This is a genomic window from Stenotrophomonas sp. VV52 (assembly GCF_002893095.1).
Classification (GTDB): domain Bacteria; phylum Pseudomonadota; class Gammaproteobacteria; order Xanthomonadales; family Xanthomonadaceae; genus Stenotrophomonas; species Stenotrophomonas aracearum.
The window spans coordinates 454,317-511,416 of sequence record NZ_PKQQ01000001.1; the positions used below are offsets into that span (position 1 = coordinate 454,317).

The 57,100-nt window shown below is 68.0% G+C and carries 50 protein-coding genes (2 of these 50 only partly in view); 25 read left to right on the plus strand and 25 right to left on the minus strand.

What is annotated here, in order from left to right; genetic code table 11:
• The 7 genes from kynU to asnS form a co-directional block, all read right to left on the minus strand.
• Positions 1-114 carry the beginning of a kynureninase gene (gene kynU, locus C2U58_RS04490; protein WP_102944722.1) on the minus strand. It extends 1,164 nt beyond the left edge of the window, so 114 of the gene's 1,278 nt are visible here — the first part of the coding sequence; its start codon is at positions 112-114; its stop codon lies beyond the left edge, outside the window.
• A 76-nt stretch (positions 115-190) separates the two neighbouring features.
• Positions 191-703 carry a 3-hydroxyanthranilate 3,4-dioxygenase gene (locus C2U58_RS04495; RefSeq protein WP_102944723.1) on the minus strand — a complete coding sequence of 171 codons (513 nt, stop codon included), beginning with the start codon at positions 701-703 and terminating at the stop codon, positions 191-193.
• A 20-nt stretch (positions 704-723) separates the two neighbouring features.
• Positions 724-1,386 (minus strand): carbonate dehydratase, encoded by a 663-nt coding sequence (gene can, locus C2U58_RS04500; RefSeq protein WP_102944724.1) that lies wholly within the window; start codon positions 1,384-1,386, stop codon positions 724-726.
• A 30-nt stretch (positions 1,387-1,416) separates the two neighbouring features.
• Positions 1,417-2,055, minus strand: a complete 639-nt coding sequence (locus tag C2U58_RS04505; RefSeq protein ID WP_102944725.1) for an FMN-binding negative transcriptional regulator — start codon at positions 2,053-2,055, stop codon at positions 1,417-1,419.
• A gap of 7 nt (positions 2,056-2,062) precedes the next feature.
• On the minus strand, positions 2,063-2,377 hold the full coding sequence (locus tag C2U58_RS04510) for a hypothetical protein (protein WP_102944726.1): 315 nt from the start codon (positions 2,375-2,377) through the stop codon (positions 2,063-2,065).
• On the minus strand, positions 2,374-2,679 hold the full coding sequence (locus C2U58_RS04515; RefSeq protein ID WP_102944727.1) for a hypothetical protein: 306 nt from the start codon (positions 2,677-2,679) through the stop codon (positions 2,374-2,376). Before C2U58_RS04515 ends, C2U58_RS04510 begins: the two co-directional genes overlap by 4 nt.
• Before the next feature lie 22 nt (positions 2,680-2,701).
• Positions 2,702-4,096, minus strand: coding sequence for an asparagine--tRNA ligase (gene asnS, locus C2U58_RS04520; RefSeq protein ID WP_102944728.1), 1,395 nt, complete (start codon positions 4,094-4,096; stop codon positions 2,702-2,704).
• A 129-nt stretch (positions 4,097-4,225) separates the two neighbouring features.
• Here asnS and C2U58_RS04525 point away from each other — a divergent pair, with 129 nt between their 5' ends.
• From C2U58_RS04525 to zipA, 6 genes are all read left to right on the plus strand, one after another.
• Complete coding sequence (locus C2U58_RS04525; RefSeq protein WP_102944729.1) at positions 4,226-4,564, plus strand: iron-sulfur cluster assembly accessory protein; 339 nt, start codon at positions 4,226-4,228, stop codon at positions 4,562-4,564.
• A gap of 166 nt (positions 4,565-4,730) precedes the next feature.
• Positions 4,731-5,168, plus strand: coding sequence for a 30S ribosomal protein S6 (gene rpsF / locus C2U58_RS04530; protein ID WP_070209226.1), 438 nt, complete (start codon positions 4,731-4,733; stop codon positions 5,166-5,168).
• Positions 5,169-5,179: 11 nt separating this feature from the next.
• Positions 5,180-5,410, plus strand: coding sequence for a 30S ribosomal protein S18 (gene rpsR, locus C2U58_RS04535; RefSeq protein WP_002804494.1), 231 nt, complete (start codon positions 5,180-5,182; stop codon positions 5,408-5,410).
• 103 nt (positions 5,411-5,513) lie between these two features.
• Positions 5,514-5,963: a 50S ribosomal protein L9 gene (gene rplI / locus C2U58_RS04540; RefSeq protein WP_102944730.1), complete on the plus strand. Its 450-nt coding sequence runs from the start codon at positions 5,514-5,516 to the stop codon at positions 5,961-5,963.
• Between the two features lie 377 nt (positions 5,964-6,340).
• Complete coding sequence (gene smc, locus C2U58_RS04545; RefSeq protein WP_102944731.1) at positions 6,341-9,844, plus strand: chromosome segregation protein SMC; 3,504 nt, start codon at positions 6,341-6,343, stop codon at positions 9,842-9,844.
• Between the two features lie 43 nt (positions 9,845-9,887).
• Entirely contained in the window at positions 9,888-10,610 is a 723-nt protein-coding gene (gene zipA / locus C2U58_RS04550) for a cell division protein ZipA (protein WP_102944732.1), read from the plus strand.
• Positions 10,611-10,648: 38 nt separating this feature from the next.
• Here zipA and C2U58_RS04555 read toward each other — a convergent pair whose 3' ends face one another.
• Entirely contained in the window at positions 10,649-11,767 is a 1,119-nt protein-coding gene (locus C2U58_RS04555; protein ID WP_102944733.1) for a pyridoxal phosphate-dependent aminotransferase, read from the minus strand.
• 130 nt (positions 11,768-11,897) lie between these two features.
• On the opposite strand from C2U58_RS04555, the gene ligA reads away from it, so the two are divergent.
• The 7 genes from ligA (at position 11,898) to C2U58_RS04590 (ending at position 23,462) form a co-directional block, all read left to right on the plus strand.
• Positions 11,898-14,357: an NAD-dependent DNA ligase LigA gene (gene ligA / locus C2U58_RS04560; protein ID WP_102944734.1), complete on the plus strand. Its 2,460-nt coding sequence runs from the start codon at positions 11,898-11,900 to the stop codon at positions 14,355-14,357.
• Positions 14,358-14,418: 61 nt separating this feature from the next.
• Positions 14,419-14,904: a GNAT family N-acetyltransferase gene (locus C2U58_RS04565; RefSeq protein ID WP_102944735.1), complete on the plus strand. Its 486-nt coding sequence runs from the start codon at positions 14,419-14,421 to the stop codon at positions 14,902-14,904.
• Complete coding sequence (gene epmA, locus C2U58_RS04570; RefSeq protein ID WP_102944736.1) at positions 14,901-15,845, plus strand: EF-P lysine aminoacylase EpmA; 945 nt, start codon at positions 14,901-14,903, stop codon at positions 15,843-15,845. Before C2U58_RS04565 ends, epmA begins: the two co-directional genes overlap by 4 nt.
• A gap of 228 nt (positions 15,846-16,073) precedes the next feature.
• Positions 16,074-16,733, plus strand: coding sequence for a DUF3011 domain-containing protein (locus C2U58_RS04575; protein ID WP_102945013.1), 660 nt, complete (start codon positions 16,074-16,076; stop codon positions 16,731-16,733).
• Positions 16,734-16,751: 18 nt separating this feature from the next.
• Complete coding sequence (gene mtnA, locus C2U58_RS04580; RefSeq protein ID WP_070206387.1) at positions 16,752-17,813, plus strand: S-methyl-5-thioribose-1-phosphate isomerase; 1,062 nt, start codon at positions 16,752-16,754, stop codon at positions 17,811-17,813.
• 169 nt (positions 17,814-17,982) lie between these two features.
• Positions 17,983-20,697, plus strand: coding sequence for a DNA gyrase subunit A (gene gyrA, locus C2U58_RS04585; protein WP_102944737.1), 2,715 nt, complete (start codon positions 17,983-17,985; stop codon positions 20,695-20,697).
• Positions 20,698-20,930: 233 nt separating this feature from the next.
• The gene (locus C2U58_RS04590) at positions 20,931-23,462 is read left to right on the plus strand and encodes a membrane-bound PQQ-dependent dehydrogenase, glucose/quinate/shikimate family (protein WP_102944738.1); all 2,532 of its coding nucleotides are present in this window, start codon (positions 20,931-20,933) and stop codon (positions 23,460-23,462) included.
• Position 23,463: 1 nt separating this feature from the next.
• On the opposite strand, the gene C2U58_RS04595 is transcribed toward C2U58_RS04590, so the two are convergent.
• Both C2U58_RS04595 and C2U58_RS04600 read right to left on the minus strand, forming a co-directional pair.
• On the minus strand, positions 23,464-23,853 hold the full coding sequence (locus tag C2U58_RS04595) for a DUF3037 domain-containing protein (protein WP_102944739.1): 390 nt from the start codon (positions 23,851-23,853) through the stop codon (positions 23,464-23,466).
• Positions 23,831-24,607 carry a HipA family kinase gene (locus C2U58_RS04600; RefSeq protein ID WP_102944740.1) on the minus strand — a complete coding sequence of 259 codons (777 nt, stop codon included), beginning with the start codon at positions 24,605-24,607 and terminating at the stop codon, positions 23,831-23,833. Before C2U58_RS04600 ends, C2U58_RS04595 begins: the two co-directional genes overlap by 23 nt.
• Before the next feature lie 116 nt (positions 24,608-24,723).
• Here C2U58_RS04600 and C2U58_RS04605 point away from each other — a divergent pair, with 116 nt between their 5' ends.
• The 3 genes from C2U58_RS04605 to C2U58_RS04615 all read left to right on the plus strand — a co-directional run bounded on the left by C2U58_RS04605 (position 24,724) and on the right by C2U58_RS04615 (position 29,934).
• Complete coding sequence (locus C2U58_RS04605) at positions 24,724-27,006, plus strand: patatin-like phospholipase family protein (protein WP_102944741.1); 2,283 nt, start codon at positions 24,724-24,726, stop codon at positions 27,004-27,006.
• Positions 27,007-27,202: 196 nt separating this feature from the next.
• Positions 27,203-29,575 carry a GH92 family glycosyl hydrolase gene (locus C2U58_RS04610; RefSeq protein ID WP_216362382.1) on the plus strand — a complete coding sequence of 791 codons (2,373 nt, stop codon included), beginning with the start codon at positions 27,203-27,205 and terminating at the stop codon, positions 29,573-29,575.
• Positions 29,572-29,934 (plus strand): hypothetical protein, encoded by a 363-nt coding sequence (locus C2U58_RS04615; protein WP_102944743.1) that lies wholly within the window; start codon positions 29,572-29,574, stop codon positions 29,932-29,934. The genes C2U58_RS04610 and C2U58_RS04615 overlap by 4 nt, the downstream gene beginning before the upstream one ends.
• Here the strand turns inward: C2U58_RS04615 and C2U58_RS04620 are convergent.
• The 6 genes from C2U58_RS04620 to C2U58_RS04645 form a co-directional block, all read right to left on the minus strand.
• Positions 29,912-30,748, minus strand: coding sequence for an alpha/beta fold hydrolase (locus tag C2U58_RS04620; protein ID WP_102944744.1), 837 nt, complete (start codon positions 30,746-30,748; stop codon positions 29,912-29,914). The two genes, C2U58_RS04615 and C2U58_RS04620, sit on opposite strands and share 23 nt — an antisense overlap.
• Positions 30,749-30,806: 58 nt before the next feature.
• Positions 30,807-31,937 (minus strand): FAD-dependent monooxygenase, encoded by a 1,131-nt coding sequence (locus C2U58_RS04625; RefSeq protein ID WP_102944745.1) that lies wholly within the window; start codon positions 31,935-31,937, stop codon positions 30,807-30,809.
• A gap of 80 nt (positions 31,938-32,017) precedes the next feature.
• Positions 32,018-32,701 carry a MarC family protein gene (locus C2U58_RS04630; protein WP_102945014.1) on the minus strand — a complete coding sequence of 228 codons (684 nt, stop codon included), beginning with the start codon at positions 32,699-32,701 and terminating at the stop codon, positions 32,018-32,020.
• 99 nt (positions 32,702-32,800) lie between these two features.
• A complete protein-coding gene (locus C2U58_RS04635; protein WP_146033404.1) occupies positions 32,801-33,403 on the minus strand; it encodes a hypothetical protein in 603 nt (200 codons plus the stop codon).
• Between the two features lie 151 nt (positions 33,404-33,554).
• Positions 33,555-35,273 carry a Na+:solute symporter gene (locus C2U58_RS04640; RefSeq protein ID WP_102944747.1) on the minus strand — a complete coding sequence of 573 codons (1,719 nt, stop codon included), beginning with the start codon at positions 35,271-35,273 and terminating at the stop codon, positions 33,555-33,557.
• Between the two features lie 2 nt (positions 35,274-35,275).
• Entirely contained in the window at positions 35,276-37,594 is a 2,319-nt protein-coding gene (locus C2U58_RS04645) for a TonB-dependent receptor (protein ID WP_172448069.1), read from the minus strand.
• Positions 37,595-37,806: 212 nt separating this feature from the next.
• Here C2U58_RS04645 and C2U58_RS04650 point away from each other — a divergent pair, with 212 nt between their 5' ends.
• From C2U58_RS04650 to C2U58_RS04675, 6 genes are all read left to right on the plus strand, one after another.
• Positions 37,807-39,546 carry an SMP-30/gluconolactonase/LRE family protein gene (locus tag C2U58_RS04650; RefSeq protein WP_102944749.1) on the plus strand — a complete coding sequence of 580 codons (1,740 nt, stop codon included), beginning with the start codon at positions 37,807-37,809 and terminating at the stop codon, positions 39,544-39,546.
• A 1-nt stretch (position 39,547) separates the two neighbouring features.
• Positions 39,548-40,306 (plus strand): SDR family NAD(P)-dependent oxidoreductase, encoded by a 759-nt coding sequence (locus C2U58_RS04655; protein WP_216362383.1) that lies wholly within the window; start codon positions 39,548-39,550, stop codon positions 40,304-40,306.
• 150 nt (positions 40,307-40,456) lie between these two features.
• Positions 40,457-40,780: a hypothetical protein gene (locus C2U58_RS04660; RefSeq protein WP_172448070.1), complete on the plus strand. Its 324-nt coding sequence runs from the start codon at positions 40,457-40,459 to the stop codon at positions 40,778-40,780.
• A 41-nt stretch (positions 40,781-40,821) separates the two neighbouring features.
• The gene (locus C2U58_RS04665; protein ID WP_102944751.1) at positions 40,822-42,411 is read left to right on the plus strand and encodes a multicopper oxidase domain-containing protein; all 1,590 of its coding nucleotides are present in this window, start codon (positions 40,822-40,824) and stop codon (positions 42,409-42,411) included.
• Positions 42,411-43,550 carry a hypothetical protein gene (locus tag C2U58_RS04670; RefSeq protein WP_102944752.1) on the plus strand — a complete coding sequence of 380 codons (1,140 nt, stop codon included), beginning with the start codon at positions 42,411-42,413 and terminating at the stop codon, positions 43,548-43,550. The genes C2U58_RS04665 and C2U58_RS04670 overlap by 1 nt, the downstream gene beginning before the upstream one ends.
• Before the next feature lies 1 nt (position 43,551).
• The gene (locus C2U58_RS04675; protein WP_253256641.1) at positions 43,552-44,169 is read left to right on the plus strand and encodes an SCO family protein; all 618 of its coding nucleotides are present in this window, start codon (positions 43,552-43,554) and stop codon (positions 44,167-44,169) included.
• A gap of 188 nt (positions 44,170-44,357) precedes the next feature.
• Here the strand turns inward: C2U58_RS04675 and C2U58_RS04680 are convergent, their stop codons facing one another.
• Positions 44,358-44,639, minus strand: coding sequence for a hypothetical protein (locus C2U58_RS04680; protein ID WP_070206370.1), 282 nt, complete (start codon positions 44,637-44,639; stop codon positions 44,358-44,360).
• Positions 44,640-45,048: 409 nt separating this feature from the next.
• Between C2U58_RS04680 and C2U58_RS04685 the strand changes: the two genes are divergently transcribed.
• Complete coding sequence (locus C2U58_RS04685) at positions 45,049-45,798, plus strand: cyclic nucleotide-binding domain-containing protein (protein ID WP_102944753.1); 750 nt, start codon at positions 45,049-45,051, stop codon at positions 45,796-45,798.
• On the opposite strand, the gene C2U58_RS04690 is transcribed toward C2U58_RS04685, so the two are convergent.
• From C2U58_RS04690 to hutI, 7 genes are all read right to left on the minus strand, one after another.
• Positions 45,774-46,310, minus strand: a complete 537-nt coding sequence (locus C2U58_RS04690) for a hypothetical protein (RefSeq protein WP_102944754.1) — start codon at positions 46,308-46,310, stop codon at positions 45,774-45,776. The two genes, C2U58_RS04685 and C2U58_RS04690, sit on opposite strands and share 25 nt — an antisense overlap.
• Before the next feature lie 98 nt (positions 46,311-46,408).
• Positions 46,409-46,825, minus strand: a complete 417-nt coding sequence (locus tag C2U58_RS04695; protein ID WP_172448071.1) for a hypothetical protein — start codon at positions 46,823-46,825, stop codon at positions 46,409-46,411.
• Positions 46,826-46,965: 140 nt separating this feature from the next.
• Positions 46,966-49,083 (minus strand): TonB-dependent receptor, encoded by a 2,118-nt coding sequence (locus C2U58_RS04700; protein ID WP_102944756.1) that lies wholly within the window; start codon positions 49,081-49,083, stop codon positions 46,966-46,968.
• A 116-nt stretch (positions 49,084-49,199) separates the two neighbouring features.
• Positions 49,200-50,864 carry a urocanate hydratase gene (gene hutU, locus C2U58_RS04705; RefSeq protein WP_102944757.1) on the minus strand — a complete coding sequence of 555 codons (1,665 nt, stop codon included), beginning with the start codon at positions 50,862-50,864 and terminating at the stop codon, positions 49,200-49,202.
• Entirely contained in the window at positions 50,861-51,709 is an 849-nt protein-coding gene (hutG, locus tag C2U58_RS04710; protein WP_102944758.1) for an N-formylglutamate deformylase, read from the minus strand. Before hutG ends, hutU begins: the two co-directional genes overlap by 4 nt.
• Positions 51,706-53,247 (minus strand): histidine ammonia-lyase, encoded by a 1,542-nt coding sequence (gene hutH, locus C2U58_RS04715; RefSeq protein ID WP_102944759.1) that lies wholly within the window; start codon positions 53,245-53,247, stop codon positions 51,706-51,708. The genes hutG and hutH overlap by 4 nt, the downstream gene beginning before the upstream one ends.
• A 23-nt stretch (positions 53,248-53,270) precedes the next feature.
• Positions 53,271-54,470 carry an imidazolonepropionase gene (hutI, locus tag C2U58_RS04720; protein ID WP_102944760.1) on the minus strand — a complete coding sequence of 400 codons (1,200 nt, stop codon included), beginning with the start codon at positions 54,468-54,470 and terminating at the stop codon, positions 53,271-53,273.
• A gap of 63 nt (positions 54,471-54,533) precedes the next feature.
• Here hutI and C2U58_RS04725 point away from each other — a divergent pair, with 63 nt between their 5' ends.
• On the plus strand, positions 54,534-55,916 hold the full coding sequence (locus tag C2U58_RS04725; RefSeq protein ID WP_102944761.1) for a formimidoylglutamate deiminase: 1,383 nt from the start codon (positions 54,534-54,536) through the stop codon (positions 55,914-55,916).
• 21 nt (positions 55,917-55,937) lie between these two features.
• Complete coding sequence (hutC, locus tag C2U58_RS04730; protein WP_102944762.1) at positions 55,938-56,666, plus strand: histidine utilization repressor; 729 nt, start codon at positions 55,938-55,940, stop codon at positions 56,664-56,666.
• 3 nt (positions 56,667-56,669) lie between these two features.
• Here the strand turns inward: hutC and C2U58_RS04735 are convergent, their stop codons facing one another.
• Positions 56,670-57,100: the 3' portion of a restriction endonuclease gene (locus tag C2U58_RS04735; RefSeq protein WP_102944763.1), read on the minus strand. Its footprint extends 628 nt past the window's final position; only the last 431 of its 1,059 coding nucleotides appear in the window; its start codon lies off the right edge, out of view; its stop codon occupies positions 56,670-56,672.

Here is a 57,100-nt window from a genome sequence, read left to right on the forward strand (position 1 = left end):
ATAGGTCTGGTCGCGGTGGTTGTGCTGGGGGAACACGAACTCGGCGCGCAGGGCACGCAGCGGGTCGGCGGCGTCCAGGGCGGTGGCATGGGTGCGGCTGAGGAGCTCGGACATGGGTCGATCAGGGTTGGCAGTGAAACCGCAGTCTATCCATGCGAGCTGTATATGGCACGAATCCTATAACGCGGGGTCAGCCACCCGGCAGCGGGTCGACATGCCCGCAGTTGTCGCAGGTGCGCATGCGGATGTCGGCCTGGTAGCGGGCGAACAGCTTGGGCAGGTCGGTTTCGATGTTCTGCAGGGTGAAATACTCTTCGTACAGCTTGTGGTTGCAGCGCTCGCAGAACCACATTACGCCGTCCTTTTCGTGCGGCAGGCGCCTGCGTTCGACCACCAGGCCAACCCCGCCGGGCGGGCGGCGCGGCGAGTGCGGCACCTTGCCCGGCAGCAGGAAGATCTCGCCGGCGCGGATCGGAATGTCGCGCACCGCGCCGTCTTCCTGCACCTTCAGCAGCATCTCGCCTTCAAGCTGGTAGAACCACTCCGGGCCTTCGTCGTAGTGGAAGTCGGTGCGGCTGTTCGGGCCGCCGACCACCATGATGATGAAGTCGCCGTTCTCGATCATCTTGTTGCCCACCGGCGGCTTGAGCAGGTGGCGGTTTTCTTCGATCCAGCCAAGCAGGTTGATCGGCGAGGGCAGCATGGTGGTTTCCGTGGTGAAGGTCAGTCGCGCTTGCCGCGGCGCGGCACGTGCGCAAGCGCTTTTTCGTAGGCCGGGGCCAGGTCTTCGGGCGCACCGACGTCGATACCCATCTCGCGCACCCGGCCGTCCTTCAGGCTGTAGACCCAGCCATGCACCATCAGCTTCTGCCCGCGCGCCCAGGCGTCCTGCACGATGGTCGAGCGGCAGGCGTTGACCACCTGTTCGATCACGTTGAGCTCGCACAGGCGGGCGTGCTTCAGGTCGGGATCCTCGATCGCATCCAGGATCGCCGAATGCTTCTGTGCCACGTCGCTGACATGGCGCAGCCAGTTGTCGGCCAGGCCTACGCGGGTGTTGTTCAGGCTGGCATGCACGCCGCCGCAGCCGTAGTGGCCGACGATCAGGATGTGCTTGATCTTCAGCTGGTCCACCGCGTACTGGATCACGCTCAGGCAGTTCAGGTCGGTGTGCACGACCACGTTGGCGATATTGCGGTGCACGAACACTTCGCCCGGGGCCATGCCGATGATCTGGTTGGCCGGCACGCGCGAATCGGAACAACCGATCCACAGGTACTCCGGGTGCTGCTGCTTGGCCAGCTGGTGGAAGAACTCAGGGTCTTCCTTCTCGATCCGGTCGGCCCAGTCGCGGTTGTTCTGCAGCAGCTTGTGGATGTCTTTCATCGATTACGGTATCCCGTGAGGTGGGGTGGGTCAGCTGCCGGCGGCGGGCTGCTCGCGTACCTGGCGCATCCACTGCGCCAGGTCCTGGGAAACGGGGGAGCCCGAGCCCTCCAGGGCATCGATCACCGACAGCTGGTTGGCCTCGGGATGGTTCTGGCTCAGCTTGAGCTTGATCTGCACCTGGCTGGGGCGGAAACGGAAGCCGACGATGCCCTTCAGCATGCGGGTCTGGCGCAGGTCGTCGCGGTCCAGGCGCCAGTCGTTGCCGACGCTGGCCTCATTGACCGCGCTGAGCGCGTCCAGCATGTCCATCAGCTCGGACGGGTCGGTGACCGGCTCGAGCGCGCCGCGCAGTTCGGCGGCGGCGTAGTTCCAGGTCGGCACGCGGCCGGCGCTGTCCTTGTCCGGGTACCAGCCCGGCGAAAGGTAGGCGTGCGGGCCGTGCACCAGCATCAGCGCCGGCCCGGCATGGCCGGCCTGCGGGTTGGGGCGGGCCCAGTGGCCTTCGATCAGGATGTCCTCGCCGTCGCGGCGGTACACCACCGGCAGCAGGGTGACCTGCGGCAGGCCATCGCTGCCGGTGGTCACCAGGGTGACGAACGCATCGCGCGCCAGCAGCCGGTCCAGCCAGGTCAGGTCGGTCGCAACGAAGTCGGACGGGATGAACATCGGGGGATCAGGCGCGCGCGCCCAGGTTCCGCACCATCTGCCCCTTCAGGCCGTCATCGTCGTCGGCGTGCGGCGGCTGCACTTCATGCAGGGTGAAGCCGCGCACCAGCGCGTCTTCTTCGTCCAGCCCGTCGAATTCGACGAACTCGGCGTCGAACAGCTGCGAACGCGCGGTGTCTTCGCTGTCGTAGCTCAGCGTGTTGCCATCGCTGTCGAGCACTTCGGCGGTGCCGGCGGCGCGCACGCGCAGGCGTGCCCAGATGAGGGTGTTGCCCAGGCTTGCCAGCCACCAGGAGTCGCGTACGGCGGAGATATCGTTCATGTCAGTACCATCGAAAGCAGCCAGAGCAGGGCGGCCATGCCCAGTCCGGCCAGCAGGGTGAGCAGCGACAGCCAGGCCGGCGTGGCCAGCCCCGACAGCGAACGGTCGGGGGTGCCGCGGTAGTCCCGGCCCAGCAGCCAGCGCAGCGCGTCCGGGCGCAGGAAGGCACCACTGCCGAAGCGGTTGGCCAGGGCAGGGTGGCGGTCGCGGATGTGGACCAGGGTCAGCGGCCAGAAAATCACGAAGGCACTGAACCCGGCGATCGCCACGCCGACGAAACACAGCGCGAGGAACAGGGTCATGGGCGTGCCTCCGTGGTGGGAATCAGAATTCGGCGCTGCCCGGTGCGCGCGGGTAGGGGATGGCGTCGCGGATGTTGCCCAGCCCGCACACGTACACCACCAGGCGCTCGAAGCCGAGGCCGAAACCGGCGTGCGGCACCGAACCGTAGCGGCGGAAATCGCGGTACCAGCCGTAGTGCGCCGGGTCCAGGCCGAACTGCGCCATGCGCGCGTCCAGCACGTCCAGGCGCTCTTCGCGCTGGCTGCCGCCGATGATCTCGCCGATGCCCGGGGCCAGCACGTCCATCGCCGCGACGGTCTTGCCGTCGTCGTTCAGGCGCATGTAGAACGCCTTGATGTGCTCGGGGTAGTTGGTCACCACCACCGGGCGGCCGATGTGTTCTTCGGTCAGCCAGCGCTCGTGCTCGGTCTGCAGGTCCAGGCCCCATTCGACCGGGAAGTCGAACTTCCTGCCGGAGTTCTGCAGCAGCTTCACCGCCTCGGTGTAGTCGATCTGTTCGAACGGGGCGTTGATGAAGCCTTCCAGCTTGGTGATCGCGTTCTTGTCCACGCGCTCGGCCAGGAAGGCCAGGTCGTCGCCACGTTCGTCGAGCACCGCGCGGAACAGGTACTTCAGGAACTGCTCGGCCAGGCGGGCGTCTTCGGCCAGGTCGGCGAAGGCGATCTCCGGCTCGATCATCCAGAACTCGGCCAGGTGGCGGGTGGTGTTGGAGTTTTCGGCACGGAAGGTCGGGCCGAAGGTGTACACCTTGCTCAGCGCCAGGCAGTAAGCCTCGACGTTGAGCTGTCCGGACACGGTCAGGAAGGTTTCCTTGCCGAAGAAGTCGCGGCTGAAGTCCACCTTGCCCTGCGCGTCGCGCGGCAGGTTGACCATGTCCAGGGTCGAGACGCGGAACATCTGCCCGGCGCCTTCGGCGTCGGAGGTGGTGATGATCGGGGTGCTGATCCAGTTGAAGCCGTTCTGGTGGAAGAACCGGTGCACGGCCTGGGCCAGGCAGTTGCGGATGCGGGTGACCGCACCGAACAGGTTGGTGCGCGGGCGCAGGTGGGCCACTTCGCGCAGGAACTCGGCGCTCATCGGCTTGGGCTGGATCGGGTAGGTCAGCGGGTCTTCGACCAGGCCGACGATCTCGATGTCGCTGGCCTGGATCTCGAACGACTGGCCCTTGCCCTGCGACTTGACCAGGGTGCCGCGCGCGATCACCGAGCAGCCGGGGGTCAGTGCCTTGATCTCGTCGAAGTTGCCCAGGGTGTCATTGGCCACCACCTGGATGGGGGCGAAGCAGGAGCCGTCGGTGACATTGACGAAGGCCAGCGCCGCAGACCCGCGCACCGTGCGCACCCAGCCCCGTACTGTTGCCTCGCCGCCTTCCGGGATCTTCCCGGCAAGCGCATGTTCAACGCTGACCACCGTCATGACTTGAATCCTCTGTTGATCGACTCGATCTCTGAACGAGGAGTTTAACGGTTGCAGCGTTCTGCTTGCGAGGCATTTCTGACTGGGCCGTAGACCTATAATGTGTCCGATCCGCTGGAGTCGTCTGTCATGGCTGTCACCCTTACCCCTGTTGCCTTCGCCCGTGTCCAGAAGTTCGTGGCCCAGACCCCGGACGCATTGGGCCTGCGTTTCGGCGTGACCCGCACCGGCTGTTCCGGCTGGGGCCACATCACCGACCTGGCCCGCGACCAGCGCGAGGGCGACACCGTGTTCGAGCAGGACGGGGTCCGCATCTACGTGGATGCCGACAGCCTGGCCCTGGTCGATGGAACCGAGATCGACTTCGGCAAGCAGGGCCTGAGCGAGACGTTCACGTTCAGGAACCCGAACGCCACCGCCGAATGCGGCTGCGGCGAGAGCTTCACCACCGAGGCCGACAAGGCCTGAGCGGGCCCCCGGGGCGGCCCGGCGGCCGCCCGGCTTGCCCGGAACCCTGTCTGCTGCGATAATGCGCGGCTTCCTGCCCGTTTTCCGGCAGGAACCCTTGCTCCACCGCGTTCACCTGCGGGGAGCTGTCCGGCCCGCAAGGGCCACATCCGAAAGGTATACACACATGAGTCGTCATTACGAAGTCGTGTTCATGGTCCATCCGGACCAGAGCGAGCAGGTCCCGGCCATGATCGAGCGCTACAAGTCGCTGGTCGAAACCGGTAACGGCACCATCCACCGCCTGGAAGACTGGGGCCGTCGCCAGCTGGCGTACCCGATCCAGAACCTGGTCAAGGCACATTACGTGCTGATGAACATCGAAGTGGACCAGGCCGTTCTGACCGAACTGACCGAAAGCTTCAAGTTCAACGACGCCGTGCTGCGCAACCTGGTGCTGGTCCGCGACGCGGCCGACACCGAGCAGTCGCTGATCATGAAGAGCAAGGACGAGAAGGGCGACAAGCCCGAGCGTGGCGAGCGTCGTCGTCGTGACGACGAAGAAGGCGAAGCCGCCAACACCGCTGACAACGAAGCCGGCGACGACGCCGCTTCCGCCGCCTAAGGAGCACGCACATGTCCAAGTTCTTCCGTCGCCGCAAGTTCTGCAAGTTCACGGCCGAAGGTGTCAAGGAGATCGACTACAAGGATCTCAACACCCTGCGCCAGTACCTCACCGAGAACGGCAAGATCGTGCCGAGCCGCGTGACCGGTACCAAGTCGAAGTACCAGCGCCAGCTGGCAACGGCCGTCAAGCGCGCCCGTTTCCTGGCCCTGATCCCGTACACCGACAACCACGACGTCTGATGAAGGCGGGCGACCCCGGGTCGCCCCTTTCACGGTTCGATATTCGGACAGCCATCCGCTGCGGGGTTTTCCCCGCTAACGAATACATTTTTGGAGCAACACCATGAAGCTGATTCTTCTCCAGAAGGTCACCAACCTCGGCGGCCTGGGCGACCAGGTCGACGTGAAGCCGGGCTACGGCCGCAACTTCCTCGTTCCGACCGGCAAGGCCGTTCCGGCCACCGCCTCGAACGTTGCCGAGTTCGAAGCCAAGCGCGCCGAGTACGAAGCCAAGGCCCAGTCGATCCACGCTGACGCCGAAGCCCGCAAGGCCAAGCTGGAAGGCAAGAGCGTCACCATCGCCGCCAACGCGTCGACCGAAGGCAAGCTGTACGGCTCGGTCGGCCCGCGCGACATCGCCGAAGCCTTCACCAAGGCCGGCGTGGCGCTGGAAAAGAGCGAAGTCATCCTGGGCGAAGGCGCCTTCCGCAACGTCGGCGAGTTCGAGGTGGTCATCCACCTGCACGCCGACGTCGAAACCACCGTCCAGGTGGTCGTGGTCGCCGAAGCCTGATCCCAGCCGAAAGGCCGTGATCGCCGAAACGGGTACCCGCAAGGGTGCCCGTTTTTGTTTTTGGGGAAGGGCCCCCTTTTGCCATGGCCACCGATCAACTCTCCAAGGGGTGGCGGGTGGGGGGTACGGGACCGTGAAGGCACATGGATGTGCCGCCCGAGCCTAACGGGAGATTTGAGGCGTGTCCCGTACCCCCCACCCGCCGCCCCAAAGCCAGGATTGCATCAGCCGTCGGCTGTTCGCCTGGATCCAACAGCAGCCGGGCAGAGCCCGGCTCTACCGATTTGGGAGCACGGGCGCGTCAGGCTCCGTACGCCCGTGGAACAGCCGCCCCGTTATACTCGGGCCATCGCGACTGTCCGGAAGCCCTCTACGCCATGCGTCTGTCCACGATCAAGCTCTCCGGCTTCAAGTCGTTTGTTGATCCCACCACCCTGCATCTGCCCACCAACATGACCGGCGTGGTCGGGCCCAATGGCTGTGGCAAGTCCAACATCATCGATGCCGTGCGCTGGGTCATGGGCGAAAGCTCCGCCAGCCGCCTGCGTGGCGACTCGCTGACCGACGTCATCTTTTCCGGCTCCTCCGCGCGCAAGCCCGTCTCGCAGGCGACCGTCGAACTGATCTTCGACAATACCGACCACACCATTTCCGGCGAGTACGCCTCGTTCAACGAAATCTCGGTCAAGCGTACCGTCAGCCGCGACGGCAGCAGCAACTACTACCTCAACGGTACCAAGTGCCGCCGCCGCGACATCACCGACCTGTTCCTCGGTACCGGCCTCGGCCCGCGCAGCTACTCCATCATCGAACAGGGCATGATCAGCCAGATCATCGAAGCCCGCCCCGAAGACCTGCGCGTCTACCTCGAAGAAGCCGCCGGCATCTCCAAGTACAAGGAACGCCGCAAGGAAACCGAAACCCGCATCCGCCACACCCGCGAGAACCTCGACCGCCTCAACGACCTGCGCGAGGAAATCGGCAAACAGCTCGAACACCTCAAGCGCCAGGCCCGCCAGGCCGAACAATACCAGGGCCTGCAGGAAGAGCGCCGGGTCAAGGACGCCGAGTGGAAGGCCCTTGAGTACCGCAACCTCGACACCCGCCTCGGCAGCCTCCGCGAAGCCCTCTCGCAGGAAGAAACCCGCCTGCAGCAGTTCATCGCCGAACAGCGCGACGCCGAAGCCCGTATCGAAACCAGCCGCGTGCGCCGCGAAGAAGCCGCCGACGCCCTCAGCACCGCCCAGGCCGAGGTCTATCAGGTCGGCAGCACCCTGGCCCGGCTCGAACAGCAGATCCAGCACCAGCGCGAGATGTCCCAGCGCCTGCACAAGGCCCGCGACGAAACCTCCCAGGCCCTGGCCGAACTTGGCCAGCACATCAGCGGCGACGAAGCCAAGCTGACCGTCCTGCGCGACGCCGTCGACCTCGCCGAGCCCCAGCTCGAACAGCTGCAGGAAGAAAACGAGATCAAGCAGGAAGCCCTGCGCGACGCCGAAGCCAAGCTGGCCGACTGGCAGGCGCGCTGGGAAGCCCATACCCGCACCACCTCCGAAGCTTCGCGCGCCGGCGAAGTCGAACGCACCCGCGTCGACTACCTCGACCGCCAGGTGCTCGAAGCCGACCGCCGCCGCGAAGCGCTCAGCGCCGAACGTGTCGGCCTCGACCTCGACGCACTGGCCGAAGCCTTCGAAGAACTGCAGCTGCAGCACGAAACCCAGAAGGCCTCGCTCGACGGCCTGACCGAACAGGTCGAAGCCCGCAAGGAAGCCGTCGCCGGCCTGCAGGACCGCCAGCGCACCGGCCAGACCGAACTGGCCGACATCCGCAAGCAGGCCCAGGCCGCGCGCGGCCGCCTGTCCTCGCTCGAAACCCTGCAGCAGGCCGCCCTCGGCCAGGAGCAGGGCGCCGCCGTCGCCTGGCTCAAGCAGCACGGGCTGGATTCCGGCGCCCGTGTCGGCGAACGCCTGAGCGTCGAGAATGGCTGGGAAAACGCTGTCGAAAGCGCGCTCGGCCAGCTCATCGAAGGCGTCCTGGTCGACGCCCCCGAACAGCTCGTCGGCGCCCTGGCCGAGCTCGGCGACGGGCGCATCGCCCTGGTCTCCGCCGACACCAGCCCGCTCCAGGTCGCCCCGACCTCGCTGGCCGCCAAGGTCCAGGGTCCCACCGCCATCCGTCGCCTGCTGGCCCGCCTGCATGCCGCCGAGGACCTCGAACAGGCGCGTGCCCTGCAGGCCACCCTGGCCGACGGCGACTCGGTGATCACCCGTGGCGGCGAACGCCTCGGCGAAGGCTGGGTCCGCGTCTCGCGCTCGGGCGCCGCCAAGCAGGGCGCATTGCTGCGCGAACGCGAGATCGTCAGCCTGCGCGAGCAGATCGATACCCTGCAGGAACGCGAAGCCGAACTCGAAAACCGCCTGGCCGGATTCCGTGACCAGCTGCTGGCCGGCGAACAGCAGCGCGAAGACGCGCAGCGCCAGCTGTACCTGGCCCACCGCAGCGTCTCCGAACTCGGTGGCCAGCTGCAGAGCCAGCAGGGCAAGGTGGACGCCGCGCGCACCCGCATCGACCGCATCGAAGGCGAGCTCTCCCAGCTGCTGGAGAACCTCGACGCCAGCCGCGAACAGGTCCGCGAAGCGCGTGGCCGCCTGGACGACGCGGTCAACAGCATGGGCGACCTTGAATCCACCCGCGAAGCGCTGGAAAGCGAACGCCGCCAGCTCGGCGATGCCCGCGACCGCGCCCGCGAAGCCGCGCGCAACGTGCGCGACAGCGCGCACTCGCTGGCCCTCACCCTGGAGTCGCAGCGCACCCAGGTCGCCTCGCTCAGCCAGGCGCTGGAGCGCATGAGCACCCAGCGCGGCCAGCTCGATTCACGCCTTGGCGAACTGCACTCCCAGCTCGACGAAGGCGACTCGCCGGTGCACGCGCTGGAAGCCGAACACCAGAACGCCCTCGGCGAACGCGTCCGTGCCGACCGCGTGCTCGGCGAAGCCCGCACCCTGCTCGAAAGCATCGACGCCGAACTGCGCAGCTTCGAACAGACCCGCCACCAGCGCGACGAACAGGCCCTGGCCCAGCGCGAGCGCATTTCCCAGCGCAAGCTCGACCAGCAGGCCCTGGTGCTCAGCGCCGACCAGCTCACCGCTTCGGTGGAGAAGGCCGGTTTCGTGCTGCAGGACGTGATCAACACCCTGCCCGAAGACGCCCGCATCAGCGACTGGGAACAGACCGTGCACCAGATCGACGGGCGCATGCGCCGGCTCGAGCCGGTCAACCTGGCGGCCATCCAGGAGTATGGCGAGGCCTCGCAGCGCTCGGACTACCTGGACGCGCAGAACACCGACCTGACCACCGCGCTGGAAACCCTCGAAGACGCCATCCGCAAGATCGACCGCGAGACCCGCGGCCGCTTCAAGGACACCTTCGACCGGGTCAACGCCGGCGTGCAGCAGCTGTACCCGCGCCTGTTCGGCGGTGGCCACGCCTACCTCGAACTGACCGGTGAAGACCTCCTCGACACGGGTGTGACCATCATGGCGCGCCCGCCTGGCAAGCGGGTGTCCAGCATCTCGCTGCTGTCCGGCGGCGAGAAGGCGATGACCGCGGTGGCGCTGGTGTTTGCGATCTTCCAGCTCAACCCGGCCCCGTTCTGCCTGCTGGACGAAGTGGACGCGCCATTGGATGAAGCCAATGTCGGCCGCCTCGCCAACATGGTCAAGGAAATGAGCGAGAAGGTGCAGTTCCTGTTCGTCAGCCACAACAAGGCCACGATGGAAGCCGCGCACCAGCTCTCGGGCGTGACCATGCGCGAACCGGGCGTCAGCCGCCTGGTCAGCGTGGACCTGGAAGAGGCGGCACGATTGGCGGGCGCGGCCTGACGTGCCATGCTTACCTGAACGTATTTAGCTGGAGACCTTTCGAATGTCCGACATGGCACTGCTCCGCATCGGCATCCTGGCCGCCGGCCTGCTGCTGATTGCTGCGATCTTCCTGTTTGGCCGGCCGCGGAAAAAGTCGCAGGGCCGCCGCGTGGAAAGCGGCGAAGGGACCGGCCAGCGCCGCGAGCCACTGCTGGGCGAAACCGAGCCCGGCGCCGAGGGCAGTGCCGCCGACGACGGCGTGACCCAGCCCGAGCTCGGCCTGCCGGAGGTGGACAGCCCGGCCAGCGACCTCGGCAAGCGCACCACCCAGGACTTCGACAAGATCGTCTCGCTGTTCGTGGCGGCCCGCGCCGGCGAGAAGCTGCGCGGCGAAGACATCGTGGTCGCGGCCGAGAAGACCGGCCTGGTGTTCGGCCACATGAACGTGTTCCACCGCCTGGTCGAAGGCCATCCCGAGCGCGGCCCGATCTTCTCGATGGCCAACATCATGAAGCCGGGCAGCTTCGACATGGCCAACATCCGCGAGATGGAAACCCCGGCGATCGCCTTCTTCCTGACCCTGCCGGCGCCGCTGACCGCGCTGGACGCCTGGGAAAAGATGCTGCCCACCGTCGAACGCATGGGCGAACTGCTCGGTGGCGAGGTCCTGGACGACAGCCGCAACACCCTGGGCCGCCAGCGCGTCGCACACATCCGCGACGAGCTGCGCGCGTATGACCGACAGCATCAAGCGCCGCCCCTTACGAAATCCCCACGCTGGTAGAGCCACCCCTGGGTGGCTGCACCGCCGGCATCCCCGCGTTACGCGATCACCGCCGCGAACGCGGTGCGGAACGCCTCCATCTCTGCTTCCGTTCCCACGCTGACCCGCACGATCTTCGGCCAGATCGGCCAGCTTCGGCCGATCACCACGCCGCGTTCGGCCATCGCCTTGGTGAACCCTGCGCCGTCGCGCTGCACGTCGACCATGAAGCAGTTCGCCTCGCTCGGCAGGCACCGGAATCCGCGCGTTTCCAGCCATTCCACCGTGGCCTGCCGCAGCCGCGTGTTCTGCCCGCGCCGCTGCGCCACCAGGCCCGGCTCGCGCAGGCTGGCCAGGCCGGCCGCCAACGCGGTGACCGGCAGCGGGTTGTCGCCCAGGCTGGCCAGCTCGCGCAGCCGGTCCGGGTGCGCCGCCGCCACGCCCAGGCGCAGGCCGGCCATGCCATACAGCTTGGAGAACGTGCGCAGCACGATCACATCGTCGCGCTGCATCACCTGCGCGATTACCGACGGCTGCGCGCTGAACTGCAGGTAGGCCTCGTCCACCAGCAGCCGGGTCTGCGCCGGCTTGTTGGCCAGCAGCCACGCCACATCCGCCGCCGGGGTGATCGAGCCGGTCGGGTTGTTGGGATTGCACAGGTACATCAGGCCCGCATCGACCCGCCGTGCCGCCTCGACCATCGCGTGCACGTCATGCGCGCCATCGGCGCGCAGCGGCACCTTCGCCACCGTGGCGCCGCGCGCGGCGGCGAGGTCGCCCAGGCTCTCGAAGGTCGGATCCGCCACCACCAGCCCGGCCGTCGGCGACGTCCAGACCACCGCCGCCCGGTTCAACGGTTCGCTCGACCCCGGATACAGGCGCACGCGGTCGGCACTGAGCCCTTCCTGCTGCGCAAACGTGTCGCGCAGTTCGCCAGCCAGCGCGAACAGGTAGCGACCGCTTTCGGCCACGATCGCGCGGGCCGCCGCCTGCGCCGACGGGGCAGGGCCATAGGGGCTCTCGTTGAAGTTGAGCAGCACCGTGCCGGCCGCGGCGGGTCTGGTCGGCAGGATCACACTGGACGCGGCCGCAGCCGGCGCCAGGCCGATGCCGGACAGGGCCAGCCCGGTACCGGCCAGCTGCAGGAAGGAACGGCGGGACGCAACGGGCGATGACATGGCGGGAACACCGAAGGCAGGACAATGGCGGCACGCTAGCTCCACGCCGCGTGCCAGGCAAGCGACATCGGCGACATTTCGTCGGGCTCCGATCCGTTAAAATTCACTACCCCTCCAGGATGTCCGCCGCATGAGTCCCAGCCCCGCCCAACGTGCCGAGGCCCTGCGCCGCCAGATCGACGAGGCCGGCAAGGCGTACTACGAGCGCGACGAGCAGCTGATTCCGGATGCCGATTACGACCGCCTGGTGCGCGAGCTGGAAGCGCTCGAACAGGCGCACCCGGAGTTGGTCCAGGCCGACTCCCCGACCCAGCGGGTCGGCGGCAAGGCCTCCTCGCGTTTCGCCGAAGTCCGCCACGCGGTGCCGATGCTGTCGCTGGGCAATGCCTTCAGCGACGAGGAAGTGCAGGACTTCGTGCGCCGCATCGGCGAGCGCCTGCGTCGCGACGCGCTGTTTTTCTCCGCCGAACCCAAGCTCGACGGCCTGGCGATCAGCCTGCGCTACGAAGACGGCCGCTTCGTGCAGGGCGCCACCCGTGGCGACGGCAGCACCGGCGAGGACGTCAGCGCCAACCTGCGCCAGATCAAGGTCATTCCGCACACCCTGCAGGGCAGCGGCTGGCCGCAGGTGCTGGAAGTGCGCGGCGAGGTCTACATGGCACGCGCCGATTTCGAGGCCTACAACGCCGACGCGCGCCTGCATGAAGGCAAGGTGCTGGCCAACCCGCGCAACGCCGCGGCCGGTTCGCTGCGCCAGCTGGACCCCAGGCTCAGTGCGCGCCGCAAGCTGAGTTTCTACGCCTACGGCATTGGCGAAGTGCAGGGCGGCGAACTGCCGCCGACCCATTCGGCCACGCTGGCCCAGCTCAAGGCCTGGGGCTTCCCGGTCAGCGAGCTGTGCCAGGTGGTGGAGGGCAGCGACGGCCTGCTCGCCTATTACCGTGACATCGGCGAACGCCGCGACGGCCTGGCCTTCGACATCGACGGCGTGGTCTACAAGCTGGACGACCGCGCCGGCCAGGAGCAGATGGGCTTCGTCTCGCGCGCGCCGCGCTGGGCCATCGCGCACAAGTTCCCGGCGCAGGAGCAGACCACCACGGTGGAGGCCATCGAGATCCAGATCGGCCGCACCGGCGCGGCCACGCCGGTGGCGCGGCTGCACCCGGTGGCGGTGGCCGGCGTGATCGTCTCCAATGCGACCCTGCACAACGCCGACCAGATCGAACGGCTGGACGTGCGGGTCGGCGACACCGTGATCGTGCGCCGCGCCGGCGATGTGATTCCCGAAGTGGTGAGCGTGATCGCCGAGCGTCGCCCGGCCGGTACCTCGGCGTGGCGCATGCCCACCGAGTGTCCGGTGTGCGGTTCGGAGATCGTGCGCGAGGAAGGCGCCGCCGCGTGGCGCTGCTCGGGCGAGCTGAGCTGCCCGGCCCAGCGCAAGGAAGCCATCGCGCACTTCGCCTCGCGCCGCGCGATGGATATCGACGGGCTGGGCGGCAAGTACATCGAAACCCTGGTCGACGCCGGCATCGTGCGCGGCGTGGCAGACCTGTACCGCCTGACCCGCGACCAGCTGCTGCAGCTCAAGCTGGTGCTGGATGCCGAGTCGCCGCAGGCATTGGCCAGCCAGATCGGCCTGCACCTGCCGCCGGAGGGCAGCGGCCAGTACCTGCGCGACGTGCTGGCCCTGGATGCCGGCGATGAGGGCTGGCGCGCACGCGCACTGTCGCTGCCGGCCGCGTTCGAATGGAACACGAAGAAGATCGCCACCAAGTGGGCCGACAACCTGATCGCCGCGATCGACGCCAGCCGCACCACCACGCTGGAGCGCCTGCTGTTCGCGCTGGGTATCGAGCATGTCGGCGAAAGCACCGCCAAGGCGCTGGCCATCTGGTTCGGCGACCTGGAACTGATCCGCCACCTGCCGTGGCCGTTGTTCAAGCGGGTGCCGGACATCGGCGGCGAAGTGGCGCGTTCGCTCGGGCACTTCTTCGAACAGCCGGGCAACCAGGAGGCGATCGACGCGTTGCTGCAGGTCGGCCAGGTGCGCATCAGCGACACCCACCCGCCGAGCGCGAAACTGCGCGATGGACTGGATTTCGCCCAGCTGCTGGTGGAAGCGGAGATTCCCGGCATCACCCGCCTGCGTGCGGAGAAGTTGACCGCGGTGCTGCCCGACGCCGCAAGCGTGCTGGATGCCGAGCCGGTGCAGCTGGTCGCCGCCGGCCTGCCCAACGAGGTGGCGCTGGGCGTTGCCGAGTGGCTGGACAGCAACGGCAATGGACCGATGCTGCTCAAGGCCGACGACTACCGGCGCACGTTGCTGGAGCGCGCCCCGGAAGCGTCGGCGCAGGCCGCCGGTCCGCTCGACGGGCAGACCGTGGTACTGACCGGAACCCTCTCGCAGATGACCCGTGACGAGGCCAAGGAGCGGTTGGAGGCGCTGGGTGCGAAGGTGGCCGGCAGCGTGTCGAAGAAGACCTCGTTCGTGGTGGCGGGTACGGATGCGGGATCGAAGCTGACCAAAGCCAACGAATTGGGCGTGGAAGTCTGGGATGAAGAACGACTGGTAGCGTTCCTCGCCCGATGACGCAGCCGGGCAGGGCCCGGCTCTACCGCCACCGCCGAACCCCCGTTTCAAAGGACACCCCATGCACACCGCACCCCTCGACTTCCGCCTTGCCACCGTCGCCGACACCGAACTGGTCATCGGCCTGATGCGTGAGTTCTACGCCGAAGACCACCTGGACTTCGAGGAAGCACGCGTGCGCCGTGCACTGGCCGCGCTGCTGGAAGACCCGCGCAATGGCGAGGTGCTGCTGTGGTTGTCCGAAACCGGTGAAGTGGTCGGCCACGCCGCGCTGGCCATGGGCTTCAGCCTGGAGCAGGGCGGCCATTTCGCGCTGCTCGACGAGCTGTACCTCAGCCACGCCGCACGCGGCCGCGGGCGCGGCAAGCAGGCGCTGGCCATCCTCGAACAGCGCGCCAACGCGCGCGGCGTGGAGCGCATGCGCCTGGAAGTGAACCACCACAACGAACTGGCGCGGCGCCTGTACGTCGCCACCGGCTATGTCGACGACACCCGCAGCCTGCTCACCCTGCAGCTGGCCAAGCGCCTGCGGGACGCGCGCGCGTGATCGCCGCACTGCGCCAGCGCGCCGCGTTGAACGCGCTGATCCGGCGCTTCTTTGCCGAACGCGACGTGCTGGAAGTGGAAACCCCGATCCTGTCGGCGGCGGGCAACACCGAACCCAACATCGACAGCTTCCACACCCGCTTCAGTGGCCACGCCGATGCCGGCACGGCGCAGCGCTGGCTGCGCACCTCCCCGGAGTACCCGCTCAAGCGCCTGCTCGCGGCGGGCGTCGGCGACTGTTACGAGCTCGGCCGGGTGTTCCGCAACGGCGAGGCCGGTGGCCGGCACAACCCGGAGTTCACCATGCTCGAATGGTACCGGGTCGGCTGGGACCACCACCGCCTGATCGAGGAAACCGCTGCGCTGGTGCGTGCCGCACTGGCGCTGGTGCAGCGCGACGCCCGATTGGAGGTACTGGACTACCGCAGCCTGTATCGCCGGCACGTCGGGCTGGACCCGTTCGACGCCACCGACGCGGAACTGCAGGCGCCGCTGGCCGACATCCGCATCGACCCAGAGGGACTGACCCGCGACGACTGGTTGGACCTGCTGATGACCCACTGCATCCAGCCGCATTTCAGCGACGACTGCATGACCGTGGTGCACGACTGGCCGGCCACCCAGGCCGCACTGGCGCGGGTGCGCCCGGGCACGCCGCCGCTGGCCGAACGTTTCGAGCTGTACCTCGGTGCGGTCGAGCTGGCCAACGGCTACCACGAACTGAACGATGCGACCGAACAGCGCGCCCGCTTCGCGCGCGACCACGCGCTGCGAAGCGCACGCGGCGCGGTGCTGCCGCCGATGGATGAACACCTCATCGAGGCATTGCCGTCACTGCCGGACTGCGCCGGCGTGGCGGTCGGCGTGGACCGGCTGTTGATGGCGATGAACCGCACCGGGCGTATCGCCGACGTGCTTGCGTTCGACTTCGCGCACGCCTGAATCCGTGCGCATCGCCATGCGCCTGTCTTGCGCGTTGCGCATGATGATGCTCTGATCACACCCGATGTCGGATGGTGTCGACGTAATCGTTCAGTGGCGGCGGGAAGGGTGGTGATGACGCAGGTGCAAGCGGCTGGACCAATGACGTCGGCAACGACGTGGGGCATGCCGTCATGGGGTGCGCCGCGCTGGACGCTGTCTGCATTGGGCCTGGTGCTGTGCGCCGGCATGCTGCCCGCCGTTGCCCAGGCCGAGACCGGCTACAGCGCCCAGGTCGTGCGCTGCCAGTCACGCGACATGGAGTGGGTGCACTGCGACATGCCGGTGGCCAACGGCGTCGACCTGGTCCGCCAGCTCTCCGACAACAGCTGCGTGCGTGGCTCGGAGTGGGGCACCGACCGCACCGGCGTGTGGGTCACCCTGGGCTGCCGGGCCGAGTTCCGCAGCCGTAATCCCTCCGGCGCCGACAAGGATCCCGGTCGCAACGTGCGCCGCGTGGTGCGCTGCGAATCCAACGGCCGCCCCAGCAGCTGCCCGGTGATCCTGCAGGGCGCACCGGTGCGCCTGCTACGCCAGCTGGGCGCGTTGCCGTGCCGCGAAGGCCACAGCTGGGGCGTCAAGCGCAACGAGATCTGGGTCACCCGCGGCTGTCAGGGCGATTTTGAAGTGGGTGCGGCCGACGGCAGCGGTTTCCTCAACGTGCCGCGCACCGTGGTCTGCGAATCCAAGTCCCGCCAGCGACGGTTCTGCGGTGCCGGGATCAGCAGAAGCGCGGTACTGGTCAAGCAGCTCTCCGGCAGCCCCTGTGAGGAAGGCCGGAGCTGGGGCTGGGACACGCGCGGGGTGTGGGTCGACAACGGTTGCCGGGCCGAATTCCAGGTCAACTGAACCCGTTACAATGGGGGCATGAACGCATCCCCCGACATCGATTACGCCCGCTACGACCATATCCGGCCGATCCTGTGGACCGGCGATTCCCTGCAGCTGCTCGACCAGCGCAAGCTGCCGTTCGTGGTGGAGCACGTGGAATGCCGTGACAGCGACGCGGTGGCCGAGGCCATCCACGCGCTGACCGTGCGTGGCGCCCCGGCGATCGGAATTGCCGCCGCGTGGGGCGTGGTGCTGGCCGCGCAGCAGGTCCAGGCCGACGACGGCGCCCAGGCGCTGGCCAAGCTCGAACCGGCCCTGCAGCGCCTGAACGCTTCGCGCCCGACCGCCGTGAATCTTGCCTGGGCGCTGGCAAGAATGCGTCGCGCGCTGGCCCCGGCCGGCGCCGACTGGGCGCAGGTGCTGGCCGATGAAGCGCAGGCCATCGCCGAGGAAGACCTGGCCGCCAACCGCCACATGGGCGCGCTGGGCGCCGGCCTGATCGACGCCGGCAGCGGCGTGCTGACCCACTGCAACACCGGCTCGCTGGCCACCGCCGGCTTTGGTACCGCGCTGGGCGTGATCCGCGCAGGCATGGCCCAGCACCGCATCGGCCGCGTGTTCGCCGGCGAAACCCGGCCGTGGCTGCAGGGCGCGCGCCTGACCGTGTGGGAGCTGCAGCAGGACGGCATCGACGCCACCCTGATCGCCGACTCGGCCGCCTCGCATCTGATGAAGACCGGTGCGGTGCAGTGGGTGATCGTGGGCGCCGACCGCATCTGCGCCAACGGCGATACCGCCAACAAGATCGGCACCTACCAGCTGGCGATCGCCGCCCGCCACCACGGGGTGAAGTTCATGGTGGTGGCGCCGTCCTCCACGGTGGACATGGACACCGCCGACGGCGCGCAGATCGAGATCGAGCAGCGCGACCCCGGCGAGCTGTACGGCGTCGGCGGCACCCGTACGGTGGCCGAAGGCATTGCCGCCTGGAACCCGGTCTTCGACGTCACACCGGGCGAGCTGATCGACGCCATCGTGACCGAGAAGGGCGTGATCCTGAACCCCACCGTCGCCAACATGCAGGCCGCCTTCGGCTGAGACTCTCGGAATACCTGTAAGTCCCTGATTTATGCCGGTAAAAACCCCGTAAACAGCGGCTAAACACCCTCCGTTGTGGTAGACTCGATCAGTTAATCGAGATTCCGGCGCCGCCGCCCCGCAAGGGCCGGCGCGACGGACTGGACCGCTACCAGACAACGGAACCCGAATGGCAGAAAACGCCAAGGAAATCATCCAGGTCAACCTGGAAGACGAGATGCGCAAGAGCTATCTCGATTACGCCATGAGCGTGATCGTGGGCCGCGCCCTCCCGGATGCACGCGACGGCCTCAAGCCGGTGCATCGCCGCGTGCTGTACGCGATGAACGAACTGAACGCGCACAGCAACAAGCCGTACTACAAGTCGGCGCGTATCGTCGGTGACGTCATCGGTAAGTACCACCCGCATGGCGACCAGTCGGTGTACGACACCCTGGTGCGCATGGCGCAGCCGTTCTCGCTGCGCTACATGCTGGTCGACGGCCAGGGTAACTTCGGTTCGGTCGACGGCGACTCCGCCGCGGCGATGCGTTACACCGAAGCCCGCATGTCGCGGCTCACCCACGAGCTGATGGCCGACATCGACAAGGAAACTGTCGATTTCCAGCCCAACTACGACGAAAAGGAACTGGAGCCGACGGTCATGCCGACCCGGTTCCCAAACCTGCTGGTCAACGGTTCGGCCGGCATCGCGGTGGGCATGGCCACCAACATCCCGCCGCACAACCTGACCGAGTCGATCAACGCCTGCATCGCGCTGATCGAAAACCCGGAGATCGACGTTGACGGCCTGATGGAGTACATCCCGGGCCCGGACTTCCCGACCTCCGGCATCATCAACGGTACCGCCGGCATCGTCGCCGGTTACCGCACCGGTCGTGGCCGGGTGCGCATCCGCGCCAAGGCCGATATCGAAGTGGCCGACAACGGCCGCGAATCGATCATCGTCACCGAGATCCCGTACCAGGTGAACAAGGCCCGGTTGATCGAGAAGATCGCCGAGCTGGTCAAGGAAAAGAAGCTCGAAGGCATCAGCGAGCTACGCGATGAGTCCGACAAGGACGGCATGCGCATCTACATCGAAATCAAGCGCGGCGAGTCGGCGGAAGTTGTGTTGAACAACCTCTACCAGCAGACCCAGATGGAGTCGGTGTTCGGCATCAACATGGTGGCGCTGGTCGACGGCCGCCCGCAGTTGATGAACCTCAAGCAGATGCTCGAGGCCTTCGTGCGCCACCGCCGCGAAGTGGTCACCCGCCGTACCGTGTTCGAGCTGCGCAAGGCACGCGCCCGTGCCCACGTGCTGGAAGGCCTGACCGTTGCGCTGGCCAACATCGACGAGATGATCGAACTGATCAAGACCTCGCCCAATCCCAATGAAGCCCGCGAACGCATGCTCGCGCGCCTCTGGGAACCGGGCCTGGTCGGTTCGATGCTGGGTGCGGCCGGCGCGGAAACCTCGCGTCCGGAAGACCTGCCCAAGGGCGTGGGCCTGATCGAAGGCGGCTACCAGCTGACCGAGATCCAGGCCACCCAGATCCTGGAAATGCGCCTGCACCGCCTGACCGGGCTGGAGCAGGACCGCCTGACCGAAGAGTACAAGCAGCTGCTGGAAACCATCGCCGGGCTGATCCACATCCTGGAAGATCCGGACCGCCTGCTGCAGGTCATCCGCGAAGAGCTGGTCAACGTGCGCACCGAGTTCGGCGACGAACGCCGCACCGAGATCCGCCACAGCGAAGAAGACCTGGACATCCTCGACCTGATCGCGCCGGAAGACGTGGTGGTGACCGTGTCGCATGCCGGCTACGTCAAGCGCCAGCCGGTCAGCGCCTACCGCGCGCAGCGCCGTGGCGGCCGTGGCCGCAGTGCGGCAGCGACCAAGGAAGAAGATTTCATCGAACAGCTGTGGCTGGTCAACACGCACGACACGCTGCTGACCTTCACCAGTTCGGGCAAGGTGTTCTGGCTGCCGGTGCACCAGCTGCCCGAAGCCGGTTCGAATGCGCGTGGGCGTCCGATCATCAACTGGATCCCGCTCGAGAACGGTGAGCGCGTGCAGGCGGTGCTGCCGGTCCGTGAGTATGCCGAAGGCCAGTACGTGTTCTTCGCCACGCGCAACGGCACGGTCAAGAAGACCCCGCTGAGCGAGTTCGCGTTCCGCCTGGCGCGCGGCAAGATCGCCATCAACCTCGACGAGGGCGATGCGCTGGTCGGTGTCGGCCTGACCGACGGCGACCGCGACATCCTGCTGTTTGCCTCCAACGGCAAGACCGTGCGCTTCGGCGAAGACCGGGTCCGTTCGATGGGCCGTACCGCCACCGGCGTGCGCGGCATCAAAATGGCCAAGGGCGAGGAAGTGGTCAGCCTGATCGTGGCCGAGCGTGCCGGCGGCAGCGATGACGAGAACGAAGACGACGTGCAGGTCGAAGAAACCGCGGTCGAGAACGGCGATGCCGTGATCGAAGGCGGCGACGACGACAGCATGCTGTACATCCTGACCGCGACCGAGAACGGCTACGGCAAGCGCACCCCGCTGCCGGATTACCCGCGCAAGGGTCGTGGCACCCAGGGCGTGATCGGCATCCAGACCACCGAGCGCAACGGCAAGCTGGTCAGCGCGGTGCTGATGGGCTCGCGCGACGAGGTCCTGCTGATCTCCGACGGCGGCACCCTGGTGCGCACGCGTGGTTCGGAAATCTCGCGCGTGGGCCGCAACACCCAGGGCGTGACCCTGATCCGCCTGTCCAAGGACGAAAAGCTGCAGGCGGTGGAGCGGATGGACGCCTCCATCGACGACGTCGAGGACGAAGCCGAAGCAGCCGCAACTCCGGTCGAAGCGGCAGCAGCACCGGCCACCGGCGACGAAAATCCGCAGGGTTGATCGAACCGCCACGCAACACCGAACAACGCCGGCCAAACGCCGGCGTTGTTCGTTTCCGCTGCCGCGGAATTCGCCCCACCCGGTAGCGCCGGCCGTTGGCCGGCCCTCGCGCAGCTTCCGAAGCCGCAAAAATACGCACGACATTCACACCCCAACAGGCATAAGCTTCAAAAAACCGGCCCGCAGGGGAGGCCGGCAGCATCCAGGGTTCCGCCGTACCGGGGAGAACACCGATGTCCGCTGCACCGTCGTCCGAACCGTCCGTGGTGGCGCCCGCGCGCCACCCGCTCATCACCGTGCTCGCGATCCTCCTGATCATCCTCGGCCTGGTCCTCGGCGGCCTGGGCGCCTGGCTCGTTCAACTCGGCGGCTCCTGGTACTACGCATTGGCCGGCGCCGGCATGGTGGTCGCCGGCGTCCTGCTCTGGGGCAACCGCCGCAGCGGTGCCTGGGCTTACCTGCTGGTATTCGTCGGCACCGCGCTGTGGACCGGGTGGGAATCGGGCAGCGACTACTGGCGCTGGGTACCGCGGCTCGGCCTGGTCACCGCGCTGGGTCTCCTGCTCGCGCTGCTGCTGCCGACCCTCCGCACGCCGGTACCGCGCCGGGTGTCGCGCACGCTTGCCGGCGTGCTCGGGGTCGTGTTCGTCGTGGCGTTCGCGCTGGCCTTCGTGCCGCACGGCGCCGTGGCCGGCACCCAGGCGTTCCCGGTCGACGTCACCGGTACAGGCCTGGCGCCCACCAAAGAAGCGAGCCCGCAACCGGCAGACGAACCCGCCCCCGGCGACTGGACCGCCTGGGGTCGCAGCAACGCGGCCACCCGCTATTCGCCGCTGCAGCAGATCACCCCGGCCAACGTCGGCACGCTCGAGCTGGCCTGGCAGTTTCGCACCAGCGACCTGCCGAAGAAGCGCTGGGGCGCCGAAACCACGCCGCTGAAGGTTGGCGACACCCTGTACCTGTGCACCGCGCGCAACCAGCTGATCGCACTGGACGCGGCCACCGGCAAGGAGCGTTGGCGTTTCAACCCGAAGGTGAAGGACGCCAGCATTCCGTACACCGCCGCCTGCCGCGGCGTGTCGTACTACGAAGTGCCTGGCGTGCCGCAGGTCGACCCAGTGCTGGCCGACGTCGCCGCCGACCTGGCCCTGCCCGAAGCCTCCCCCAGCCTCGGCTCGCGCCCACTGGCGCCGGGCAACCGCGCGCTGTGCGCGGCACGCATCATCGAAGGCACGCTCGACGGCCGCCTGATCGCGGTCGACGCCGCCACCGGCCGGCCGTGCCCGGGCTTCGGCAACAACGGCCAGGTCGACATCACCCTGGGCATGGGCGACGTGCCGCCCGGTTATGTGTCGATCACTTCGCCACCGGCGATCGTGCGCGGGGTCGTTGTCACCGGCCACCAGGTGCTCGACGGCCAGCGCCGCGACGCACCGTCCGGCGTGATCCAGGCGTACGACGCGGAAACAGGCAAGCTGCGCTGGGCCTGGGACATGGACGCACCCGAGCGCAGCGGACTGCCGCCGCAGGGGCAAACCTATACACGTGGCACCCCGAACATGTGGACCACCGCAACCGGCGACGAGCAGCTGGGCCTGGTGTACCTGCCGATGGGCAATTCCGCCGGCGATTACTGGAGCGGGTCGCGCACCGAAAACCAGAACCGTTATGCCACCTCGCTGGTGGCGCTGGACGTCACCACCGGCAAACCGGTGTGGAATTTCCAGGCCGTGCGCAAGGACGTTTGGGATTACGACCTTGGCTCGCAGGCCACCCTGGTCGACTTCCCGACCGCCGCCGGCAAGGTGCCCGCGCTGCTGTTGCCGACCAAACAGGGCGACCTGTACGTGCTCGATCGTCGCACCGGCGAACTGCTGACCCCGGCCGAAGAGCGCGCGGTGCCTGGCGGTGGCGTGGAGCCGGACCAGCGCGCGCCAACCCAGCTGTTTTCGCTGTATCACACGCTGCGCAAGCCGGACCTGACCGAGCGCGACATGTGGGGCATCACCCCGATCGACCAGCTGGTCTGCCGCATCCAGTTCCGCAAGGCCAGCTACCAGGGCTTCTATACGCCGCCCACCGCCGACCGGCATTCCATCGAGTATCCCGGCTACAACGGCGGTTCGGACTGGGGCAGCGTCGCCGTGGACCCGCGCCATGGCGTGATCGTGGCCAACTACAACGACATGCCCAACTACAACCGCCTGGTGCCGCGCGCCGAAGCTGACCGCAAGGGCTGGGTGCCGCGCGAAATGGTGCGCGCCGACCGCGGCGGTGCCGAAGGGGCAGGGGACCCGCAGACCGGCACGCCGTACGCCATCGACGTCAACGCCGGCTGGCGCCTGCCGTTCACCAAACTGCTGTGCAAGCAACCGCCGTACGGCGGCATCCGCGCCATCGACCTGCGCAGCGGCAAGCTGCTGTGGGACCGCCCGTTCGGCAGTGCGCGCGGCAATGGCCCGTTCGGCATCCGTTCCGGCCTGCCGATTGAAATCGGTACGCCCAACAACGGCGGCTCCGCAATCACCGCCAGCGGCCTGATCTTCATCGCCGCTGCCACCGATGACCTGCTGCGCGCGATTGATATCAAGACCGGCAAGGAACTCTGGCACGCCAAGCTGCCGGCCGGCGGCCAGGCCAACCCGATGGTCTACGAATACGACGGCCGCCAGTACGTGGTGATCATGGCCGGCGGCCATCACTTCATGGAGACGCCTGCAGGAGATTACGTGATGGCCTATGCGTTGCCGAAGGGGCGCGAGTAGATCACACCACCCGCACCATCTTCCGCATCAGATGCTCCACCACGCCCTGCGGGTCCGCCGTGCGCCCCACATGCGTGCTCGACATCTGCACGATGGAACTGCGCTTTGCAGTCAGGAAATGGAAGCGCGACCGTGCGGGCAGCTGCGCGATCGGACCGGCCGTCGCATCGCCGCGACAGATCGCCACAATCGCATCCAGCCACGGCTGCAGCGCTTCCACATCCAGCGACGGCGCGAACGCCCGCATCCGCGCCGGATCGATTTCAATCGCCGCCTGCAGGTGCTTCGCCCCCGGGCAGGACACGATCACCCCGACGTTGATGAACTCTTCGCGCTCCACCCGCGGTACCACGCGGATGACCGCATAGTCATACGTATGCAGCGTGGGCACGGACGGCCTCCTGTACGAACGCGGCGCGCGCCTGCAGGCGGCACTTCAGGTAATCGATATATCCCTGGCGATACGACGCAGGGCTGTCGAACGCCGGCTCGTCCACCAGCCAGCTGTCCGGTACCAGGTTCACGATGCGCTCGATTTCTGCATCCGGCAGCAGGGCGGCCAGTTCGGCGTCCACCTCGGCGATCTTCGACGCGAACGGCAGCAGGACCTGGTCGCGGATCAGCACGAACGGCTTTTCGCAGGCGTCACCCGCGTTGGCCCAGTCGTGGTGGAAGTACATCGCCGCACCGTGGTCGATCAGGTACAGCTTGCGATGCCACACCATCAGGTTCGGGTTGCGCGCGGTGCGGTCCACGTTGCTGATGAACGCATCGAGCCACACGATGCGCGAGGCCAGGTCGGCGTCCACCGGCATCGCGGCCGGGTCGTAATTGATCGCGCCGGGCAGGTAATCGCTGCCCAGGTTCAGCCCTTCGCTGGCACGGATCAGGTCCTGGATCTCCGGATCGGGCTCGGTACGGGCGAACTCGCGGTCCAGCTCAACGAACATGATTTCCGGGATCGGCAGGCCCAGCGTTCGCGCCATTTCACCGGCGATCAGCTCGGCGATGAGCGCCTTCGGCCCTTGGCCGGCGCCACGGAACTTGAGCACGACCATGCCCTCGTCGTCGGTCTCGACCACGGCGGGCAGGGAGCCACCCTCGCGGAGCGGGGTGATGTAACGGAGCGCGTGGACGGTACGCAAGGGGCATCCAGGTAAAGGGGCAGCGGCGCCATCTTACCGGGTCTGGTCTGGACGCACGCTGGCGTGGCAGGCACAGTGCGGTCTACCGGCAGCAGGAGGCTTCAAGGAGAAACGCCATGCAGGATGACCCGCGTCCGTCGCGTGCCAAGGTGGGGCTGCCCCGCCTTCTGGCACTCATGGCGGCGATTTTCCTGCCGCTGGCCGCGTCGGCCCAGCCGGCCACGCCAGACGCCGACCCACAGCGCCATTCCGAACGCCCGCGCACCTGCCTGGTCCTCGGCGGTGGCGGCGCGCGCGGCGCGGCGCATATCGGCGTGCTCAAGGTGCTGGAGCGCGAACGCGTGCCGGTGGATTGCATCGTCGGCACCTCGATGGGCGCGGTGGTCGGAGGCCTGTACGCCTCCGGGTACTCGGCCAATGAGATCGAGACCGTGCTGGATGGCATCGACTGGGCCGAAGTACTGCGCGACAAGCCGCCGCGCAACGAACGCAGCATGCGTCGCAAGGAAGACGACCTGCGCCTGCTCGGCGGGGTCGAGGTGGGCGTCAGCAACGGCAAGATTGCCTTCCCGCGTGGGCTGATCCAGGGCCAGAAGCTCGAAATGCTGCTGCGTCGCCTGCTGCTGCCGACGTGGCAGGTGCGCGATTTCGACCAGCTGCCAATCCCGTTCCGCGCGGTAGCCACCGACATCGTCACCGGCGACAAGGTGGTGTTTTCCGAAGGCGACATGGCGCTGGCGATCCGCGCCAGCATGTCGGTGCCCGGCGTGTTCGCGCCGGTGCGCTACCAGGGCCGCCTGCTGGTCGACGGCGGAGTGGTCGACAACCTGCCCATCGACGAAGCGCGCAAGCTCGGGGCCCAGCGCCTGATCGTGGTGCGTGTCGGCACGCCGCTGATGGATGAAGAACGGCTGGATTCGCCGCTGGCGATCAGCCACCAGATGGCCGGCGTGCTGATGAAGCGCGTGGTCGACGCGCAGCTGGCCACGCTGGGTCCGCAGGACCTGCTGATCACCCCGCCGCTGGGCACGATGGGCAGCCAGGACTTCAACCATTCCCCACAGGCGGTGGGCGTCGGCGAGCAGGCGGCGCAGGCCGAAGTGACCGCTATTGAACGCTACCAGGTCAGCCCACGGCAGTACGCGGCCTTCCAGCAACAGCATCGGCCGCCCGCGTTCGAAGCACCCATCGTCGCATTCGTCGACGTGCTGCGCGGCGAAACCCGCACCCCGCGCGTGATCGAACAACGCCTGCAGCCGCAACTGGGCCAGCCGCTGCAGCCGGAGACGATCGAGCGCCAGGTCGCATTGACCTATGGCGAAGGCCGTTACGAACAGGTGCAATGGCGACTGGACGACCGCGAAGGCGAGCTCGGGCTGGTCATCGCCCCGCAGGACAAACGCTGGGGACCGGATTTCCTGCACTTCGCGCTGCGCCTGTCCGACGATTTCAACGGCACCAGCAACTACCAGTTGATCAGCGAGTACACGAAAACCGGCCTGAGCGAGCAGGGCGCCGAATTGAAGCTGCGCGCGGGCCTGGGCGAAGTCGAAGAACTGTTCGCCGAGTACTACCACCCGTTCGGGGGCAGTGGCCGCCACGCACTGTCCACGTATGCGCGTTACCGTGCCACCGACCTGGACCTGGTACTGGAGCAGGGCGGCTCGCTGGCGCAATATCGCTACAGCCAGTGGTACGGTGGCCTGCGCTGGGCGTACTCACCGCATCCGGACTGGGAATTCGCCACCTTCCTCGAGCGTGGCCAGGAGCGCGCGCGACTGGATATCGGCAATCCGACCCAGCTGGGCAACTACCGCGCCGACATGGGCAGCGTGGGCTGGCAGCTGCGGCACGATTCCATCGACAGTTCCGCCTTCCCCAGCCGCGGCCAGCGCCTGTCGCTGACCCGCCAGCACTACCTCGGCGCGCTGGGCACCGACAACCCGGCAGCCGTCACCCGCCTGCAGTGGGACGGTGCCTGGTCGCACGGCCGGAATCGTTGGCTGGGCGGCGTGCGCGCGTCGTCCGCGCACGGCGGCGATGACCTGCTCGCCACCTACGGCTTCCTGGGCGGACTCGGCAACCTGTCCGGATACCCCGAAGAATCGATCTTCGCCCCGCAGACCGCGCTGGCCCGGATGGTGTACTACCGCCGCGTGGCCCACGCCGATTCCCTGCTGACCATTCCGCTGTACGTGGGCGGCAGCCTGGAGTGGGGCGGCTACTGGGCCGCGCGCGACCAGGTGGACACCGACGGCATGCAAAGCGCCGGCAGCATCTTCGTCGGCGCCGACACCTTCCTCGGCCCGGTGTTCCTGGGCTACGGCCGCGCCGAAGGCGGGCACGACGCGTTCTACCTCACGTTCGGGTCGTTGTTGCGGACGCTGGACGGGTTCTAGGGCTTGGTCAAACTAAGATCAATCGATTGATCTTAGTTGCGAAAGCGAAGTGGCCCAAGGGTTTCCGGCGGATTTTTGGTTCCCGTGGAGGCCGGATTGCCTCAATTGCACATGTCTTTTGTCCTATTCCGGGTCGAATTTGGATCGATACAATCGAAGCAGCCACGCGGGCCGTGGCGCAACCTGGGAGTCCGTAGTGCACCGTACGATGCTGGCTGCTGCTTCGCTTGTCCTGACCGCCGCGCCCTGCGCCCTGCAGGCCGCCGACCTCGCCGCCGAGGTCAATCCCTTCATCGGCACCACCAACGCCGGCAACGTGTATCCGGGTCCGTCGGTGCCGTTCGGCATGGTGGCCTTCAGCCCTGAAATGACCCCGCTGCCCGGCAAGCGCTTCGCGTTCGCGGCGCCCGGCGGCTACGAGTGGCGCGGCAATGGCGTGCGCGGCTTCAGCCTGACCCATGTGTCCGGCACCGGCTGCACCGGCGCCAGTGGCGACATCCCGATCATGCCGGTCACCAGCAAGGTGGAGCTGTCGCCGTCCTCGGCCGACGCCGCCCTGCGCTATGCCAGCGTGCTCGACCACAAGCGCGAAAGCGCCAGCCCCGGCGCCTATACGCTCACCCTCGACAACGGCGTGGTGGTGAACCTGGGCGCCACCGCGCGCACCGCCGTCGGCCAGTTCCAGTTCCCCGCCGACAAGCCCGCCAACCTGCTGTTCCGCACCTCCGACAGCGAAGTGGGCAGCACCGATTCCAGCATCGTGATCGACCCGGCCACCCGCACCGTGCGCGGCTCGGTGACCGCCGGCAACTTCTGCGGTTACCTCGCCGAAGACCGTCGCGAGAGCTATTACACCCTGCATTTCGTCGCCGAATTCGATCAGCCGTTCGAAGTGGGTGGCACCTGGCGCGACGACACCGTGCAGCCCGGCGCGCGCGAAGGCGGCGGTGGTACCAGCTACGGCACGCAGGGCCACCCGCCGGTCGGCAAGGGCGCTGGCGGCTGGATCCAGTTCGACCCCAAGCGCAGCCCGACCGTGACCGCACGCATCGGCATCTCGTATGTCGACGAAGCCGGCGCGCGCGCCAACCTGCGTCGCGAAAGCCCGGCCGGCACCACCGTGGCCGCGACCCAGGCCGCCACCCGCGCCGAATGGAACAAGACGCTGGGGCAGGTCCGCGTGGAAGGCGGCACGCCCGACGAGCGCACCGTGTTCTACACCGCGCTGTACCACGCGCTGCTCGCGCCGAACCTGTTCAGTGACGGCGACGGCCGTTACCGCGGCATGGACGGCAAGGTCCACGCGTTGTCCAAGGGCCAGCGCGCCCAGTACGCCAACTATTCCGGCTGGGACGTGTACCGCTCGCAGCTGCAGCTGGTGACCCTGCTGCAACCGCAGGTGGGTTCGGACATCGCGCAGTCGCTGCTCAACCAGGCCGACCAGAACGGCGGCGTGTGGGACCGCTGGACCCACCTGACCGGCGCTACTGGCGTCATGAACGGCGATCCCTCGCCGCCATCGGTGGCCGCGATCCATGCCTTTGGTGGACGCAGCTTCGACCTGAAGCGCGCCTACGCTTCGCTGAAGCAGGCGGCCACCGTGCCGACCGAACGCGACCTCAGTCGCCGCGGCTGCCCGGTGCTGTGCGTGGGCCAGCGCCCGGGCCTGGACCAGTGGATGGCGCTGAAGTACATGCCAGTGGGTGCGCCGGGCTGGGGCACCGCGTCGGACACGCTTGAAATGGCCGCTGCCGATTTCGGCCTGGCCGAGCTGGCCAGCGCCGCCGGCGACAAGCAGGGCGCCGCGCTGTTCCGCGAACGCTCCGGCTGGTGGCGCAACCTGTACAACCCGAAGGCGACCGCGCAGGCCGGATACATCCAGCCGCGCAACGCCGACGGCAGCTGGCCGGCATTCGATCCCGCCTCGGACGAGGAGTTCGTGGAAGGCAGCGGCGCGCAGTACCTGTGGATGGTGCCGTTCGACCCGGCCGGGCTGATCGCCACGCTGGGCGGCCGCGACGCGGCGATCCAGCGCCTGGATGCGTTCTTCCGCAAGGAAAATGGCGATTGGGCGGTGACCAAGTCCGGCCCGTTGCATGCCGAGCTGGACAACGAACCGTCGGTTGCCGCGCCGTGGCTGTACAACTTCGTCGGGCAGCCGTGGAAGACCCAGGAAACCGTGCGCCAGGCGATGCGCCAGATCTGGACCAACGCACCGGAAGGCATGCCGGGCAATGACGACCTCGGCCAGATGTCGTCGTGGTACGTGTGGTCCGCGCTCGGCCTGTACCCGCTGTATCCGGGTCGCGCCGACCTGGTGATCGGCAGCCCGCTGTTCCGCAAGGCGGTGATCCAGCGTCCGGGCGCCACCTTGACCGTGACCGCAAGCGGCGCAGCCATGGATGCGCCGTACGTGCAGGCGCTGCGCGTGAACGGCAAGCCGAGCGACGCCAGCTGGCTGCCGGCCAGCTTCGTGCAGAAAGGCGGTACGCTGGACTTCGAGCTGGGCACCACGCGCAACACGCAGTGGGGCACGGCCACGCTGCCGCCTTCTTACGGACCGGAATGATCAGCGCCGTACATCCACTGCTGCTGCGTAGTGCCGCCGTGCTGCCATGGCTCGGCCTGTTCGCGAGCGCGGCCATGGCCGTGATCGTGACCGCGTTCGGCCTGCTGGCGATGCCGTACTACACCGAGCTGTTCGGCGCTGCCGGGCAGCCGTTGCCGTGGATCACCCGTGTTTTCAGCCAGGCCTGGGGAGCGGCCTGGCTGGCACCGGTGCTGGTCGGCGCCGCGCTGTTCCTGCGCACCACGCCGGTTGTGCGCATCGCCGCCGGCGTGTTCGGCCTCGGCGCGGCCGTGCTCGGTGCGGTCAGCGCGCTGTTTGCGATGTACCTGCCTTACTTCAAGCTGGCATCGCTGGTCTGAACTCCGCCGTGGACGCGTGGGCCACGAAGTGCGTGGCCAGCGCGTCCACGAACCGCTGCGGTGACTCCACGTTCATCAGGTGCCCACCGGGCAGCATGCACAGCGTGGCGTGCGGCAGGCCCGCGACCAGCGCATGCACGCCTTCCTGCGGGGCCAGCCGGTCTTCATCGCCGCCAATCACCAGGGTCGGCATGCGCAGCCGCGACAGCGCAGGGCGACCGTCGAAGGCCAGCATCGCCTGCAGCAGGCGCAGCCAGTCGTCGCGGTCCTGCTCGTCGTCGGCGCTTTCCGGGTAATCCAGGTACGGGGCGGCCGCCGGGCTGGACAGGAAACGGTCCGAGAACAACCACGGCAGCACCAGCTCGAAGATCTGCTTCGGCGTGGCGCCATTGGCGTAGACCGCGCCGATCGCCTTCAGGAACAGCTCGGCCTGGGTGCCGGTGTGCGCGAAGGTGGCGGCCAGCACCAGGCTGCGCACCCGCTGCGGCGCGGCCAGTGCCAGCGCCTGCGCCACCGTTCCGCCCATCGAGAAGCCCACCACGTGGGCGGCATCGATGCCGGCGACGTCCATGATCGCCAGGACATCCTGTGCGAGGTCTTCAATCGAGAAGGGCAGGTTGCCACCGGGCGTTTTTCCGGAGCCGCGCAGGTCCACCGCGAGCACCCGGAAGCGGTCGGCGAGCGCGTGTTGCTCGGCCACCCAGAACGTGGCGTCGCCGCCCAGTCCATGGATCAGCACCACCGGCGGTGCATCGGCGGGGGAAGCGGTTTCGGTCCAATGGGCAGGACCGCGTGACGTCGTCATCAGGGGCATGGGAAACACCAGCAGGGCAGGCAGGGGCGGGAGGATAGCGGTTGGCGCAGGCGGACGCTCATGCGGCGCGCAGGTCGGGCAGCTCGATGCCGTTGGCAGCGGCCGCCATCTGCGCGTCCGGTACCGGGCCCTGGCGGGTCATGTCTACCAGCGCCTGGTTGAGGTCGACGAAGCCGCGCATGCGCGCTTCGTAGCGGGCGAACGCGGCTTCCGGCGTGGTCGGTGTGTTGGCCAGTTCGCGGGCCAGCACGAACGCGCCGACCAGCGCCAGGCTGGTGCCCTGGCCGGAGAACGGCGACGCGCAATGCGCCGCGTCACCGACCAGCGCGACCCGCCCGTTCGACCAGCGCGGCAGTTTCACCTGCACCAGTTCGCCGAAGTAGAAGGCGTCGGTGCTGTCCACCGCGTCCACCAGCGGTTGCCAGTGCCCACCCAGCCCGCGCAGTTGTGCGCGGGTGAGCGCCTTCTGGGCGGCCACGTCGTGGCGCAGCGCGCTGTCCACCTCGGCACCGAACCCGGCGCCCACCCGCAGCTCGCGGCCGCTGGCATCGGGATAGACCACCACGCCCAGTTCGGCGTCGCGGTACATGCCTTCGCGGCCGTCCAGCGCCAGCAGGTTGGGCGCGCTGTAGAACGCCAGCGCGCCGCCGAGTGGCCGCAGGCAGTCGTCGCCCGGCTGTACGGCATGACGGCGCACCGGCGAGTAAACGCCGTCCGCGCCGATCACCACGTCGTAGGTGCGCGAGAGCTGGCGCGCGAAACTCACGGTCACGCCATTCGCGCCGGGCGTCAGCGCGGTGATGTGCTCGTCGAAGCAGATGTCTGCGCTGGCACCGACGGCGTCGGCCAGCACCCGGCACAGGATGTCGCGGAAGAGTTCGATATCGGCGCTGTCGAGCTTGCCACCGCTGAAGGTGCGGCTGTCATCCACGCTGACCGGTTCGCCCTGGCGGTCCAGCATGCTCAGGCCGCGCAGGCGGGTACGCTGCGCCTGCAACGTGTCGTGCAGGCCCATGGCCTTGACCACCTCCAGCGCCACGCCGCGGATATCCACCGCTTGGCCGCCATCGCGCAGCAGTGGTGCCTTTTCCACCACGGTGACAGGGAAGCCGTAGTGGCGCAGCCACCAGGCGGTGGCAAGGCCGGCGACACCGGCGCCGGAAACGAGAACGGTAGGAAGCGGGGGCATGGCAAACGATCCAGGAAGGGAGTGCGCCTATCCTGGGGCGATGCGCGCGCTGCTTCTTGACCTGGGTCAAGCCGGGGCGATCAATGCGGCGCCGGCAGCCCGAGCAGTTCAGAAACGCCCAGCCAGCCGATCTGCACGCCGATGCATAGGATCACGAAGGCCAGCAGGCGCAGCATCACCTGCATGCCGGTGCGGCCGAGCAGGGCCTGCAGCCGGCCGGCGTAGCGCATGCACAGGTAGATAAGCGCGCACAGCGCCACCAGCGCGCTGGCGGCCGCCACCACATGCACCACTTCCGGGCCCTGTTCGGGCGAGGTGGTGCCCACGGCGGTTGCCACCGCAATCGCGCCGGGACCTACCGTGAGCGGCAGGGTGAACGGATAGAAGGTCTGCGATTCGACCGTGGCGTCCAGATCCAGGTCCTGGCGTGCCTCGGCCTGGGCTGCGCCGGTCAGCGAGACCCGCTCCGGTTGCGCGGGCGCATTGAGCAGCCGCCATCCCGTGGCTGCAATCACCAGGCCGCCGGCCAGGCGCAGCACCGGGATCGAGATCCCGAAGAAGGACAGCACCCAGGCCCCGATGCTGATCGACACCGCCAACATCACCAGGCTGTTGAACGCGACCGCGCGCGCCACCTGGGCACGTTGATTCTGCGTGGCATCGGGCAGCAGGCCCAGCACCATCAGCGCCGCGCCGGGTGGGTTGATCACCGGCAGCAGGCTGGTGAAGATCACCAGGAACGCATGGCTGAATTCATTCCACATGATGCTTTCCATAGGGAAGGCCGGGTTCGCCTGCCCACCTTGCCAGAAAAAAGCCGCACGCGAAGCGTGCGGCTTTGGATTCAAGACGCGAACAGGTTCTCAGTAGCCCCACCAGGGCTGGCAGTGCAGGTGGCCATACGGGCCGCGCCAGCAACGACCACCCGGATACGGATGCGGACCGCCGCCCCAGCCCCACGGGCGCGGGCCATACATCGCCGGGCCGTACCACCAGTCGATGAACACACTGGCATGCTGGCCGGCGTCGGGCAGGGTGCCGCCCAGCACGCGGATGTCATAGGTCAGGTTGTTGCCGCTCAGGCGCGGATTGGTCAGCTCGACCACGGCCAAGTCGGTCTTGCCGTTGACCACGGTGGAGACCGTGGCGTTGGGCGGGTCCTTCTGGAAATCGTCCTTGCCGCTGCCCCAGTAGCTCACGAACTTCGCGGTGGACACGTCACCGGTCATGCGCTCGGGGCGGTCGGTGAACATCAGGGTCTGCTCGCCCACACCCTTCAGGGTCAGGGTCTTGCCGTCGGACTGGAAACCATTGCCGGTCTGCACGAACAGCCAGTTGGCGGCTGGCATCGGCTCCACGTTGCCGGCAGGCGCCGCCGCCTTCGCGCTTGCGGGGGCGGCCTGGGCGCTCAGTGCGCACCAGGGCAGAAGGAGCAGCATCGCCACTCCGAGGGAAAAACGCTTCATTGCTGTCTCCGAAAAAGGGGTTGGGGGCGAGGGCAGCAGGGACGGGGGAGAGGGTGCGTCCGCCGCTGCCATCGCTGGGGGAGGACGTTACGAGCCCACGCGGGGCCGCCACTTGACCCAGGTCAAGCGCGGCGAGCACGGCGGTGAAGGTTCAGCCAGGGTGCTGCGCACGCAGCTGGCGCACCACCCGCCGCCAGGCAACGGCGGCGATCAGGAGCAGGATCGCCCCGAACACCAGCAGCGCGGTGCGCCCACTGTCGTTGAACGCGATCAGTGCCAGCGTCAGCACGCCGGTCACGGTGAGGGAGATCGCAACGGTGCGCGCCGGTGCGTGATCGTTCGCGTCGACGGTCGTCATCAGCGTCGGCGCGTAGGCGTCGATGCGCGCGCGCACGCGCTGCCATTGCGGTGCAGGACCTTTCGCGACGACGTGCGATATCGAGAGGATCAACACCGGCAACACCGCGCCAACCAGCACGTCGGTGAGTCGTGGGTTGGCGTGTATCCAGCGCGCGGGCGCGCTGTCGGCGAACCACCCCAGGTCCATGCCCAGCCGCACCAGTACGCCGATGGTGAAGCTGATCCCGGCGGTAGCGAACACCGTGCGCGTTCCGATCCGGCCACTGAGCAGGCCCCAGATCGTCGGCGCCATCAACGGCCCGAGCAGCATGCCGGTCAGGGTCAGTACGATGGTCTCTGCACCGCCCATGCGCGGCACGCACCAGGCCACCGCGATCAACGCCGCGCCGATCAGCAGGGCGAACAGGCGCCCGGCAGCCACCAGGCGGCGCTCGCTCGCATCCGGGCGCAGGCGCCGGTAGAACTGTTCGGTGAGCACGCCGGCGAACACATTGATCTGTCCGCTGATCGCACTCGCCGTGGCCGAGAACATCGCCGCCATCATCAGGCCCAGCATGCCCGCCGGCAGCACCAGCTGGCTGGCCAGGATGTAGGCCTGTTCGGGATCCGCAGCCGGTTGCAGAAGGCGGTACAGGATGGGCGGGGTCAGCCACAGGGTGGGGCTGATCAGGTACAGCGCGCCGAACAACCACGCGCTCCAGCGCGCGTCGCGCTCGGTCGGCACGCAGATGTAGCGCTGTGCGAACGCCCACTCCGCGCCGACCAGGAAGAAATGCACCGCCACCCAGCCGGCCATGAACCACAGCGTGTACTGGCTGGAGAACGGCTGGAAGAAGGTCTCCGGTACCGGTGCCAGCGGCGCGCCGCTGTGCAGCTGCCACCACAGCAGCGGAATCACGAACAGCACCGCCAGTTGCAGCACGATGAACTGCAGCACGTCGGTCATCAGCACCGCCCACAGCCCGCCGGTGACCGTGTAGGCCACCACTACCGCGCCGAACACGCCGATCGCCACCGCCAGTGAAAGATGCCCGGTGGCGTCGTCGCGCAGCAGGTGGCCCGGTTCCAGCGGCACCAGCGCCACCAGCATCACCGACAACGCATACAGCGCCACCCCGGTGGATACGATGCGCATGCCCATCATCGCCCAGGTGTACAGCTGCACCGCCTGCGGTCCGAACCGCAGCTGCACGAATTCGGCTGGGGTGGTCACGCCCGTTCGCCGCCAGCGCCCGGCGACGAGGCTTCCCACCAGCAGCCCGGCAATGCCGATGCAGGTGTTGATCGCAATGGCGACCACGCCTTCGCGATAGGCCAACCCGCCCCAGACCACGAAGGTGCCGGCCGACTTGAGGGTCATGAACCCGCTCAGCCCGGACACCCACCACGGCGAACGGCCGTCGGCAGCGAACATGTCGCGCGAGCGCCGGTTGCGCCCGGCGTAGCGCAGGCCGATCAGCAGCGTGCCGATCAGGTAGGCAGCCAGCACCACGAAATCGATCGGTGCCATCGTCAGAAGTTCATGCGCAGGCTGAGGCCGGCACGCCGGCGGAAATCTCCCGGCAGTTGCTGCGCATATGCGTTGGCGCCACCGGCGGTGCTCACCGGCATGATGTTGGCGGCATAGCGGGTGTCGGCCAGGTTGTGCACGTACACACCCAGTTCGACCTTGCCATCAGCAAAAATCAGGCCCGCCGACAGGTCGGCGATGCCGTACGCGCGCTGGGTCATCCGTGGGTTCTGGCTGATGTCGAACACCACCGCGTCCTCCCAGCGGTAGTCGGCCTGGACATACACATCCATCGTCGCGGTCAGCGGCGCGTCGTAGCGCGCGCCCAGCACACTGCGCCAGCGCGGCGCGTTCATGAACGGCTTGCCGTCCAGGTTCTGGACGAACGCACCGCCGTTGCCGGTCGGCAGGCAGCCCTGCGCGGCGGTCTGGCCGGTGTAGCAGGGGCCATTCGGCACGCCGTCGAAGCGCGCATCCAGCCAGGTCACCCCGCCACTGAGGCTGAAGTACGCATGCGGGCGCGCGATGAATTCCAGCTCCACCCCGTCGATGGCCACGCCGCCGGCGCTTGTCAGCAGGAACAGTCCTTGCGCGGCGCTGTAGGTCTGCGCCTGGTAGTCGTTGATGCGGGTGCGAAAGCCGGTGAGGTTCAGCATCAGTGCGTTGTCGAACAAGGTGCTTTTCAGTCCGGCCTCGAACAATTCGGAGGTCTCGGCAGGCGCGGGCAGCTGCGCGAACTGGGCCGCGGTCAGCCCCAGCGTGGCGGCCAGGCCTTCGCCTTTGTAGCCGGTGCCCCAGCCCAGGTACCCGGTGACGACCGGGGTGAACGCATAGCTGGCGCTGAGCCGGCCGATGCTGGCGCTGTCGCGGTAGCGGCCGCTGACCGGCCCGAACGCCGGCAGCGTGGCGGGTTGGTCGGCACCGTTGAAGCGCGCGTCCTGCGGCCGCACGAAGCGCAGCTGCTGTCGCTCGGTGAGCAGGCGCAGGCCGGCGGTCAGGGTCAGGCGTTCGCGCGGTCGCCAGTTGGCTTGGCCGAACAGCGCGGCATTGCGGCTGTCCACGTCCGAATGCCCGGCCAGCACTGCCTGGTCGCCGGGCACGCGCGGCACCACGCGGCCATCGGCCGCGATGTCGGTGGTCGCGCCGATGTTGAGCCCGCGCCGGTCCAGCGAATTGTGGACCGCACCGTCGAAGTAGTACGCGCCCAGCAGATAGTCGAACGCGGTGTCGGTGGGCGAGGCCAGCCGCAGTTCCTGGGTGAAGGTGCGGCTGGATTCGATGTTGAAGTTGCGCGTGACCAGCTGCGCCGGGGTGTCGTCCAGGTCCACGTCGCTGTCGTTGTCGAAGCGGCGCCAGCCGGTGATGCTGGTCAAGGTGTACCGGCCCAGCGCGATCCGCGCGGTCAGTGCCGCGCCGGCATTCTTCTGGCGCACGAACGGCACCACGTCATTGTTGACCTGCTCGTTGTCGCGCCCGACGGCAGTGCCGGTCGGCAATGCGCGCGGATCTGTCGTGGCCTGGGTCAGCGGCAGCGCGCAGCAATCGGCGTCCAACCGGCTCACGTCCGCGCTCAGGGTCACGTCCGAGCGCCGGTCGGCCGACCGCCACTGCAGCTTGCCACGCACGCCATACGCGCGCTGGTCGTTGAACGTGCGCCCATCGCGCAGGTTCTCGACATCGCCATCGCGGCTGCGTTCGAACGCCGCCAGCCGGTACGCCAGCTGGTCGCCGAGCGGTCCGGACACGGCCGCCTCCAGGCGTTGCTCGTTGTCCTGGGCGAGCAGGGCAGACAGGGCGCCGCTGCGGCGTTCGAAATCCGGCGCGCGGGTGATCACCTGGATCACACCCGCCGACGCGTTCTTGCCGAACAAGGTGCCCTGCGGACCTCGCAGCACCTCCACCCGTTCGACATCCAGCAGGTCGCTGAAGGCCGCACCGGGGCGCTGCAGCACAACGCCGTCCACCACGGTGGCAATGCTCGGCTCCACTCCGGTGGAGAACACGTCGGTGCCCACGCCGCGGATGCGGATGGCGTTGTTGCGCAGCTCGTTGCCCGCCGAGAACGTCACGCTCGGCACCAGCGCCTGCAGGCGGCTGATATCGATCGCCTGGCGACGCTGCAGGGTCTGCCCGTCCACCACCGACACCGCCAGCGCGATGCGCTGCACGTTCTCCTCGCGGTGCTGGGCGGTCACCGTGATCCGGTCCAGGGCCGTCACCGAGGGCGTGGCGCGGGTGGTGGGGTCTTCCCGCGCGAATACCGCCGCTGCCGGCTGCGCCAGCACCGTGAAGAGGGCCATCTCCAGCGACCGCCATGGCATGCGCCACTCCATGAACGATGGTTCGGATTCATTCTGTAACGTGACCTGCGTCGCTGCACAGGCGTGTTCAGCTGAAAAGTGACCAGTAAAACTACTGCCTGTTCAGCCTCATCTACGGTGCCGCAACGGTTTGCAGCGGTGCGCGCCAACTTGCGGAACGCCGTTCTAAAAATTAGGATCGGCAACGTCGGCCCCAGCCCCGGACAGCGATCATGGCGCGAACCAGGCACTCCGCATCCCGCGACGACCTCGCCGAGGTCGTGGACGATGGCGACCCGCGTTTTGCCATCCCCGGTGCGCAGGCCCTGTCCAAGGGGCTGAGTCTGCTCACCCTGATCGCAGACGCCCCGCACCCGCTGCCCTTCAGCGAACTGGGCCGGTACTCCGGGCTGCCCAAGAGCACGCTGCACCGGATATTGCAGACCCTGATCGAATACCGGCTGGTGCGCGTGGACGAGGCCAGCCAGACCTACCGCCTGGGCACGCGCCTGTTCGAAATGGCGCACCGGGTGTGGAGCGATTTCGACCTGCGCAGCGCGGCCGAGCCCGAGCTGCTGCGGCTGCGCGAACTCGCCCAGGAAACCACCCGGCTGGGCATCCTGGAAGGGCGCGACATCCTGATCATCGACCAGCGCGACCACGTGCAGGCGATGCGCCTGGCCAACGGCGTGGGCAGCCGCATGCCGGCGGTGGTCACCTCCATCGGCAAGGCGATGATGTCGCATCGTCCGCCCGAAGAACTGCAGCGGTACCTCAGCAGTGGGCCGCTGACCGCGCTCACCCCGCATTCGATCCTCGACCTGGCCGAGCTGCAGCGCGAGATGGACCTGATCAAGGCCCGCGGTTACGCCGTGTCGGTCGAGGAATCCGCACTCGGTGTCAGCGGCGTGGCGGCGCCGATCCTGGACCACCGCGGCGAAGCCATCGGCGCGGTCAGCATCAGCGGCCCGTCGTTCCGGCTGCCGCTCGAACGCCTGCATGCATTGGGCCGCGACGTCATCGAAGCGGCGCGACGCATTGCCGGCAACGTGGGGGAAACCTTCATGTCGATCAGCACCTCGGTCACGCCGAGCCATGCCGTGGACCACGACGTGCGCTGCGTGATTCCGCACAGCGCGTTCCTGGCCGAAAGCCCGCACTGGCTGGGTGACGGACGCTCGCTGCTGTGGGTGGACATCCTGGCGCCGTCGGTCAACATCTCCAACCTGGTCACCGGCGATACGCGGACCACGCCGCTGGGCGAACTGGTCGGCGTGGTGGTGCCGCGCACCTCGGGCGGTTTCATCGCCGCCACCCAGAGTGGATTCCGCGCGCTCGACCTGCCCAGCGGCGACATGCATCCCATCGCCGCACCGCTGCACATGAGCGGGCGGCGATTCAACGACGGCAAATGCGATGCGTTGGGCCGCCTGTGGGCCGGCACCCTGGCCATCGATGCCACGCCCGAACGCGGCGCGCTGTACCGGCTCGACACCGACGGCGTACTCGACGAAATCGAAAGCGGCTTCCACATCTCCAACGGACTCGGCTGGAGCCCGGACAACACCCGTTTCTACCTGGCCGACTCCGGTCGCCGCACCGTCTACGTGTACGACTACGCGCTGGACACCGGCCGGGTGTCGAACAAGCGCGTGTTCGCCACCTTCACCGACTCCGAGGGCATGCCTGACGGCCTGGCGGTCGACGCGCAGGGCCATGTGTGGTGCGCCATGTGGGACGGCTGGGCGATCAAGCGGCTGGCGCCGGACGGCACCGTCGTGCGTAGCATCGACCTGCCGGTTCCACGCCCCACCAACCTGGCCTTCGGCGGGCCGCAGCTGAAGACGCTGTACATCACCACCGCGCGGATCCGCCTGTCGGCCACCCAGCTGGCCGCCGCGCCGCTGTCGGGCAGCCTGCTGGCGCTGGACGTGGATGTCGCCGGCGCGCCGGTGCGCGGTTACGGCGGCTGACATGGCCCGGTACCCCTCGCTTGCGGGCAAGGTGGTGGTGGTCAGCGGGGGCGCGTCGGGCATCGGCGCGGCCATCGTGGAAGCCTTCGCGCTGCAGGGCAGCCAGGTGTGCTTTGTGGACATCGACGCCGGCGCGGCCCAGCGCACCGTGGCAGCGCTGGAGGCGCGCGGCATCGCGGCACCAGCGCATGCGGTCTGCGACCTGCGTGACATCGAGGCCTCGCTGTCGGCGGTGCAGGGCCTGCTGGCCGGGCGCACCCCGCATGCGCTGATCAACAACGCCGGCAACGACCAGGCCCAACCGCTGGGCGAGGTCAGCCCGGCCGACTGGGACGACCGCGTCGCGGTCAACCTGCGCCACCAGTTCTTCCTCGCCCAGGCGCTGTCCGTGCCGATGCGCGCGGCCGGGCAGGGCGCCATCGTCAATCTTGGCTCGGTGGCATGGCGCATCGGCGTGCCCGGCGTGCCGGTGTACTGCACGCTGAAGTCGGCCGTGGAAGGGCTGACCCGCAGCCTTGCCCGTGAACTGGGAAGCGACGGCATCCGCGTGAATGCGATCGCGCCCGGCTGGGTGCTGACCGAGCGGCAGCTGGCCAAGGCCGCCGCCGACCCGGGCAAGTCCGCGCGCTACCTCGAGCGGCAGTGCCTGAAGACCCACCTGCGGCCGGCCGACATCGCCGAGATGGCGCTGTGGCTGTGCGCCGACGAAAGCGCGATGTGCACCGGGCAGACCTTCACCGTGGACGGTGGCGTGGCCTGACCGGCCGTTGACCGGCCGCTGACCGGCCAAAGTTGCGTTGACTTGATCTGGGTCATGTGGCCGGCATCCGGCCGCCGCTACCGTGCGCGTGCCCCCCGTCCCGTCAGCGAGAACGGCATGCCTCCCGTCCCACGCAAACCTGCGCCCCCGATGCACACACCCAGCCTCGACGAGGACATGTGCGTGCACATCTTCACCACCTCGGCCGCGATGATCGGGGTGTGCATGACCGTGGTCGGCGTGCTGCACGTGATCATCGTGCTTCGCAAGGTCGACACCTTCGGCGACGACCTGCTGTGCATCAACTCCCTGATCTACCTGGCCTCGTGCCTGAGCGCCTACTGGGCGCTGCGCACCCGCCGCCGCAAGCGCAACCGCACCCTTGAATGGGCCGCCGACTGGCTGTTCCTGCTCGGGCTGGTGGTGAGCACCATCGCCACCGCCTTCATCACCTGGGCGGTTGCCGGCACCTGACGCCGCAGCCACCCCTTTCCGTTTCTCCTACAGGTATCGCCATGGACGCCCCAGCCACTGAACCCACCCCCTCACGCGCGCGCCGCCTGCGACGCCTGCATGACCTTTACGCCGTGGCCCTGGTGGGCGCGCTGCTGTTCACCGGCGCCACCGTCGCGCAGGCGCCGGCCGAGCGCAGCACCCCGGGGGCACCGCTGCAGCCGCCGGTCGAGATCCGCTACGGCGCCGACGGGGTCAGCCAGGGCACGCTGCGCGCAGCGATGTCGCAGGTGTCGGTGGGCGGCGAGCCGTATCGCGCGCTGGTGTTCAACGGCAACTACGATTCGCCGCTGATCCGGACGAAGCCGGGCGGCACCATCGCGGTCACGCTGGACAACCAGATGGACGAGAAGGCCAACCTGCATTTCCACGGCATGACGGTGACGCCGCTGGATTCGGGCGACAGCATCTTCCGCGAAGTCGGCCCGCACCAGCAGGGCCTGTACCGGTTCAAGCTGCCGCCGGACCACAGCCCCGGTGCGTACTGGTACCACAGCCACTTCCACGGCGGCGCCCAGCGCCAGGTGGAATCCGGCATTGCAGGACCGATCCTGGTCGACGGCATCCTCGACCCGTTCCCCGAACTGAAGGGCATCAAGGAGCGCGTGCTGGTCCTGCGCAACTTCCAGAAGACCAGCACCGGCAAGCTGGCCAGCGCGATCGTGACCAGCGCACCGTCGATCCGCACCGTGAACGGCCAGGCCGACCCGGTAATCGACATCCAGCCTGGCGAAACCCAGCTCTGGCACCTGCTCAACATTTCCGCCAACCAGTATTTCCGCGTGCGCATCAACGGCCAGGACGTGCAGATCCTCTCGCGCGACGGCAACACCGTGACCAGGAAGGTGATGACCGACGAACTGCTGATCGGGCCGTCGGCGCGCTTCAGCGTGCTGGTGGTGGGTCCGCCCGCCGGTGACCACCCGGTCGAGCTGGCCGCCGGCAACACCGGCGCCGCCGGCGACCAGTACAAGGGTGCGCGCATCGCCACGCTGCGTTCGGCCGGTGCACCGGTGCCGACCCGCTCGATCACCAGCGCGTACCCGGCGGCGCAGGACCTGCGCAACGTCGCGGTCGCCAACGTCCGCCAGTTCGCCTTCCAGGATTCGCCCACCGACGGCGACGCCTTCATGATCAACGGCGAGCGCTTCGACCCGCGCCGGGTCAACACCACCGTCAAACTGGGCGACGTGGAAGAGTGGCGCCTGTACAACCCGTCGCAGGAGCTGCACCAGTTCCATATCCACCAGACCGACTTCCAAGTGGTGGCGATCAACGACAAGCCGGTGCCGTTCAGCGGCTACCGCGACACCGTGTTCATTCCCACACGCGGCTCGATCACCCTGCGCATTCCCTTCAAGGACCCGGTGATGCTGGGCAAGTTCGTCTACCACTGCCACATCCTCGAACACGAAGACGGCGGCATGATGCAGGTGGTGCAGGTGGTCCGGCCGGAAGACTACGAGCAGGCGGTGAAGCTGGCGCCACTCGGCGGCATCTATGGCGATAACCAGACCTGCAGCTACCTGCAGAACACCGGCCGTGAGTTCGTGCTGCCCACCAATGTGCAGCTGCCCGCGGAGGTGCGCTGATGAACACCGTGCGCCGAACCGCCCTGGTGCTGGGCGTGACCGCCGGGCTGGGCCTGGCCTCCACGGAAGCGCGAGCCGACAAGGGCTACTACCCTAACGTAGGCATGGACTACAGCGCGGTGCTGCAGTACGACTACAGCCACGCTGAAGACTCGCCTGCGCCGCGCAACACCACCGACTTCTACCCGGACATCCAGAGCAGCTTCTACGTACGCTTCAGTCCGAACGACCAGGTCCGGCTGTCGACCGAACTCAATCCGATCAACCCGCCGGCCACCGGCGAGAAGCGGACCTTCGGCGACATCGGGCTGGTGATCAACGAACTGAACTACTACAAGCTCACCCAGCACACGCAGCTGCAGGTGGGAAAGCTGCAGGTGCCGTTCGGGCGCGCCATGGATGCCGCACCGGGGCTGTACACCAACGACTTCGTGTCGACCTACGACCTGGGCGGCATGCTCGGCGCCACCTATGCGTATCGCTGGTTCGGGCAGAAGGCCGGCATGGTGCAGGGCGGCGTGAACCTCTACACCGCCGACACCACGGAACTGAGTCGGCCGTTCCTGCGTAGTGGCGGGCGCGCGCAGCGCTCGGACGGCGGGCCGGCCAACACCGGCAAGCTGGACTCGTACGCGCTCACCGTGAACTGGAATTCGATTCCGGCACTGCCGTTCCTGGAACTGGAAGCGGGCTACATGCGCAACCGCGCCGGCGTGGCCCAGCCCGATACCGGCCCGGCCGATGACGAGATCATCAGCGTGATTTCGGCGCGCTACATCTGGGCGCCGGCATCGAGCGCGGACCTGGACAGCACCCTGCGCGGCCGCTACTTCGACGTGGTGCCGCTGGTGGAATACGCCGACGTGCAGAATGAAGATGCAGTGGCCGGCAACGATACCCGCTACCTCACCACCTCGGTGACAGTGGACTACGGGCGCTGGGTGTTCGGCGCCACCCGCACCGACAAACGGCGTCCGTGGGCGCCCGGGGCAGGGCGGCACGATTACCTCAACGAGTTGAGCATGGGCTACCGGGTCACCGGGCAGCTGACCATGGCGTTCTCGGTGGGCAGCCAGGCGCAGGCCGGGCAGGATTCCAACCTGCTCGGTTTCGCGCTGACCTATGAAGGAGCGCACTGACATGCTGCGGAGCCTGTGGCCGGCGTTCGTACCGGCGGTGTCGTTGTCGTTGCTGCTGCTGTCGATGCAGCCGCTGGCAGCGCAGAACCAGACCCTGATCGGCGGGCCGTTCAAGCTCACCGACCAGAACGGCCAGGCGGTGACCGACCGCAGCTTCCACGGCAAGCCGGTGCTGCTGTACTTCGGCTTCACCAGCTGCCCGGACGTCTGCCCGACCGACCTGGCCCGCGTGCAGCGCATAGCACGGCGCGTGCAGAAGGCGGGCGGGCCGTCGTTGACGCCGGTGTTCGTCAGCATCGATCCGGAACGCGATACGCCGGCCAAGATGAAGAGCTATGTGTCGCTGTTCGGGCCCGACATGGTGGGACTGACCGGCACGCCAGCGCAGATCAACGCGATCACCGACCGTTACCACGTGTATTACAAGAAGGTCCCTTACGGGAAACCTGGCCAGTACATGATGGATCACTCCACGTTCGTGTTCCTGCTCGACCGCAACGGTCGGTATGTGGATCATTTCGGGCGCACGGCGGATGAAGCGCAGGTGGCTACGCAGATTGTGGGCGAGCTGGCGCGTACGTCGCCGCGTGCGCGGGTGGCGGCGGTGCCGCGTCGCTGAGGGGCGCAGGGTTTGCTGGCATGGCTTTGACACGCATGGCGTGTCACTACGCGTGATGTGCGCTGGTAGGGTCGGTTCCCAAACGACCGCACGGAACAATTCCACGCCCGGTAACGCATTGCATTGGGCAAACAAAAACGCGGCCCTTGGGCCGCGTTGATGTATTGCCATTTCGCACCGGCCGCCTATCAGGGGCGGCCGTTGTTGTTCGCCGAGGTCGCCGCCTGGCGCAGCTCCGCGTCGGCCTGGATCAGCAACTGGCGCGCGCGTTCGGCGTGGCCGCCGAGGCCTTCCACATTGTTCTGCTGGGCGGCGCCCACCAACTGGTAGGCCTGCACGATGTGTTCCTGCGCGGTGCGCAGGTCGCCGTGGCGTTCGCCGATGTTGACCACCGGCTCAGCCTGGGCAGCACCGGCCAGTACAAGGGCGCCGAACAGGGCGAAGGGGGCGAGGCGGGTCATGCGGTTCATGCGATTACTCCGAAAGGTTTTGAGGGTCCGTGATCCGCGTCAGTGCGGCCGGTGAGCACACATTAGGGACTGCCCGACACCGCTTCTTGACCTGTTTCAAGCGGAACGAAATCGCCTCCTGAATACGAACAACCAGTAGAAATACTGAGGGTTCTCATATTGCGGAACGCTGTTCCAATAAATATTATGGAACCGTAGTCCACATGTTGGATTACGCGCGCCACCGTCCCCTTCGGTGCCGCACCCACCGGCACCCGCTGCCGGTCCGGCCGACCGGCACCACGCCTTTACGAACGGCCCGCCTTATCGCTTTTTGTTCTGCGCATCAGACAGGGGGAAGGCGGCAGGCATATCCAGTCCTGCCAGTGCCCGGTTACCGGGCGACGCTGTAGTGCTGGAGTTACAAGTCATGGGTACTAGCTTTGGTGCGCCGTCGGCGCGCTGCCGCGAATGTCAGTCCTGCCCGTTGGTATCGGACTGTTTTCCCGGTTCCCTGGAGGCAGGCAACCTGCACGAACTCGACGGCCTCATCGAGCACACCGCACCGGTCCACACCGGCAGTTTCCTGTTCCGCCAGGGCGACCCGTTCCAGTACATTTCGGTGATCCGCCTGGGTACGGTGAAGACCTATTCAATCGACCGCGAAGGCCGCGAGCAGACCCTGGGCTTCCACATGCCGGGCGACATCCTCGGGCTCAGCGCGATCGATGAAGAGCGCCATCCCTGCAATGCCATCGCGCTGGACACGGTGACCACCTGCCGCCTGCCGTTCCGCGTGGCGGCCTCCCTGTCGGCACGCATGCCGCAACTGCAGGCCAAGCTGTTCCGGCTGCTCAGCCGCGACATCGCCCGTGCCACGCAGCTGTCGTGCAACAACAGCGCCGACGAGCGCCTGGCGGCGTTCCTGATCGGCATGGCCGACCGCATGGCCGCGCGCGGCTATTCGGCCAGCCGTTGGCAGCTGACCATGTCGCGGATGGATATCGCCAGTTACCTGCGGCTGGCACCGGAAACGCTCAGCCGGCTGTTGCGCCGCTTCCAGGCCGAGGGCCTGGTGGCGCTGGACGGGCGTGAAGTGGAAGTGCGCGGCCGCGAGCGCCTGCAGGCGATGGCAGCCGCCGAGGCGGACCTGGATCAGGTCCGCAGGGAAGCCGCGTAACGGCGGGTGAAACGGCTGGCGGCGAGCAGGGCGGTGACGATTACCGCCACGCCGACCATCAGCGCGTTGGGCCACACCAGCACCAGCGCGTCGGCCGCTACGATCGCCGCCACCGCTGCGGTCCACACACCGGATACCACGTAGTGCCCGCGGATGAAGCGCGGTGTCAGCCACGCAGCCGGATCGCCTTCCGGCCGGGCATAGCCCAATGTGAAGGGGCGCCCGATCAGCAGCGATGCCAGCATCACCAGCAGCAGGACCGCGTCTACCGCCAGGCGCACGCCCATCACCGGCCACGCCGGTCGGGTCAGGCCGGCATACACCGCCAGCCCACCGAACACGATCAGTGACACCAGCTCAAGCAGCCCGCAATGTCGGCGCGGGCCGGTCCAATCGCGCGCGCACAGGATCAGCGCGGTCAGGGCGGCCGCGCACAGCGCGCCCGAGGTGCCGAACAGGCGCGCGGCAATGGCAAAAACCAGGAAGGGCATCAGGCCCAGCAGGATGTTCATGGAGGAATTCCGGGGAGGGGAATTCCAGCCTAGACAGTACGCCGGCGTCGGGGTTGATCCAGGTCAAGCCCACTCCACCTTGCGGCCGGGACAGCGGCTCAGGGCCGCCAGAACCCGGACTGGAATTCAGCGAAGGTCAGGTTGTTGTCGTGGTCCACATCCAGCGACTGAAACCGCATGTCGGCTACGCGCGACACCTCTTCTTCGGTCAGCTCGCCATCGCCGTTCAGATCGGCCACCCGGATCCGGTCGGCCGCAGTGAGCTGGCCATCGCGGTCCGGGCCCACCACCTCCTGGATATCCTCCACGGTGACCTTGTAGTTGCGGTCGCCATCCAGCAGCCGGAACAGCGCCGCCCCGTCGTACTCGTCATCGCTGACCCGGCCATCGCCGTTCTTGTCGAGCGAGGCAAAACGCTGCGCGGCGGCATCGCCGACCTTCTGTGCCTGGGCGCTGGCAGCAACGCCCAGGCAGAGCACAAGAGAGCAGGCGAGGGTAGAAACGAGCTGGTTCACGGGCAACTCCGCAAGGCGGCCAGGGAAGCCCCAGTCTCCACCAGCCCACCGCGCCCCACACCCGTATTTCTACTGGCACACGTCCGCCGGGCTCTCGCAAACGTGCGCCGGGCTCACCGCGTAGTGACACGCCATGCGTGTCAGAACCGCCAGCGAACCCCCCCATAAACCCCACGCCCATCCCCCGGCGTAGACCGCGCCACATCCTTCCCAGCATCGTTGTACCCCGGCGTCACCGTAGCCGCGTGATGCTTGTCGCCGATGTTGCGCATCTCCACCCACGCCTGCCAACGCCCGCCCGGCGCATCGAACCCCACCCGCGTACCAAAGATCAGATGGCTGTCCGCACGGAAGCTGTTGGCATAGTCGACAAACATCGACGACGCATACTCGGTATTGAGCGCCGCATAAAACCCGGCCGGATGATCGAAGCGCAGCTCGCCCTGGTAATAGTGCCGCGGCAGGCCCGGCAGCCGGTTGTCGCCAAAGCGCGCATCGTGGCGGTAACGGAAGTCGCTGAAGGTGTACGCCTGGCGCAACGACAGGCGTCCATCGCCGCCTTCCCACAACGTGCTGTCCAGTCCCGCTTCAATGCCGCGGTGCACGGTCGGGCTGGCATTGTTCTCGGCCACGAACAGGTTCGGTACCGGCGCCACCTCCACGCTGAGCAGCTCATGCCGCACCTGCGCGTAATAGCCGGTCAGTTCCCAGCGGCCGAGCATGCTCTCGCCACGCGCACCCAGTTCCAGCGTGGTCGCGGTCTGGTTCTGCAGGTCCACCGGCGCGCGCTGGCGACCGCTGGAGGCCCCATTGCCCGGCGCGAAGTAGCGATTGCTGCCCCAGATCATCGACCACGGGTGCGCCGGTTCCACCGAGCGGCTCAGGTTGCCGAACCACTGCGTGGCAGCGGTCTGCTGCCAGGTGAAGCCCAGCCGCGGTGCGTAATCCCAGTCGCTGCCTTTCAGCCGCTCCGGCGTGGCCGGCCAGGTGACCTGCACGTCCTTGCGCGTGTTGATCAGCGCCAGCCCGGTCTGCACGCGCAGGCGTTCGTTCACTGCCAGTTCGTTGCTCACATGCAGCGAACTGTTGGTGCCGTGATGCGAGAAGTCGCGCGTGTGGGTGCCGGCCGGATAGCCGTTGCTGGGGAAGCGCAGGGTTTCGCGAACGTCCGCATCCAGGTCGTGGGTCACCCGCAGCCCCACCGTGGTCACGCTGTCGCGGCCCAGCAGCGCATGCGCGCGCCGGTAGTCGAGCGTGGCGTTGAGGTTGGTGTAGTCCAGCTGCTGCCGGTACAGGCTCTCGTTGAGGTCCATCGGGTAGTGGTGGTACACCAGCCCGGCCTGCAGCGAGGAATCGTCATCGATCTGCAGCGTGGTCATGTTGCCCAGCCAGGTGCTGCCCGGCTGCGGGCGGCGCGCATCGATGGCCAGGTTGGCCGGGTTGGCGGCGCGCGGATCATTGCGGATCTGCTCGCGGGTCAGGCGCCCGGGCGTCTCGTGATTGGTCTCGCGGTAGCGCAGGAAGAAGCGCGTTTCCAGCTGCGGGTTGATCTGCCAGCCCACGTTCGCCATCGTCCCCTTGCCGTCGCCGGCGGCGTGCTGCTGGTAGCCGTCGTACTCGGTATCGGTATAGGCCAGGTAGTAGTCGACGCTGCCGGCGATCCCGCCGTAGCCCACGCTGCGCTTCTGGAAGCCGCGGCTGCCGGCCTCGTATTGCAGCTCCAGCCCGGCCGCATCGCGACCGCTGCGGCTGACGTAGTTGATCGCACCGCCCAGCGCCAGCGCGCCGCGTTCGAAGCCATTGGCGCCGCGCAGCACGTCCACGCGGCTCAGCCACAGCGGCTCCAGCAGCTCGTACGGCGTACCGCCCGGCCCGGTCAATGGCAGGCCATCCAGCTGCACCGAAATGCCGGAGGCGTGCGCGCCCGGCCCCCGGTTGATGCCGGAGCCACGGATCGACACCTTGGTGCCTTCATTCCCGGGCGACTGCGCACTGATGCCGGGCTGGTAGGCCAGCACATCGGCGGTACCGGCCAGGCGGCCGTCGGCCTGGGCCAGGTCGATCACATTGCCGGCGCCAGGCACGCGCTTGAGCGCGGCACGGGCCTGGTCCGCGTCGCTGGCGGCAGTGACCCTGACCGCGTCGAGCGTGGTGGGTGCATCGGCCGGGGCGGCCTGCGCGGTCGCCGTCAGGGCGAGGCACAGGGCCAGGGGCAGGGGAGACAGAGTGGGGCGGTACAACGAACGAAGAACAGGCATGCGTCTGGAACCAATACGGAGCGGGCAGCGGCAGGCGCGACGACCTGTAAACCGCGTTGAGGGCGCGAAAGTTAACAGGTTGCGCGCCCGCCGTCACCCGGCGGAGCCGTACGGGGTCAGAGAATGCCCGGCAAATCCAACCCTTTTTCCTTCGCACACTCGATCGCGATCTCATACCCCGCATCCGCATGCCGCATCACGCCGGTGGCCGGGTCGTTCCACAGCACGCGCGCGATGCGCTTGGCCGCCGCTTCGGTGCCGTCGCACACGATCACCATGCCGGCGTGCTGCGAGAAGCCCATGCCGACGCCGCCGCCGTGGTGCAGCGACACCCAGGTCGCGCCGCTGGCGGTGTTGAGCAGGGCGTTGAGCAGCGGCCAGTCCGACACCGCATCCGAACCGTCGGCCATCGCTTCGGTTTCGCGGTTGGGCGAAGCCACGCTGCCGCTGTCCAGATGATCGCGGCCGATCACCACCGGCGCCTTCAGCTCACCGTTGGCGACCATCTCGTTGAACGCCAGGCCCAACCGGTCGCGGTCGCCCAGGCCGACCCAGCAGATGCGCGCCGGCAGGCCCTGGAACTTGATCTTCTCGGCGGCCATGTCCAGCCAGCGGTGCAGGTGCGGGTTGTCCGGAATCAGTTCCTTGACCTTGGCATCGGTCTTGGCGATGTCTTCCGGATCGCCGCTCAACGCGGCCCAGCGGAACGGGCCGATGCCGCGGCAGAACAGCGGGCGGATGTAGGCCGGCACGAAGCCCGGAAAGTCGAACGCGTTGGCCACGCCTTCCTCCAGCGCCATCTGGCGCAGGTTGTTGCCGTAGTCCACGGTCGGCACGCCGAGCGCATGGAAGCCGAGCATGGCCAGCACGTGGTTGGCCATCGAGGCGCGCGCCGCCTTTTCCACTTCCTTCGGCGCGGACACGCGCTTTTCGTCCCACTCTTCCACGGTCCAGTCCTGCGGCAGGTAGCCGTTGACCGGGTCGTGCGCGGAGGTCTGGTCGGTCAGCAGGTCCGGCTTGACCCCGCGCAGCAGCAGTTCGTCCAGCACGTCGGCAACGTTGCCGAGCAGGCCGACCGACAGCGGCTTCTTGGCCGTGCACGATTCCTCGATCAGGCGCAGGGCCTCGTCCAGGTTGTCGGTCCAGGTGTCCAGGTACCCGGTGCGCAGGCGCATCTCGATGCTGCTCTTGCGGCATTCCACAGCCAGGCACGAGGCGCCGGCCATCACCGCGGCCAGCGGTTGCGCGCCGCCCATGCCGCCCAGCCCACCGGTGAACAGCCACTTGCCGGCCAGGCTGCCGTTGTAGTGCTGGCGGCCCATCTCCACGAAGGTTTCGTACGTGCCCTGCACGATGCCCTGCGCGCCGATGTAGATCCAGCTGCCAGCGGTCATCTGGCCGTACATCGCCAGACCCTTCTTATCCAGTTCGTTGAAGTGGTCCCAGTTGGCCCAGCGCGGCACCAGGTTGGAATTGGCGATCAGCACGCGCGGTGCGTCGGCATGGGTGCGGAACACCCCGACCGGCTTGCCCGACTGCACCAGCAGGGTCTGGTCGTCTTCCAGCCGGGTCAGCGTCTCCACGATCGCGTCGTAGCTTTCCCAGTCGCGCGCGGCGCGGCCGATGCCGCCGTACACCACCAGTTCCTGCGGGCGCTCGGCCACGTCCGGGTGCAGGTTGTTCATCAGCATGCGCAGCGGCGCTTCGGTCAGCCAGCTCTTGGCGGTGAGCGTGGTGCCGGTGGGGGCGATGATGGTGCGGGTGGAATCGTGACGGCTCATGCAGCACTCCGGGAGTTCGCGAATTCAAGGCAGGCGTTGAGCACCTGCTGCAGGGTCTGGCGCAGCGGTGCAGCGTGATCAGGGTCGAGCGGGGTGGGCCAGCTGTGCACGTCCACGAGTTCCGGCTCGTGCATGTAGCCACGGCAGGCCAGCTCCATCTGCAGGCTGTGCACGCCGCCGGGAATGTCGCTGTAGTGGCGGGTGATCCAGCCGCCCTTGAAGCGGCCATTGCGCACGTGCGACAGACCGCTGAAGCCGCAGATGTTCTCGACCACGTCGCTGAGCGCGTTGTCGCACGAGGTGTCCGGCGTGCCCGACGGTCCGGCCGTGCCCAGGTTGAACTGCGGCAGCTCACCGTCGAACAGGTGGGGAATATGCGAGCGGATCGAATGCGCGTCGTACACCACCACGGTACCGTGGCGCTCGCGCAGCCGAGCGATCTGCGCCGCCAGTGCGTCGTGATAGGGCATGAACCAGGTATCGCGGCGCTGCGCGATGGCCGCCGCATCCGGCTCGCGACCGGGGTGGTACAGCGGCTGGTTGTCGAACGTGGTCAGCGGGCACAGACCCGTGGTGTTCTGGCCGGGATACAGCGAGACGCCGCTGGGGTCGCGGTTGAGGTCGATCACCGAGCGCGAGATCGCCGAGCGCACCGTGGTCGCACCGATGCGCTGGGCGAAGTCGTACAGCTCATGCACCCACCAGTCCGCGTCGCGGCGGGCCAGCCACGGCGACACGAAGTCGCCGACCAGCGCGTCGGGCAGCTCGGTGCCGGTGTGCGGGAAGCTGACGATCAGCGGTGCATCGCCTTCGTGCACCTGCAGCCAGTCCGGGCGGGCGTTCATGCCAGCGGCTCCACCTGCGGCAGCACCTCGGCCAGCCCTTCGGCCAGCGCGCCACTGCGCACCAGCTCCGTCGCGGCGACTATGTCCGGATGGAAATAGCGGTCGTCCTGCAGGGTCGGCACCTGCGCGCGCAGGCGCTGGCGCACTGCTTCCAGCGCGTCGCTGGAGCGCAGCCCGGTATGGAAGTCGCAGCCCTGCGCGGCGGCGAGCAGTTCAATGCCGACCACGTTGGCCGCGTTCTCGGCCATCTGCAGCAGGCGGCGCGCGCCGTGCGCGGCCATCGACACGTGGTCTTCCTGGTTGGCCGAGGTGGGAATGGAATCCACGCTGGCCGGGTAGGCGCGCTGCTTGTTTTCCGAGACCAGCGCGGCGGCGGTGACCTGCGGAATCATGAAGCCGGAATTCAGGCCCGGCTTCGGGGTCAGGAACGCGGGAAGGCCGGACAGCGCCGGGTCCACCAGCATCGCGGTGCGGCGTTCGCTGATCGAGCCGATCTCGCACACCGCCATCGCCAGCATGTCAGCAGCGAAGGCCACCGGTTCGGCGTGGAAGTTGCCGCCGCTGAGCGCTTCGTTGGTGTCGGTGAATACCAGCGGGTTGTCGGACACGCCGTTGGCTTCGATCACCAGCGTGGTCGCGGCCTGGCGCATCACGTCGAATGCCGCGCCCATGACCTGCGGCTGGCAGCGCAGGCAGTACGGGTCCTGCACGCGCACGTCGTTGTCACGGTGCGACTCGCGGATCGCCGAGCCCTGCATCAGCGTGCGCAGCGCGGCGGCCGTGGCGATCTGGCCACGCTGGCCGCGGATGCTGTGGATGCGCGGATCGAACGGCGTGTCCGAGCCTTTGGCCGCTTCCACCGACAGCGCGCCGGTGACCAGCGCGGCCTGGAACACGGTGCTGATTTCAAACAGACCTGCCAGCGCGTAGGCCGTGGAGTACTGGGTGCCGTTGAGCAGGGCCAGGCCTTCCTTCGCACCCAGCACCAGCGGCGCCAGCCCGCAGCGGGCCAACGCGTCGGCCGCCGGGATGCGTTCGCCGCCGACGAAAGCTTCGCCCACGCCGATCATCACGCTGGCAAGGTGCGACAGCGGCGCCAGGTCGCCCGAAGCGCCGACCGAGCCCTGGCACGGGATCACCGGCACCAGGTCGTGCTGCAGGAACGCTTCCAGCAGCGCCAGCGTGGCCGGGCGAATGCCCGACGCGCCCTGCGCCAGGCTGGTCAGCTTCAACGCCATCATCAGCCGCACCACCGGCGCCGGCATCGGTTCACCCACGCCGGCCGCATGCGAAAGCACGATATTGCGCTGCAGGGTTTCCAGGTCGTCGCGCTCGATGCGCACGCTGGCCAGCTTGCCGAAGCCGGTGTTGATGCCGTACACCGGCTCGCCCTTGGCGACGATGTCGGCCACGGTCTGCGCACTGCGCTGCACCGCCTCGGCCGAAGCCGGGTCCAGGCGCACGTGGGCGCCGTCGTAGATCGCGCGCCAGTGCGCCAGCGTCACCGCGCCGGGCTGCAGGGTCAGGGTCTTGCTCATGGAATCTCCGGGCATCTCTAAGGTCAGACGGATACGCCGCGCATCACGCGCGCGTGCAGGGGGTTGAAGCCCATGCGGTAGACAAGGTCGGCAGGCGCCTCGATGTCCCACACGGCCAGGTTGCAGTCCAGGCCCACGGCCAGCCGGCCGATGCGCGCCTGTCGGCCGAGCGCACGCGCCGCTTCACGGGTGAAGCCGGCGATGCACTCGTCCACGGTCATGCGGAACAGGGTGGCGGCCATGTTCATCGCCAGCAGCGGGCTGGTCAGCGGCGAAGTGCCGGGGTTGCTGTCGGTGGCCAACGCCAGCGGCACGCCGGCCGCGCGCAGGGCAGTGATCGGGGGCAGGGTGGTGTCGCGGGTGAAATAGAACGCGCCCGGCAGCAGCACCGCCACGGTGCCGGCTGCACGCATCGCAGCAATGCCGTCGTCGTCGAGGTGTTCGATATGGTCGGCCGAGAGCGCACCATGCCGCGCCGCCAACGCTGCGCCATGCTGGTTGCTGAGCTGTTCGGCATGGATCTTTACCGCCAGTCCGTTCGCCCGCGCGGCCGTGAACACCTGTTCGGCCTGCGCGGCACTGAAGGCGATGTTCTCGCAGAACACGTCCACCGCTTCGGCCAGGCCCTGCGCCGCCACCGCCGGAATCATCACGTTGCAGACGTCGTCGATGTAGTTCTGCGCCTCGCGCCCGGGCGGTACCGCATGCGCGCCGAGGAAGGTGGGCACGATCTCCACCGCGCGCTGGCGGGCCAACTCGGCGGCCACGCGCAGCTGCTTGGTTTCATCCTCAAGCGTCAGCCCGTAACCGGATTTGATTTCAACGGTGGTGATGCCTTCGGCCAGCATCGCGTCCAGCCGGGGCAGGCTTGCCGCAAGCAGTTCGGCCTCACTGGCGTCACGGGTGGCGCGCACGGTGCTGACGATGCCGCCGCCGGCGCGGGCGATGTCGGCATAGCTCACGCCCTGCAGGCGCTGTTCGAATTCGTTGGCGCGGTTACCGGCGTAGACCAGGTGGGTGTGGCAGTCGACCAGCCCGGGGCTGATCCAGCGGCCGCCGCAGTCCACCCGCTGTGCCGGCTGCAGGTGCGCGTCCGAACCGGCCGGGCCCACATGCACGATGCGGCCGTCGGTGGCCGCGATCACCCCGTCGCGGATCACGCCCAGGCCGGGGCCATCAACGGTGATGAGGTGGGCGTGGGTCCAGAGGGTGTCACAGTGCATGGCAGCAACCACAGCGGCTTATATGTCTATACAATATAGGCGCCACTTCCGGGATGTCCAGTGATGCCAGCCAACCCCGCTCCAGTCCTCGCGTTCCACGCCGACCACGCCCTGTTGCCGCAGGGCTGGGCGCGCAATGTGCGCATCGTCTGCGCCGGCGGCACCGTGCAGTCGGTCGAGTCCGAGGTGGCCGCGCAGCCCGGCGACACCGCCCTGGCGATCGCGCTGCCAGGGCTGGGCAACCTGCACAGCCACGCCTTCCAGCGCGGCATGGCCGGGCTGACCGAGATCGGCGGGCGCAGCGGCGACAGCTTCTGGAGCTGGCGCGAGCTGATGTACCGCTTCCTGGCCCATCTGCAGCCCGAGGCGGTGCAGGCCATTGCCGAACAGGCCTACGTGGAGATGCTCGAATCGGGCTTCACCCGCGTGGGCGAATTCCATTACCTGCACCACGCGCCGGACGGCACCCCGTATGCGGACCGCGCCGAAATGGCCGCGCGCATTGCCGCCGCCGCGCAGGGCAGTGGCATCGGCCTGACCCTGCTGCCGGTGTTCTACGCGCATGCCGATTTCGGCGGTGCACCGCCGAATCCGGCACAGCGTCGCCTGCTGCACGACGTGGACGGCTTCGCCCAGCTGTTGGACGGTTGTCGCCAGGCCCTGCGTGGCCAGGACGACGCGGTGCTGGGCATCGCCCCGCACAGTCTGCGCGCGGTCACCGGCGAGGAGCTGGCCGCGCTGCTGCCGCTCAACAGCGGCCCGGTACACATCCACATCGCCGAGCAGACCCGCGAGGTCGACGCCTGCGTGGCCTGGAGCGGGCTGCGCCCGGTGCGCTGGCTGTACGAGCACGTCGCCGTCGACGAACGCTGGTGCCTGGTGCACGCCACCCATGTGGACGACGACGAAGTGCAGCACATGCTGGCCAGCCGCGCGGTGGTGGGCCTGTGCCCGATCACCGAAGCCAACCTGGGCGACGGCCTGTTCCCGATGCAGGCGTTCGCGCGCGGCGGTGGCCGCTTCGGCGTGGGCTCGGATTCCAATGTGCTGATCGACGCGGCCGAAGAGCTGCGCCTGCTCGAATACGGGCAGCGCCTGCAGCTGCGCGGGCGCAATGTGCTGGCCCCGCAGGAAGGCGTGTCCAGCGGGCGCTGGCTGTTCGAACAGTCGCTGCACGGCGCCGCGCAGGCGCTGGGCGTGGGCTGCGGCCTGCAGGCGGGCGCGCCGGCCGACGTGGTCGAACTGGACCCGCAGCACCCGGCCATGATCGCGCGCGACGGCGACGCCTTGCTTGACAGCTGGGTGTTCGCCGCCCGTAATGGCGCCGTTCGATCGGTCTGGCGCGGGGGGCGCGAGCTGGTCCGCCACGGCCGCCACCTGCAGCGCGACGCCGTGGCCGCGCGATTTGCCCAGGCCCTGCGTGGTGTATTGAACGCCACGAACTGACATGCATTCCAGGACTTCCGAGTGACGGGCAAAAAAGCCGAGACCCTCAACCAGCGTATCCGTGCCGATCTGGAAAGCCGCATCCTCAGCGGGGAATGGGCGCCGGGCTTCCGCATTCCGTACGAGCACGAGCTGATGGAGCGGTACGGCTGCTCGCGGATGACGGTCAACAAGGTGCTCACCGCACTGGCCGAGAGCGGCATGATCGAGCGTCGCCGTCGCGCCGGTTCCTTCGTGGCCCGGCAGCCGCCGCACCTGGAACAGGTGGCGCTCGAAATCCCCGACATCGCGATGGCGGTCGGCGCGCGTGGCCATGCGTACGGCTACCAGTTGCTGGAGCGCGCCTACCGCGCGCCGAACCCGGCGGCCAGTGAGGAGGTGGCGCTGTCGGGCGAGCAGAAGCTGCTCGCGATCCGCTGCCTGCACCGTGCCGACGGCCGGCCGCTGGCGCTGGAGCACCGGCTGATCAGCCCCGTGGGCGTGCCCGAAGTGCTGGAGGTGGATTTCACCACCACCGCGCCGGGCAGCTGGCTGCTGCAGAACGTGTCCTGGACCCGTGCCCAGCATCGGATCAGCGCCTGGGGTGCCGATGCAGCCGCCGCTGCGTTGCTGGAGGTCAAGCCCGGCACCGCCTGCCTGGTCATCGACCGCCTCACCTGGCGCGGCGAACAGCCGATCACCTGCGTGCGCCAGATGTTCCTGGGCGACGCCTGGGACCTGGTAGCGAAGTTCGCGCCCGGCGCGCGGTGACGGTTACGACGTAGCGCACTGGCGCCAGCGCACCGGTTCGTCGGTGCCCAGGCGCGGGTTCAATTGGATGCGCACCGTGCGAAGCGCGGGATAACGCTTCACCTGGTGGCAGATCTGCGGCCAGATCGCGTCGATTTCGGCCGAGCGGTTCACCGCCAGCGTCTGGCGGGTCTGCCAGAAGGCGTTGAGCACGCCGGTCTGCTGGCCCACCAGCGCGGACAGCTCGCGTTGATAACGCGCCAGCGTCTCCGAGTCCGGATCGGCCACGGTGCCGAGGATGCTGTTCGGGTCGTTGCCCGGGGCGACCGGCGCCGGCGCAGGCTTTTCAGCCGGCGGCTGGGACGGCGCGCCTTCTGCGGCCACCGGCGTCGCCGCGTCCGGCTTGATCGGCGCAGGTGCAGGTGCCGGCGTAGTGGTAGCGGCAGGCGCCATAG

What these genes read in the sequence shown, in the direction of transcription:
- rpsF (WP_070209226.1), top strand. Translation starts at nt 4,731, where the DNA reads ATGAGTCGTCATTACGAAGTCGTGTTCATGGTCCATCCGGACCAGAGC.
- hutI (WP_102944760.1), bottom strand. Translation starts at nt 54,470, where the DNA reads ATGCACTGTGACACCCTCTGGACCCACGCCCACCTCATCACCGTTGAT.
- C2U58_RS04635 (WP_146033404.1), bottom strand. Translation starts at nt 33,403, where the DNA reads ATGAAGCGTTTTTCCCTCGGAGTGGCGATGCTGCTCCTTCTGCCCTGG.
- C2U58_RS04620 (WP_102944744.1), bottom strand. Translation starts at nt 30,748, where the DNA reads ATGCCCCTGATGACGACGTCACGCGGTCCTGCCCATTGGACCGAAACC.
- C2U58_RS04700 (WP_102944756.1), bottom strand. Translation starts at nt 49,083, where the DNA reads ATGCCTGTTCTTCGTTCGTTGTACCGCCCCACTCTGTCTCCCCTGCCC.
- C2U58_RS04670 (WP_102944752.1), top strand. Translation starts at nt 42,411, where the DNA reads ATGAACACCGTGCGCCGAACCGCCCTGGTGCTGGGCGTGACCGCCGGG.
- C2U58_RS04680 (WP_070206370.1), bottom strand. Translation starts at nt 44,639, where the DNA reads ATGAACCGCATGACCCGCCTCGCCCCCTTCGCCCTGTTCGGCGCCCTT.
- C2U58_RS04605 (WP_102944741.1), top strand. Translation starts at nt 24,724, where the DNA reads ATGCAGGATGACCCGCGTCCGTCGCGTGCCAAGGTGGGGCTGCCCCGC.
- C2U58_RS04510 (WP_102944726.1), bottom strand. Translation starts at nt 2,377, where the DNA reads ATGAACGATATCTCCGCCGTACGCGACTCCTGGTGGCTGGCAAGCCTG.
- smc (WP_102944731.1), top strand. Translation starts at nt 6,341, where the DNA reads ATGCGTCTGTCCACGATCAAGCTCTCCGGCTTCAAGTCGTTTGTTGAT.
- hutU (WP_102944757.1), bottom strand. Translation starts at nt 50,864, where the DNA reads ATGAGCCGTCACGATTCCACCCGCACCATCATCGCCCCCACCGGCACC.
- C2U58_RS04630 (WP_102945014.1), bottom strand. Translation starts at nt 32,701, where the DNA reads ATGTGGAATGAATTCAGCCATGCGTTCCTGGTGATCTTCACCAGCCTG.
- C2U58_RS04515 (WP_102944727.1), bottom strand. Translation starts at nt 2,679, where the DNA reads ATGACCCTGTTCCTCGCGCTGTGTTTCGTCGGCGTGGCGATCGCCGGG.
- C2U58_RS04690 (WP_102944754.1), bottom strand. Translation starts at nt 46,310, where the DNA reads ATGAACATCCTGCTGGGCCTGATGCCCTTCCTGGTTTTTGCCATTGCC.
- C2U58_RS04575 (WP_102945013.1), top strand. Translation starts at nt 16,074, where the DNA reads ATGCTGCCCGCCGTTGCCCAGGCCGAGACCGGCTACAGCGCCCAGGTC.
- rplI (WP_102944730.1), top strand. Translation starts at nt 5,514, where the DNA reads ATGAAGCTGATTCTTCTCCAGAAGGTCACCAACCTCGGCGGCCTGGGC.
- hutH (WP_102944759.1), bottom strand. Translation starts at nt 53,247, where the DNA reads ATGAGCAAGACCCTGACCCTGCAGCCCGGCGCGGTGACGCTGGCGCAC.
- C2U58_RS04685 (WP_102944753.1), top strand. Translation starts at nt 45,049, where the DNA reads ATGGGTACTAGCTTTGGTGCGCCGTCGGCGCGCTGCCGCGAATGTCAG.
- C2U58_RS04495 (WP_102944723.1), bottom strand. Translation starts at nt 703, where the DNA reads ATGCTGCCCTCGCCGATCAACCTGCTTGGCTGGATCGAAGAAAACCGC.
- C2U58_RS04555 (WP_102944733.1), bottom strand. Translation starts at nt 11,767, where the DNA reads ATGTCATCGCCCGTTGCGTCCCGCCGTTCCTTCCTGCAGCTGGCCGGT.
- ligA (WP_102944734.1), top strand. Translation starts at nt 11,898, where the DNA reads ATGAGTCCCAGCCCCGCCCAACGTGCCGAGGCCCTGCGCCGCCAGATC.
- zipA (WP_102944732.1), top strand. Translation starts at nt 9,888, where the DNA reads ATGTCCGACATGGCACTGCTCCGCATCGGCATCCTGGCCGCCGGCCTG.
- C2U58_RS04725 (WP_102944761.1), top strand. Translation starts at nt 54,534, where the DNA reads ATGCCAGCCAACCCCGCTCCAGTCCTCGCGTTCCACGCCGACCACGCC.
- asnS (WP_102944728.1), bottom strand. Translation starts at nt 4,096, where the DNA reads ATGACGGTGGTCAGCGTTGAACATGCGCTTGCCGGGAAGATCCCGGAA.
- C2U58_RS04590 (WP_102944738.1), top strand. Translation starts at nt 20,931, where the DNA reads ATGTCCGCTGCACCGTCGTCCGAACCGTCCGTGGTGGCGCCCGCGCGC.
- C2U58_RS04645 (WP_172448069.1), bottom strand. Translation starts at nt 37,594, where the DNA reads ATGCCATGGCGGTCGCTGGAGATGGCCCTCTTCACGGTGCTGGCGCAG.
- mtnA (WP_070206387.1), top strand. Translation starts at nt 16,752, where the DNA reads ATGAACGCATCCCCCGACATCGATTACGCCCGCTACGACCATATCCGG.
- C2U58_RS04640 (WP_102944747.1), bottom strand. Translation starts at nt 35,273, where the DNA reads ATGGCACCGATCGATTTCGTGGTGCTGGCTGCCTACCTGATCGGCACG.
- C2U58_RS04650 (WP_102944749.1), top strand. Translation starts at nt 37,807, where the DNA reads ATGGCGCGAACCAGGCACTCCGCATCCCGCGACGACCTCGCCGAGGTC.
- hutG (WP_102944758.1), bottom strand. Translation starts at nt 51,709, where the DNA reads ATGAACGCCCGCCCGGACTGGCTGCAGGTGCACGAAGGCGATGCACCG.
- C2U58_RS04655 (WP_216362383.1), top strand. Translation starts at nt 39,548, where the DNA reads ATGGCCCGGTACCCCTCGCTTGCGGGCAAGGTGGTGGTGGTCAGCGGG.
- C2U58_RS04565 (WP_102944735.1), top strand. Translation starts at nt 14,419, where the DNA reads ATGCACACCGCACCCCTCGACTTCCGCCTTGCCACCGTCGCCGACACC.
- C2U58_RS04525 (WP_102944729.1), top strand. Translation starts at nt 4,226, where the DNA reads ATGGCTGTCACCCTTACCCCTGTTGCCTTCGCCCGTGTCCAGAAGTTC.
- can (WP_102944724.1), bottom strand. Translation starts at nt 1,386, where the DNA reads ATGAAAGACATCCACAAGCTGCTGCAGAACAACCGCGACTGGGCCGAC.
- C2U58_RS04505 (WP_102944725.1), bottom strand. Translation starts at nt 2,055, where the DNA reads ATGTTCATCCCGTCCGACTTCGTTGCGACCGACCTGACCTGGCTGGAC.
- C2U58_RS04625 (WP_102944745.1), bottom strand. Translation starts at nt 31,937, where the DNA reads ATGCCCCCGCTTCCTACCGTTCTCGTTTCCGGCGCCGGTGTCGCCGGC.
- C2U58_RS04660 (WP_172448070.1), top strand. Translation starts at nt 40,457, where the DNA reads ATGCACACACCCAGCCTCGACGAGGACATGTGCGTGCACATCTTCACC.
- rpsR (WP_002804494.1), top strand. Translation starts at nt 5,180, where the DNA reads ATGTCCAAGTTCTTCCGTCGCCGCAAGTTCTGCAAGTTCACGGCCGAA.
- C2U58_RS04615 (WP_102944743.1), top strand. Translation starts at nt 29,572, where the DNA reads ATGATCAGCGCCGTACATCCACTGCTGCTGCGTAGTGCCGCCGTGCTG.
- C2U58_RS04665 (WP_102944751.1), top strand. Translation starts at nt 40,822, where the DNA reads ATGGACGCCCCAGCCACTGAACCCACCCCCTCACGCGCGCGCCGCCTG.
- C2U58_RS04675 (WP_253256641.1), top strand. Translation starts at nt 43,552, where the DNA reads ATGCTGCGGAGCCTGTGGCCGGCGTTCGTACCGGCGGTGTCGTTGTCG.
- gyrA (WP_102944737.1), top strand. Translation starts at nt 17,983, where the DNA reads ATGGCAGAAAACGCCAAGGAAATCATCCAGGTCAACCTGGAAGACGAG.